The 51,878-nt window shown below is 70.3% G+C and carries 36 protein-coding genes and 4 pseudogenes; 16 read left to right on the plus strand and 24 right to left on the minus strand.

All coding sequences use genetic code 11. The annotated features are described in order from the left end of the window. Positions 1-294 precede the first annotated feature (294 nt). Positions 295-1,230: pseudogene (locus AC5WS8_RS35260) on the plus strand (acyl-CoA carboxylase subunit beta); the annotation flags it as partial. A 202-nt stretch (positions 1,231-1,432) separates the two neighbouring features. Here the strand turns inward: AC5WS8_RS35260 and AC5WS8_RS35265 are convergent. The 3 genes from AC5WS8_RS35265 to putP all read right to left on the minus strand — a co-directional run bounded on the left by AC5WS8_RS35265 (position 1,433) and on the right by putP (position 9,723). Beyond that, positions 1,433-2,065: a hypothetical protein gene (locus AC5WS8_RS35265; RefSeq protein WP_496107591.1), complete on the minus strand. Its 633-nt coding sequence runs from the start codon at positions 2,063-2,065 to the stop codon at positions 1,433-1,435. Positions 2,066-2,312: 247 nt separating this feature from the next. Beyond that, positions 2,313-5,267 (minus strand): helix-turn-helix transcriptional regulator, encoded by a 2,955-nt coding sequence (locus AC5WS8_RS35270; RefSeq protein WP_496107592.1) that lies wholly within the window; start codon positions 5,265-5,267, stop codon positions 2,313-2,315. Between the two features lie 898 nt (positions 5,268-6,165). After that, a complete protein-coding gene (gene putP / locus AC5WS8_RS35275) occupies positions 6,166-9,723 on the minus strand; it encodes a sodium/proline symporter PutP (RefSeq protein WP_496107593.1) in 3,558 nt (1,185 codons plus the stop codon). A 659-nt stretch (positions 9,724-10,382) separates the two neighbouring features. Here putP and AC5WS8_RS35280 point away from each other — a divergent pair. After that, on the plus strand, positions 10,383-12,554 hold the full coding sequence (locus AC5WS8_RS35280) for a carbon starvation CstA family protein (protein ID WP_496107594.1): 2,172 nt from the start codon (positions 10,383-10,385) through the stop codon (positions 12,552-12,554). Next, the gene (locus AC5WS8_RS35285) at positions 12,551-12,745 is read left to right on the plus strand and encodes a CstA-like transporter-associated (seleno)protein (protein WP_496107595.1); all 195 of its coding nucleotides are present in this window, start codon (positions 12,551-12,553) and stop codon (positions 12,743-12,745) included. Before AC5WS8_RS35280 ends, AC5WS8_RS35285 begins: the two co-directional genes overlap by 4 nt. Positions 12,746-13,279: 534 nt before the next feature. Here the strand turns inward: AC5WS8_RS35285 and AC5WS8_RS35290 are convergent. Continuing rightward, the gene (locus AC5WS8_RS35290; protein WP_496107596.1) at positions 13,280-14,290 is read right to left on the minus strand and encodes a hypothetical protein; all 1,011 of its coding nucleotides are present in this window, start codon (positions 14,288-14,290) and stop codon (positions 13,280-13,282) included. A 417-nt stretch (positions 14,291-14,707) separates the two neighbouring features. Between AC5WS8_RS35290 and AC5WS8_RS35295 the strand changes: the two genes are divergently transcribed. Then, a complete protein-coding gene (locus tag AC5WS8_RS35295) occupies positions 14,708-15,520 on the plus strand; it encodes a hypothetical protein (RefSeq protein ID WP_496107597.1) in 813 nt (270 codons plus the stop codon). A gap of 374 nt (positions 15,521-15,894) precedes the next feature. Here the strand turns inward: AC5WS8_RS35295 and AC5WS8_RS35300 are convergent, their stop codons facing one another. The 4 genes from AC5WS8_RS35300 to AC5WS8_RS35315 form a co-directional block, all read right to left on the minus strand. Then, the gene (locus AC5WS8_RS35300) at positions 15,895-16,035 is read right to left on the minus strand and encodes a hypothetical protein (protein WP_496107598.1); all 141 of its coding nucleotides are present in this window, start codon (positions 16,033-16,035) and stop codon (positions 15,895-15,897) included. Then, positions 16,032-18,920: a helix-turn-helix transcriptional regulator gene (locus AC5WS8_RS35305; RefSeq protein WP_496107599.1), complete on the minus strand. Its 2,889-nt coding sequence runs from the start codon at positions 18,918-18,920 to the stop codon at positions 16,032-16,034. Before AC5WS8_RS35305 ends, AC5WS8_RS35300 begins: the two co-directional genes overlap by 4 nt. Positions 18,921-19,141: 221 nt before the next feature. After that, the gene (locus tag AC5WS8_RS35310) at positions 19,142-19,444 is read right to left on the minus strand and encodes a hypothetical protein (protein WP_496107600.1); all 303 of its coding nucleotides are present in this window, start codon (positions 19,442-19,444) and stop codon (positions 19,142-19,144) included. After that, entirely contained in the window at positions 19,441-19,884 is a 444-nt protein-coding gene (locus AC5WS8_RS35315; RefSeq protein ID WP_496107601.1) for a hypothetical protein, read from the minus strand. Before AC5WS8_RS35315 ends, AC5WS8_RS35310 begins: the two co-directional genes overlap by 4 nt. Positions 19,885-20,244: 360 nt before the next feature. On the opposite strand from AC5WS8_RS35315, the gene AC5WS8_RS35320 reads away from it, so the two are divergent. After that, positions 20,245-20,853: a hypothetical protein gene (locus AC5WS8_RS35320; protein WP_496107602.1), complete on the plus strand. Its 609-nt coding sequence runs from the start codon at positions 20,245-20,247 to the stop codon at positions 20,851-20,853. A gap of 52 nt (positions 20,854-20,905) precedes the next feature. Here AC5WS8_RS35320 and AC5WS8_RS35325 read toward each other — a convergent pair whose 3' ends face one another. The 14 genes from AC5WS8_RS35325 to AC5WS8_RS35390 form a co-directional block, all read right to left on the minus strand. Further along, positions 20,906-21,247: a DUF5713 family protein gene (locus AC5WS8_RS35325; RefSeq protein ID WP_496107603.1), complete on the minus strand. Its 342-nt coding sequence runs from the start codon at positions 21,245-21,247 to the stop codon at positions 20,906-20,908. A gap of 186 nt (positions 21,248-21,433) precedes the next feature. Further along, positions 21,434-21,577 carry a hypothetical protein gene (locus tag AC5WS8_RS35330; protein ID WP_496107604.1) on the minus strand — a complete coding sequence of 48 codons (144 nt, stop codon included), beginning with the start codon at positions 21,575-21,577 and terminating at the stop codon, positions 21,434-21,436. Positions 21,578-22,182: 605 nt separating this feature from the next. Continuing rightward, positions 22,183-22,305 (minus strand): hypothetical protein, encoded by a 123-nt coding sequence (locus AC5WS8_RS35335; RefSeq protein ID WP_496107605.1) that lies wholly within the window; start codon positions 22,303-22,305, stop codon positions 22,183-22,185. A gap of 124 nt (positions 22,306-22,429) precedes the next feature. Beyond that, positions 22,430-25,081, minus strand: a complete 2,652-nt coding sequence (gene lanL, locus AC5WS8_RS35340; protein ID WP_496107606.1) for a class IV lanthionine synthetase LanL — start codon at positions 25,079-25,081, stop codon at positions 22,430-22,432. A gap of 371 nt (positions 25,082-25,452) precedes the next feature. Next, positions 25,453-26,289 (minus strand): helix-turn-helix transcriptional regulator, encoded by an 837-nt coding sequence (locus tag AC5WS8_RS35345; RefSeq protein WP_496107607.1) that lies wholly within the window; start codon positions 26,287-26,289, stop codon positions 25,453-25,455. Positions 26,290-26,780: 491 nt separating this feature from the next. Further along, positions 26,781-27,050, minus strand: a complete 270-nt coding sequence (locus tag AC5WS8_RS35350; protein WP_496107608.1) for a hypothetical protein — start codon at positions 27,048-27,050, stop codon at positions 26,781-26,783. Positions 27,051-27,272: 222 nt separating this feature from the next. Further along, a complete protein-coding gene (locus AC5WS8_RS35355; protein WP_496107609.1) occupies positions 27,273-28,310 on the minus strand; it encodes a thiopeptide-type bacteriocin biosynthesis protein in 1,038 nt (345 codons plus the stop codon). A gap of 2 nt (positions 28,311-28,312) precedes the next feature. Further along, positions 28,313-29,845 carry a hypothetical protein gene (locus AC5WS8_RS35360; RefSeq protein WP_496107610.1) on the minus strand — a complete coding sequence of 511 codons (1,533 nt, stop codon included), beginning with the start codon at positions 29,843-29,845 and terminating at the stop codon, positions 28,313-28,315. 65 nt (positions 29,846-29,910) lie between these two features. Beyond that, positions 29,911-31,854: a TOMM precursor leader peptide-binding protein gene (locus tag AC5WS8_RS35365; RefSeq protein WP_496107611.1), complete on the minus strand. Its 1,944-nt coding sequence runs from the start codon at positions 31,852-31,854 to the stop codon at positions 29,911-29,913. A 101-nt stretch (positions 31,855-31,955) separates the two neighbouring features. Then, positions 31,956-33,773, minus strand: a complete 1,818-nt coding sequence (locus AC5WS8_RS35370; RefSeq protein WP_496107612.1) for a hypothetical protein — start codon at positions 33,771-33,773, stop codon at positions 31,956-31,958. Next, positions 33,770-36,322 (minus strand): lantibiotic dehydratase, encoded by a 2,553-nt coding sequence (locus AC5WS8_RS35375; protein WP_496107613.1) that lies wholly within the window; start codon positions 36,320-36,322, stop codon positions 33,770-33,772. Before AC5WS8_RS35375 ends, AC5WS8_RS35370 begins: the two co-directional genes overlap by 4 nt. A gap of 14 nt (positions 36,323-36,336) precedes the next feature. Then, positions 36,337-37,398 carry an LLM class flavin-dependent oxidoreductase gene (locus AC5WS8_RS35380; RefSeq protein WP_496107614.1) on the minus strand — a complete coding sequence of 354 codons (1,062 nt, stop codon included), beginning with the start codon at positions 37,396-37,398 and terminating at the stop codon, positions 36,337-36,339. Between the two features lie 63 nt (positions 37,399-37,461). Further along, on the minus strand, positions 37,462-38,547 hold the full coding sequence (locus tag AC5WS8_RS35385) for a hypothetical protein (protein ID WP_496107615.1): 1,086 nt from the start codon (positions 38,545-38,547) through the stop codon (positions 37,462-37,464). A gap of 153 nt (positions 38,548-38,700) precedes the next feature. Continuing rightward, a complete protein-coding gene (locus AC5WS8_RS35390; RefSeq protein ID WP_496107616.1) occupies positions 38,701-38,895 on the minus strand; it encodes a hypothetical protein in 195 nt (64 codons plus the stop codon). Between the two features lie 417 nt (positions 38,896-39,312). Here AC5WS8_RS35390 and AC5WS8_RS35395 point away from each other — a divergent pair, with 417 nt between their 5' ends. The 9 genes and pseudogenes from AC5WS8_RS35395 to AC5WS8_RS35435 form a co-directional block, all read left to right on the plus strand. Then, positions 39,313-40,317: an ATP-binding cassette domain-containing protein gene (locus tag AC5WS8_RS35395; protein ID WP_496107617.1), complete on the plus strand. Its 1,005-nt coding sequence runs from the start codon at positions 39,313-39,315 to the stop codon at positions 40,315-40,317. A 66-nt stretch (positions 40,318-40,383) separates the two neighbouring features. After that, complete coding sequence (locus AC5WS8_RS35400) at positions 40,384-41,142, plus strand: ABC transporter permease (protein ID WP_496107618.1); 759 nt, start codon at positions 40,384-40,386, stop codon at positions 41,140-41,142. Further along, complete coding sequence (locus AC5WS8_RS35405) at positions 41,139-42,521, plus strand: M16 family metallopeptidase (RefSeq protein WP_496107619.1); 1,383 nt, start codon at positions 41,139-41,141, stop codon at positions 42,519-42,521. Before AC5WS8_RS35400 ends, AC5WS8_RS35405 begins: the two co-directional genes overlap by 4 nt. Positions 42,522-42,601: 80 nt before the next feature. After that, the gene (locus AC5WS8_RS35410; protein WP_496107620.1) at positions 42,602-44,017 is read left to right on the plus strand and encodes a M16 family metallopeptidase; all 1,416 of its coding nucleotides are present in this window, start codon (positions 42,602-42,604) and stop codon (positions 44,015-44,017) included. A 621-nt stretch (positions 44,018-44,638) separates the two neighbouring features. After that, on the plus strand, positions 44,639-45,379 hold the full coding sequence (locus AC5WS8_RS35415) for a response regulator transcription factor (protein ID WP_496107621.1): 741 nt from the start codon (positions 44,639-44,641) through the stop codon (positions 45,377-45,379). Between the two features lie 37 nt (positions 45,380-45,416). Then, the gene (locus AC5WS8_RS35420; protein ID WP_496107622.1) at positions 45,417-46,952 is read left to right on the plus strand and encodes a sensor histidine kinase; all 1,536 of its coding nucleotides are present in this window, start codon (positions 45,417-45,419) and stop codon (positions 46,950-46,952) included. Positions 46,953-47,026: 74 nt separating this feature from the next. Then, positions 47,027-47,158, plus strand: a complete 132-nt coding sequence (locus AC5WS8_RS35425) for a hypothetical protein (protein WP_496107623.1) — start codon at positions 47,027-47,029, stop codon at positions 47,156-47,158. A gap of 481 nt (positions 47,159-47,639) precedes the next feature. Beyond that, a pseudogene (locus tag AC5WS8_RS35430) lies at positions 47,640-47,729 on the plus strand (IS5/IS1182 family transposase); the annotation flags it as partial. Between the two features lie 213 nt (positions 47,730-47,942). Continuing rightward, positions 47,943-48,068: pseudogene (locus AC5WS8_RS35435) on the plus strand (tat (twin-arginine translocation) pathway signal sequence domain-containing protein); the annotation flags it as partial. Positions 48,069-48,152: 84 nt separating this feature from the next. Here AC5WS8_RS35435 and AC5WS8_RS35440 read toward each other — a convergent pair. Then, a pseudogene (locus AC5WS8_RS35440) lies at positions 48,153-48,224 on the minus strand (DNA-binding protein); the annotation flags it as partial. Between the two features lie 125 nt (positions 48,225-48,349). On the opposite strand from AC5WS8_RS35440, the gene AC5WS8_RS35445 reads away from it, so the two are divergent. Together AC5WS8_RS35445 and AC5WS8_RS35450 are read left to right on the plus strand one after the other, a co-directional pair. Continuing rightward, complete coding sequence (locus AC5WS8_RS35445; protein ID WP_496107624.1) at positions 48,350-49,114, plus strand: extensin; 765 nt, start codon at positions 48,350-48,352, stop codon at positions 49,112-49,114. A 372-nt stretch (positions 49,115-49,486) separates the two neighbouring features. Further along, positions 49,487-49,987, plus strand: coding sequence for a hypothetical protein (locus tag AC5WS8_RS35450; RefSeq protein WP_496107625.1), 501 nt, complete (start codon positions 49,487-49,489; stop codon positions 49,985-49,987). Between the two features lie 737 nt (positions 49,988-50,724). Here AC5WS8_RS35450 and AC5WS8_RS35455 read toward each other — a convergent pair. Beyond that, the gene (locus tag AC5WS8_RS35455) at positions 50,725-51,216 is read right to left on the minus strand and encodes a hypothetical protein (RefSeq protein WP_496107626.1); all 492 of its coding nucleotides are present in this window, start codon (positions 51,214-51,216) and stop codon (positions 50,725-50,727) included. Between the last annotated feature and the right edge of the window lie 662 nt (positions 51,217-51,878).

The following is a 51,878-nucleotide window of genomic DNA, read 5'->3' on the forward strand; positions in this document are numbered from 1 at the left end:
ACTCTGAGGACCCGTTCACGGTCCACACCCGCTGGATCGAGACCGAGTTCGTCAACGACTGCTCCGCTTTCGCGCACCCTTCCTGGGAACGGTCAGAGGCCGAGACGCGTGACACGGTGATCGTCGAGGTGGGCGGCAAGCGGCTCGTGGTGTCCTTGCCCTCCGCAGGGTCCTTGCCCTCCGCACCGACGGGTATCCGCGCTCCGGCCCCGGCGACGCACGTCCGCCGAAGGCCGGGCCGGACACCGGCCCCGGCCGCCTCCCACGACTCTCTGACCTCCCGTCCTCCTCGGGGAACGAGGCGGCGCCTGTGTCCGCTCGGCCGTACCGGATGTCTCCCACTGCATGGCCGGGAACGAGGAGGACGCCGTCGAGTACGTCAGGGCTCTGCTGTCGTATCTCCCGTCGAACAACTGCGACGAGCCGCCGGCCCATCCGTACGACGGCCCGGGGATCCGCCCGGAGGACGGGGAACTGAACACCGTTGTCCTGGAGTCCCCCAACCAGCCCTACGACATGCGTCAGGTGATCGAGCAGGTCGTGGACGAAGGCGAGTTCCTGGAGACCCAGCCGTTGTTCGCATCGAACATCGTGACCGGATTCGGGCGGATCGAAGGCCATTCCGTCGGCGTGGTCGCCAACCAGCCCATGCAGATCGGCGGTTGTCTGGACGACGACGCCTCCGAGAAGGCCGCCCGGTTCGTGCGGATGTGCGACGCCTTCAACCTCCCGGTGCTCACGTTCGTGGACGTCCCGGGCTTCCTCCCCGCTGCCGAACAGGAGCACCAGGGCCTCGCCCGCGGTGCGGCCAAGCTGATATACGCGTACGGCGAGGCCACGGTCCCGTTCATCACGGTCGTCACCAGGAAGGCCTTCGGCGGCGCGTACGACGTCATGGGCCCCAAGCAGCTGGGCGCGGACCTCAATCTGGCCTGGCCGACAGCGCAGATCGCACCGGTGGGACCGAGCGCCGCCATCGACAGCCTGCTTCCCTACGAGCATCTCCAGCCCAGCGCCGCGCAGACGATGGCGGCGGAGGAGCGGCGTGGCAGGCTGACGGTCGAATATGAAGAGACGGTGCTGAGTCCCTACCTCAGCGCCGAGCGCGGCGATGTCGACGCGGTGATCGAACCGGCCCGCACACGCGAGTACATCGTCCGCGGACTGCGGGCGCTGCGCACCAAGCGGGAGATCCCCCCGGCGAAGAAGCACGGCAACATCCCGCTGTGAAGGACTGGGGCCACCGGACCCGTTCCGCTGGGCCGGAGAGGCAGTTCACAGCCACGGCACCGAGTGCGCGGCACAACCCGACGCCGCTCACAAGGCGCCGCTGTGGGCACCCTCCTCGCTTCGGCCCCGCCCCGGCGCCGGCACTCGGCACACGTGTGGCCATCCGGTCTGTCGGTGACCACCTGGTCGGCCATATACGTCGTCAGGAAAAAAGGAGAACCGCGCCGGCGGCGAAAGCCATGACCCCGAAGCCGGACAGGGCGCAGAGAGCGATGAAGGCGCTGGGATGTGCCAGCCTCCACGGCATCTGCAGCCCGGGGTAGGCGGCCTTCAGGCGCTCCGCGTGGACGGGTCCGCCGCCCTGTTCCGGTCTGACACCGAGGGCCTCCCACGCCCGGTCCAGTGCCTCCTCGGGCCAGGGTCGCACCGGCAGCATCCGCGACGGCGTTCCCGGGGCGCCGATGACGAGGGCGAAGACCTCGGAGCGTTCCGGGCGGTCGAGGTAGACCGAGTGGTAGCGCACCGCGTCCACCCGGGACGCCCGCCAGGTGTGCTGTCGGCCGAGCCAGGTGGTGTATGTCAGCCGGTCGTCTCCCACCGTCAGGCATGTGACGCGGGCACGCAGCACCATGATCCCGGCGATCAGCAGCAACGGCACCGTGAAGACGGTCACCGCCGCCGGCAGGGCCTGTCCGCCCATCCCCTCGCTTTGGCGCACCCCGACCGCCAGACGGAAGGCCAGGCGTCCCGCACCGATCAGCAGGATCGGGATCAGGGCGAGAAGGACTGGTTTCAGATGCCTGTGCCGGGGACGGATCACGAACTCGGCGGCCAAGGGGTGCTCCTCTCGTCTCTTCGCACGGCCGGTGATCGGAGAAAGGGTCTACGCGATGGGCAGGTGGGCGGCCGGCTGCCCGGGCGTCACATGCCCGCGGGCCGACGGGAACGCGGTACCCGGTCTCGGGGCCGCCGGCGCCGGACCAGCCTGCCGCAGCGGCGTGCGCAGGCGCATCCGTAGAAACCCGTATCCCGCTATGGAGAAACCGCGGTCCGGCGCCGATGCGTGGAAGCTCGGCAACCGGTCAGGCGGGCGGCCGGTGAACCAGTCGGCCGAGCGCGTGCGGCAGGGCCGCTCGGGAGGGGATGCCGAGCTTGCGGTAGATCCGACCGAGGTGGGTCTCGACGGTTCTGGTGCTGACGAAGAGCTGTTCGGCGATCTCCCTGGTGCTCTTTCCCACCGCCGCCAGTTCGGCGATCTCCCGCTCCCGCTCGGTGAGCCGGTCCACCGCCGTGTCGGCAGGTGCGCCGGCGTCGGTTGCGACTGCCGCTCCGGCGGCGCGGGACGCCGACAGCTGGGTCCTGGTTCTGGCGGCCTCCTCACGGATCCGCTGAGCGCCACAGGCCCGAGCGGCCTTCCCCGCCGCGTCGAGCCACTCCAGCGCCTGCTGCGTGCCATGGGCCGCCTGGGCCGAAGGCGCCCCGGTCACCAGGGTCCAGGCGTGTTCCAGCGGCAGGCCCGCGCGGCGGAACGACTCCGCGGCCTCGTGGAACAGCCCGGCTGCCAGGCGGTGGTCCCCCTCGGCGGCACGGAGCGCGGCCCGGGCTCGCCGCACGTGCTGCTGCTGCAGCGGCAGCCCCACCTGCTCGGCCACGACCTGACCCGTCTTGGCCCAGTCGCGGGCGGCGTCGAGGTCACCGCAGCGCAGTGCCGCGACGGAGGCCAGGGCCAGGAGTGCGGGCTGCCAGGAGCGCAGCAACCGCTGAAGCTGCGGGCCGCCGGCCTCGACGAGGGTGCGCAGACAGCCTGCCGGGTCCCCGCCGAGGAACTGGGCGTGGGCGAACAGGCCGACGGCGACGCCGGCCCGCAACGTCCCACGCTTGACCGAGGCCAGTGAACATCCCTGCCCTGCGAGTTCGACCAGTTTGGCGGTCTCCCGCCGCGACCGCGTCCACAACAGCCCCGTCGCCCGCAGGATCACGGCGATCCCCACGGCTTCGTCGGCTCCGCTCGTCCGGGCGAGCAGTTCCGCCTCCCCCGCCCGGCGGCAGAGCGATTCCAGACGCCCCGTCAGCAGGTCGAGATGGCCCAGGGCCAGGAGCTGGTTGATCCGGATGAATCTCCGGGCCGGCCCCCCGGTGGACCCCAGACCTCGTTCAAGATGCCGGTAGGCGTCGTGGAAGCGCTCCTGGGCCAGCTCCGCGCTGCCGAGCATCGCGAGGACGGCGGGCAGGGTGACGGCGGCGGAGTCCGGCTGGGCATCCACGAGGCGTGCGCACTCGGTGACCTCGGCGGCGGCCTCGGGCAGCAGGCCGAGGTGGGTGTCGCCGAGGGCACCCAGGACCCGCAGGTAGGGCACCGCCGGGGCGTTGGCCCCACCCGCCTTTGCCGCCTCGCGGACCAGGTCACGAGCCTCGCCATAGGCACCCCGGAACAACTGCACCCGCCCGTAGGTGGTGATCAGCTCGGCAGCCGGCGCGGACAGCGGAACCGGCAGCGGGCGGGGCACGAGGTCGAGTGCCGTCCGGACCACTGCCTCGGCCTCCTGGTAGCGGCCCAGCATCCGCTCCAGCTCGCCGCAGACGGCGTAGGCGCTCAGCCGCAGATCGTCGGGCAGATCCGACTGGTGCCGCAAGAGGTCGTGCACCAGGGAACGAGCTTCCTGCAGACGGCCCACGGCGGTGAGGGCCCGGCAGCACTGGAGCACCAGCACACCCCCGGCAGCACCGTCCCCGGCCCCGGTCGGCAGGTGGTCCAGCGCCAGGCGGAGCCACCGGGCAGCGACGGCCGGGGACTTGGCCATCGCCTCCGCCGCGCCGTCGACCAGGACGTGCCGGACCTCCGCGCCACCTGCGCCCACCAGGTGCTCGGCGTGCCGGGCACGCTGGACCGCCGGCGCTCCCCGCTTGGTGAGCAGATCCAGGGCCAGCCTGTGGGCGTTCACGCGCAGGGACGGCGAGGCGTGTTCCAGGGCGACGTGACCGAGCACCGGGTGCCGGAAGGCGTAGCGGCCACCCGAGGGCAGCAGCCGTATCAGGTCGGCTGCCGCGAGTTCGGTGAACGCGCCGAGGGTTCGTTCCAGGCCGAGGCCGGCGACCGCGGCGACGTCGTCCGGCAGGAAGGGCTCGCCGAGGACGGCGGCGACCTGGACCGAGGTCGCGGCGTCGGCGGCGACGGAGTCCAGCTCGGTGACGAGGGAGTCGGCCGCCCGGAGCATGCCGTCCCGGTCCGGGCCGGCACTCAACGGCCACTCGTCCGGATCCCACCGTGACGCGACCAGGATCCGCACCATCCGCGGGTTGCCGCTCGACGCGGCGTGCAGTTGCTCGGCGTACGTCCCGTCGTCCACGGGTGCCGGGGAAGCGCGGAGCTCGGTGTGTGCAGGGTCCGGCGCCGTACGGGGGGAGGTGTCCGGGCGAGTGCTCCCGCTGTGGGGCCTCCAGCGGCCGAGCAAGGTGGATATCTGCTGAGCGTCCAGGGGTGCCGGCGCCAGTCGGACGACTGAGCCGGTCTCGGCCCCGTCCTCCAGCACCTCCCTCAACACGGGGCTGGACTGCCGCGACCGGTGCGCCAGAGCGAGGACGAACGGGCCGGTCGGAGGGGTCCGCACGAGCTGCGCGATCAACCTGGCGGAGTGCTCGTCGCACAGATGCACGTTGTCGATGATCAGCACGCCACCGCGCTCGGCCGCCCAGCGCCCCAGTACGCTCCGCACCTCGGCGGCCGCCCCGGCTCCAAAGGCCGGTACGACCGGGTGGTGCCGCACCTCCAGGGCATCCAGCACCTCCCTGATGACCTGGCCCGGTTCCGTCGTCCCGCGCACGGCGTGTCCTCGCACCACCGGTGTCCCTGCAACGGCTGCCCGTTCGGCCAGCATGCCCAGGAGGCTGGTCTTGCCGATCCCCGGATCGCCGGTGACCTCCAGCACCGCCCCCCGGCCGGTACGCAGATTCCGTAGGACGGCGGAAAGACGCTCGATCTCCGTGTGCCTGCCCACGAGAACGGCGCCGTTCTCCCGTGCCGGGTCGTTGGCAGGCAAGCGTTTTTCTCCCTCCGAGTGGATGTGTGCAAGGCGCAGGAACAGCTCTGGCCCGAATTCGTACACCAAGTCGGTCCGTTGGTCGACTGCTCCCGGTTTGCGCGGGAGGGCCGGAGGTCTTTCACGATGGCCCCCCTTGCCGGTGCGGGCCGTGACGCCGGGAGAGCCGGGCTCGGTGGAGAGCCCCCGATCTGCCTCGGCACTCAGGGGGAGCTTCTGAACGATACGGCACCGGACCGGTCGGCCGAGGCGCCTCGCGACCGGCGCATGCCCCCAGTACGCCAGGACCCCGTTCACCGCGTGCGGGGCGGCATCGACGCGGCACCCGCCCCGGGCCACCCCCGGCATCCCACGCCGGACGTCCCGCCCGGCCCCCGCGGCGACTGGTTCACCGACTCGGCGCTGAAGACCTCGCGTTCGCCCGTACCAGGTCAGCGCGGACAGCAACCGCATCGGCGCCCGTCTGGAAGGCCCCCCGCTCCAGAGCGTCGTCGACCGTGAACCGCCCTCCGAGGGAACGCCGGCATCCTGCTCAGCGGATTCTTCGGCTCCAAAGCGCGGGTGGCGGCACTGCGGACGGGGGTCCGCCTGCGCGACACCCTGCACCGTGCAGGCCTGCTCAGCCCGGGGAGCCGCACATGCCACGCGGCCCGGCCACGCGGTGGCCGGCAGCCGGACCGGTGGCGTCCGGGCTGAGGTGTCGTACAGCCCGCAGGGCACGCCGAGGTCCGTGGCAGGGGGGCGGCGTCGGCGCTCCGTGCGGCGGTGCGGCGGGCCCGTGCCGCTCTCGCCGGCAGAGCCGGCGTGGCTGTCGCGGCGGCCGCGGCAGGGCCGAGGACGCTTCTTCCGGACGGCTTGTCAGCGGTGAGCGGAGGGCTTCTGATCCGACATTCCCGATCTACTGTTCCGTCCAGATGATCTTGCCGGTCTTCGTGAAGCGCGTGCCCCACCGGCGCGCGAGTTGGGCGACGATCAGCAGACCCCGCCCTCCTTCGTCCGTGGTCCGGGCATGGCGCAGACGCGGTGACGTACTGCTGGAGTCGGAAACCTCGCAGATGAGAGCGCGGTCCCGGATCAGGCGCAGATTGATCGGTCCGGCCGCGTGCCGGATGGCGTTGGTGACCAGTTCACTGACGATCAGCTCCGTGGTGAACTGCGCATCGACCATGCCCCACTCGGACAGTTGCCGAGCAGCGAGGCTGCGGGCGTCGGCCACCGCGGCAGGGTCGGAAGGCAGGCCCCAGGTGGCCACCCGGTCCGAGTCCAAGGTCCGCGTCCGGGCAAGGAGCAGGGCGGCGTCGTCGGACGGCGGGCGGGTCAGGAGTACGTCGACCACGTTGTCGCCTGTCTCCTTCAGTGTCGGCCTGGGCATCGCGAGGGCGTGGCTCAGCCGGGAGAGACCGGCGTCGACGTCCCGGTCGAAGGCCCCGATGAGGCCGTCGGTGTAGAGACCGATCATGCTGCCCTCGGCCAATTCGAGTTCGACGGACTCGAAGGGCAGGAATCCGAGGCCGAGCGGCGGCCCGGCGGGCAGGCTCACAAAGTCGACGGCACCGTCGGGGCCGACTATCACGGGCGGGAGGTGCCCGGCCCGGGCCAGCGTGCACTTCCCGCTGACCGGGTCGTAGACGGCGTACAGGCAGGTGGCGCCCATGAACGCGGCGACCGGGCTCGCTTCCTCGCGCGGCCCGGCCCCGTCGGCGCCGTGCCCCTCGGCCAGGCCGATGACCAGGTCGTCCAGGTGGGCCAGTAGATCGTCGGGAGGAAGGTCCAGATTGGCGAGCGTGCGCACCGCCGTGCGCAGCCGCCCCATGGTCGCCGCCGCGTGGATGCCGTGTCCGACCACGTCCCCGACGACCAACGCGACCCGTGCTCCGGAGAGCGGGATCACGTCGAACCAGTCGCCGCCCACACCGCTGGGGACATCCGCCGGGAGATACCAGGACGCCGCCTCCAGAGCGGACCCTCCGGTCAGCTCCTGCGGCAGCAGGTAGCGCTGCATGGAACGGGCCGCGGTGCGCTCGCGGGTGTAACGGCGCGCGTTGTCGATGCACACCGCCGCTCGGGAGACGAGTTCCTCGGCGAGACGTACGTCGTCCTCCTCGAAAGGGCCCAGCCTCCGGGACCGGGCGAAGGTCGCCGCACCCATGGTGACGCCGCGTGCCCGCACCGGAACCACCATCACCGAGCGGAAGTCGTAGTCGCGGAGCGAGGCGCCCAGCGACTCGTCCGCGGTGACCCACGGACTGGCGGTCTGGTCCAGGGTCCGTTCCACGAGGGTCCTGCTCTCCAGCAGGCAGCGGGTCACGGGCGACGAGGGGGCACGCCGGACCGTTTCCCCGATGGCCAGACTCGCCTCGGGACAGCCCTCACGAACCGACTGCTGTGCCGCGCGCCGGATGGCAGGCGCCATCCCGACCGGCCCGGGTGCCGGCTCCTCGCCTCTCATCACCGAGTCCAGCAGGTCGACGGCGACGAAGTCGGCGACGAACGGCACGCCGTCGTCGGCCAGTTCCTGGGCGGTCCGCTTCACGTCCAGTGTGCTGCCGATACGCGTGGCGGCGTCGTTGAGCAGGGCCAGGCGCTCCTGCGCCCGCCACCGCTCGGTGACGTCGATCAACATGTACCAGACGCCCACGTGCTGGCCGTGGCGGTCCTTCATCCCGAAGAAGGAGGCCGAGTGCGCAGAATCCTGATGAGGGTCGTCGTGACGACTGCTGCGGAATTCGTGGTCCATCACAGGAACCCCGGTCCGAAGGACCGTGCGCATCTGCTCCTCGAACGCCTCCGCCTCCGGTCTTGGCAGCACCTCCGTCACCCGCCGCCCCAGCCGTCGCTCGAGGGGGACCTGGCGCGCCAGGACGTCGTTCACCCAGACGTACCGCAGATCCGTGTCCAGGACGGCCACGCCGACCGGTGCGTGAGCGAGAAACGGCTCGAGCATCAGCCGGCTCACCCCTCCCCCGGGCATGCGCCAGAAGGCGCTTTCCGGTGGTCGGCCGACGAACCTGCCGAAGGCCAACGCGGCGACCGTGGCGACCAGCACGCCCGGGACGATCTCGTAGATGCCCGACTCGAGCGGCCCGAGCAGTGGATTGATCTTCTGCCAGACAAGCACCGTGGTCGCGCCCGAGACGATGCCTGCCACGGCCCCCGCCCACGTCATCCGGGGCCAGTACAGGGAGAGGAGGACGACCGGCCCGAAGGCGGCTCCGGAACCTGCCCAGGCATAGGCGACGATGTTCAGCACTTCGCCGCCCCGGAGCGCGATCACATAGGCGACCAGGGTGACCAGGACCACGGCGCCGCGGCCGACCCACACCAGCGTTCCGTTCGACGCCCGGCGGCGGTAGAACGCCCGGTAGAAGTCCTCCGTGAGGGCTACGGACGACACCAGAAGCTGGCTGTCCGCGGTCGAGATGATCGCGGCCAGCACAGCGACCAGCATCACCCCGGCGATCCAGGGGCTGAGCAGTGTCTGGCTCAGAGAGATGAACACGGTTTCCGGGTTGTTGAGCGGTTTGTGAAGCCGTGCGATGCCCACGAGGCCGACGAGCGTGGCGCCTGTGAGTACGACCAACGTCCAGCCCGTGTGGATGCGCCGGGCGGTGGGAATGGCACGCACGCTGCGAATGCTCATGAAGCGGGCGAGGATGTGCGGCTGGCCGAAGTAGCCGAGGCCCCAGGAGAGCAGCGAGACGATGGAGACCGCGCTGAGCGCTTGTCCCGCCGACCACTGGCCGTCGGCGAAGGTGGCCGCCGCCCTCATGCCGAGCAGGGTCGGTGTCTTGCCGCGGAGGTCGTCCCCCAACGCGGTGAAGCCTCCGAGCGCCCCGATGCCTACCGCGGGGACCACGAACAGCGCAAGGAACATCAGTGCGGCTTGCCCCAGGTGCGTCAGGCTGACGGCGACGAAACCACCGAGGCAGGAGCAGACGAGGATCACCAGGGCGGTCAGCATCGCGCCCAGCCGGAAGTCGAGGTGGAAGATCTGGTTGAGCAGCAACTCGCCTGCCACCAGGCCACTCGCGATGTAGGGGGTGAAGAACACCAGGGTGACCACGGCCGAGATGATCCGGAGCACCCCCGTGCGGTCCTCGAACCGTTCCTCCAGGTAGGCCGACAGGCTCACGGCATTTCCCGCGCGCTCGGTATAGGTCCGCAACCGAGGTGCCACCAAGAGCCAACTGAGGTAGGTGCCGATCACCAGACCGATCGGGAGCCAACTGGCGCTGATGCCGGTCACGTACACCGCTCCGGGTAGGGCCAGGAACAGCCAGCCGGACATGGAGCTGGCGCCTGCCGACAGAGCGGCGGCCGGAGGGCGGAGCCTGCGGCTCCCCAGGGCGAAGTCGGCGAAGGTGCGGACGCGGGGCCACGCCCACAGACCGATGCCGAGAAGGGCCAGCACATAGACGACGAACGCGGTCAGGCTCGGCGCACTCGGGTCGGTCATCGTGGCCTCCTCGCGCTTGCAACCAGATGCCGGCGGGTTCGGCGGCCTTTTCACCCCTGAAGGTAAATGTACATATAAAAATAAGTATTTCCTGGCCATGAAGCGGCTGACCGGCACAGGGCGGCACCCCCACCGATGGCACCCAGGGACGACCTGCCGCCGGGAAGCGGGAGCCCCTCGGCGATACGTGCCCGCAGATCGTTCCTAATCCTTGAGTAAGCGGTTCCGCTGCATGTCTCCGGCCTCCGCACGAGGGTGCGTGCCGGTCGCACCGAAGGCGCCGCCCGGGGGTACACCGACGCCCGTTTCCAGGGCAGCGGTCCGGGCCCGAAATCTTCTGGTAATCCTCTGTCAACCACATCGGGCGGCAGGGCAACTCTTGCACAGACAGACAGCACAACCGAGTGAGAAGAGGCTGCCACGGCATCGCGCCGGTGATCCCGGTCCAGGTGCGTCGGAGCCGCCCTGTCGCTCCTCCTTCCCGTAGTCGGCCTACTGCGGGTTTCGCAGTGCGCCGGCAGGTATCCCTGCCCTGTCGGCGCGCTGGTCCTCTCCGATGTCCGGGCCAGGGCGGGAAGCCCGTCCGGTCCTCCCTGGTCCCAGGCCTGACCAGGACACCGTTGCATCTTCGATCACCCGCTGCCGTGTGAGGAACCGCCATGCCAGAAACCACTGTGCCCGGATCCGGCCTGCCCGCGCCGTCCGAACCCCCGCCGTCCCCACGGGGCCGTGTCACCCCGCGGTCGGTCCTGGTCTGGAGCGCGGTGTCCCTGACCGGCGCGATCGGATGGGCTGTGCTCGCCCTTTCCCGGGGTGAGGAGGTCTCGGCCCTGTGGCTCGTCATGGCGGCCCTGGGCTCCTACGCGATCGCCTACCGCTTCTACTCCCGGTTCATCGCCCGGCGGGTCCTGGAGGTGGACGACACCAGGGCCACTCCGGCGGAGCGCCTGGAGGACGGTGTCGACTTCCATCCCACCGACCGGCGGGTGCTGTTCGGCCACCACTTCGCGGCGATCGCCGGTGCGGGTCCACTGGTGGGCCCGGTGCTGGCCGCGCAGATGGGCTATCTGCCGGGCACGGTCTGGATCATCGCGGGCGTGATCTTCGGCGGCGCGGTCCAGGACATGGTGGTCCTGTTCCTCTCCATGCGCCGGGACGGCAAGAGCCTGGGCCAGATGGCCCGTGACGAGATCGGCCGGGTGGGCGGTGCCGCCGCGCTGATCGGCGTGTTCGCCATCATGATCATCCTGCTCGCGGTGCTGGCGCTGGTCGTCGTCAACGCACTGGCAGACTCCGCCTGGGGCACCTTCTCGGTCTCCATGACCATTCCCATCGGCCTGTTCATGGGCTTCTACCTGCGCCACCTGCGGCCGGGCCGGGTCGTGGAGGCCAGTGTCATCGGCTGCGCGCTGCTGCTGCTCGCCATCCTCGGTGGCGGCTGGATCCAGAACTCCTCGCTCGCCGAGTACTTCATCTGGTCCCCCACCACCCTGGTCTTCTGCCTGGCCGGCTACGGCTTCGTCGCCTCGGTGCTGCCGGTGTGGATGCTGCTGGCTCCGCGCGACTACCTGTCGACCTTCATGAAGGTCGGCACCATCGGCCTGATGGCCATCGGCGTCGTGCTCGCCGCGCCCATGCTCAAGGCCGCCGACGTCACGAAGTTCGCCCACACCGGAGCCGGGCCGGTGTTCGCCGGATCGCTGTTCCCCTTCCTGTTCATCACCATCGCCTGCGGCGCCCTGTCCGGCTTCCACGCCCTGGTCTCCTCCGGCACCACCCCGAAGCTGATCCGCAAGGAGTCCCAGGTCGCGTTGATCGGCTACGGCTCCATGCTCACGGAGTCCTTCGTCGCCGTCATGGCGCTGATCGCCGCCTGCGTACTCGAACCCGGGCTGTACTACGCGATGAACTCCCCGGCCGCGCTGCTCGGCCCGACCGCGCAGACCGCCTCCCACGCCGTGCAGGGCCTGGGCTTCACCATCAGCCCGGACCAGCTGAACGCCGCCGCCAAGGCCGTCGGTGAGCAGACCCTGATCGGCCGCTCCGGCGGTGCGCCGACCCTGGCGGTGGGCATGTCGGAAATCTTCTCCGGGATATTCGGCTCCGGGATGAAGGCGTTCTGGTACCACTTCGCCATCATGTTCGAGGCGCTGTTCATCCTCACCACGGTGGACGCGGGCACCCGGGTGGGCCGCTTCATGCTGCAGGACATGCTGGGCAACGTCTGGAAGCCGATCGGCCGGGTCACCTGGAAGCCGGGTGTCTGGATCACCAGCGCCCTGGTCGTGGGTGCCTGGGGCTACTTCCTCTACGCCGGTGTCACCGACCCGCTCGGCGGTATCAAGCAGCTGTTCCCGCTGTTCGGCATCGCCAACCAGCTGCTGGCCGCGGTGGCGCTCGCCGTCACCACCACCGTGATCGTGAAGGCAGGCAAGCTGCGCTGGGCGTGGGTCACCGGCGTCCCCCTGGCCTGGGACGTGGCGGTCACCTTCGCCGCCGGCTGGCAGAAGATCTTCTCCGCCAGCCCGAAGATCGGCTTCTTCGCCGCGCGTGACGCCTACGCGCAGGCCATCGACGCCGGCAAGCTCCTGCCGGGCGCCAAGAACATGGACGACATGCACACCATCGTCCTCAACAACACCGTCGACGGCGTGATCATGGCCGTCTTCCTCCTGCTGGTCCTGATCGTCCTCGTCAACTGCGCCGTGGTGTGCGTCCGCGCCGTCCTGGCCACCGAGCTGCTGCCGTCGACCGAAGCGCCGTACGTCGAGTCCCGTCTCGACGTGCCGGAGTCCTCCGGCACCGAGCCGCTGGTGGGGGCGGGCTCATGAGAACCGTCCGGAAGGTCCTGGAAGCGGTGCGCTGGTACGCGCGGGAAATGACCGGCGAGGCGGCGTACGACCGCTACTGCGCAAGGCACCGCAGGCACCACCCGCACGCCCCCGTGCCGGCCCGGAAGGAGTACGAGTGGATGCGCAGCCGGCAGCGTGAATCGGACACACCCCAGGGCGGCTGCTGCTGACGAAACCCCCGCCCCCCTCAGGGGCGGGGGCCCGGTCACAGGCCCCTGGAAAGCACTGCGTTCGTCGGCCCCGCCGGTTCGCTGCCCGGCGGGGCCGACGAGCACCACACCCATGGGTGGCTGCCCGCCCTCCTCACCACGCGTGCACGCGACCCCATCGTCTGCCGACCCCGGACCACTCATGCCGAGACGCCGAACACCCGCGGTTGCGGGCCCCGAACTCGACGACGACCGACTACGCCGAACGCTGAAGGAACTACGCCCCTCGCAGCAGTTGCACGGTCTCGGCGCACAGACCGGCCGTCCGCTGTGGACACCCCTCGCCGAACTGCTGCACACCACGGGCCGTGACTGGGACCGGCGGATACACCGGATCTTCGGGCTGGCACACGCCCTGCCACCGGTCGTCACCGACAGATGGACCAAGGATTGCCCGCGCGACCCCGATGCCCTGGTCGTACACGCCTGCGCAGGAGTCGCCCAGGCGGTCCGCCCCCAGTTGATCCGGCAGGGCGGCGGCCGCCGCTTCGGCGGCTACCGGGCCACTCGGCTCGGCAGGCCGGTGGGACGCAACGGGGAGTACGGCAGCGGCGCCCGGTCGTCACCGTTCTGGGTGGCGACGAAGGCGCAGGCCCCGGTCTTGCGCCAGGCGTCGCGATCGGCGTCCGTCCTGGCGATCACGTACTGGAAGGAGGTGCCCCGGGTGGTCGGCGAGTGCCGGGCCCACTGCGGGGAGGAGGAGTAGCTGACGTGGAAGGGGTCCGCCCCGTGGTGCTCGATCACACCCCCGTCGGCCAGGGCGCAGCCGTGCTGCTTCATGTCGGGGTAGCCACCGCCGGAGTCGGCGAGAGAGCCCCCGCCCCACAGGCCGTTGACCACGAACATCAGTCCGTGCCGGTCGGCGACGCGCCGGAAGGTCTTGGTCAGGGCGATGGCGCCGTCCCGGTAGGCCTGTTGGTCGGCCGTGGACATGGCGGCCCAGTCGATGCCGGGATAGTACGAGCGGGTACCCAGGTCGTCGGCGAACCACCCCGCCATGTGCGGGTTTTCGGCAACCATCTTCTCGAGCACGCCTTCCAGCTTGGACTGGAGTACTCCGCCGGGGCGGAAGTCGTTGAGGTGGCCCCATTCGTTCGCCTTCGGCACGCCGGGCCAGCGCGGTACGGCGGGGCCGAAGTGGCAGGCGTTGATCAGCAGGTCGTGGTATTTGCCCCAGCTGTTGTCGATGAGGCAGTCGAGGTAGATCAGTACGGTACCGCCGGCTGCGGAGACGGTCTTGAAGATCTCGTCGCCGAAGTTGACCCGGCCGGCCACCACCAGGCCGCCCGGTCGTGCGTACTGCTTCAGGTGCTGCAGGTTCTGCTCGTCCAAGTGGTCCTGATAGGCGAGGGCCGCGGACTGCACCGGGCGGTTGGTCAGCCGCCTCGCCGGCGCGGGGGCGGCCGAGGCCGACGCTTTGGGGGTGCCGCTCGCCGGGGCGGTGCCGGTGGCCGGTGTGCCGTGCGGTGCGGAGCTGGTCGAGGTTGACGGCCCGGGGCTCTGCACGGCCGACTCTCCGGACGTACCCGAACCGGCCGTGGAAGCGGCCGTTGGCCCTGACTCGGTGGACGGTCGGCGACCGGCCGCGCAACCGGCCCCGGTGCCCATCAGCGCGAGGGCACCGGTGGAGGCCACCATCCTCAGAGAGTCACGTCGATTCATGGTTGTAGCTCGTCCTGCCCCTGCTCGTAGGTCCTTCGGTTCGTCAAGCCTCACCAACAACCGGACTTCGTACTTCCGTAGTAATACGTAACGCTCCACTGACTCACGACCGGCGTCTCACGCCTCGCCCCGGAGGGTTGGGGAGCCGCTCATCTCCCGCCGCAGCCAAGGTCCGCGCTGCTCCGTTGCGCTGCCATACAGGCTGCCTGTTTTCTGTTTTGCCAATTGACACAACATGATCCGTCTCCGTAGTGTCCTGCCATGTCCGAGACAAGAGGACGGGGTCGTCCCCGCAAGGACCCGGAGAAACTGGCCCGTTGGACTCCGCCGGACGGCTGGTCCCGGCTGGTGGCATGGGTCTCGCCCGAGGAGAAGAAGGCCCTCAAGCGCGTCGCGGTCGAGGCGGAGGTGTCGGTCGCCGACCTGGTGCGTTCCCTGGCGGGCGGACTGGCCGCCGGGGTGATCGACGCCGAGGAACTCATACGACAGGTCCGGAAGGGAACGCAGGCCATGGAGAAGATCCCCACGCTGTTCGAACGGGACGACCGCTTCCGGGTCGTCGACCGGCCCCGCGCCGAATGCGCGTGGGTCTTCGAGGGCGAGGGGACTCCGACCGAGAAGCTCGACGGCACCAACGTCCGGCTCACCGTGCGCTCGGGCCGGCTCGTACGGGTGGAGAAGCGCCGCAACCCCAGCAAGGCACAGAAACTGCAGGGCATAGTCGACGGCTGGTACGTCGACACGGACGAGCACGCGGCCGAGGACAAGTGGGTCCTGGCCGCCGCCCGGAGCACCGACGTGTCCGGCTGGCCGGACGGCGAGCACCCCTGCGAGGCACTCGGCCCACGCATTCAGGGCAACCCGCTCGCGCTGGACGACCACCTGTGTGTGCCGTTCAACCTCGACGTCCCGGTCTACCAGGACGTACCGCGCAGCTACACGGAGCTGAAGGACTTCCTCGCCGAACTGGAGAGCCGATACGCCCCGGGCCACCTGGCCGAAGGAATCGTCTTCCACCACCCGGACGGGCGCCGCGCCAAGATCAAGCGCAAGGACTTTCCGCCGAGCGCCTGACGCTCACCTCACCCGGCACACGACCCGGGTGGCACGACACCCGGCTCTGTCGGCGACATGCGTGAGCACTGCTCCAGCTCTTCGCGCCGCACCGCGGTACGCCGTGCGGGTCGCGGCACAGCCCCGCTCACCAGGCCTCCCGCCGAGTGGTACGGGAGGCCTGGCCGTGGCCTGCGACGACACGAAGACCGCCGCGCTGCACCACGGATCCAGGTGTGCGGACTGCGTGGATTCACCGATGTGCCGGGAGTCCGTGTCGAGCAGCATGGTGTCCGTTCGGAGTACGGCGGCCTGCCCGCGGAGCACTGGCCGGTCCGCGAGGACGGCAGTGCGACCACCGGAGTGCCGGGGGTGACCGGCCGTTCTCCATCTGATCACCAGTCGACGATGCCCCGGGATCCCTCGCCGGAGCACGCCGTGTGCCGTGCCTGGAAGACGGGGACGCCGCTGATGGTCGGGTACACGGTACTCGGCTGCCTGCCGGTCTTGCCGGTGGGATGTCCGTTCGGGCTCACACCAGCCGGGGGTTCGACACCCGCGTCATCAGGCTCGCCAGCGCCGAGCGGGACGGTACGGAGGCCTTGCGGTAGATGGAGTGCAGATGGGTCTCGACCGTGCGCCGGCTGAGGAAGAGCCTGTCCGCGATGGCCTGGTTGCTCAGCCCCTCCGCCACGAGTCCCGCGATCTCCAGTTCGCGCTGCGTCAGCTCGGCCAGTGGCGCCTGCGCGTCGCCGCCGCCGTCCATGACGAGCGGCCGCAAGGCCGCGGCCAGACTCGCCAGCAGACCGGCGTCGCCGTCGACGGCCATCCGGTGGGCTCGTCGCCACATGGCGGCGGCGCGGGACGGCTGACCCGCGCCTCGCGCCAGCGGGACCGCGCGCAGCAGGGTGTGGGCCTCCCAAAGCGTCGCGCCGCTCAGGGAGCACTCCCGGGCGGCCGCATCCAGGAGTTCCAGCGCTTCCGCCAGGTCGCCCCGATGCCCGGCGAGGGCGGATTTCGCACGGAGCGCGGCGGCCCGCTGACCTCCGAGGCCCAGCCGCTCCGCCTCCTTGGCGGCCTGGGCGGCCCAGCGTTCGGCCTGTTCCACGTCGCCGAGGTCGAGGGCGCAGCCGACGAGCGTTTCGAGCCGGGCGGGGCGCATGGAAGGCTGCAGCCGGGTCAGTTCGCGGTCGCCTCCGGCGATCACCAGGGCCTCCTGGGCACGATGGGGGTCGCCGCTCGCGGACGCCGCCTGAGCAAGCATGGCCCAGGCCAGGGACGGCCACCACCCCTCGCCGCCGCCGGCCGCGGCCACGGCCCTCTCGCCTGTCGCCAGCGCCTCGCCGTCCCCCCGCGGGCGGGCCAGGAGCAGGGTCAGCGTCTTGAACGCCAGGACGAAGGCGACGAGCTCACTGCTGCCGATGGCCCGTGCCACGGACTCCGCCTCCCCCACGTGCTCCAGCGCGCTGGTCAGCCGGCAGGTGTTCAGGCACACGTAGGCCCGGCTGGTCAACAGGTGTGGCAGAACGTGGAGTTGGCCGCTGCGGCGAGCGATGTCCAGGCCGCGCGCGGAGTGCCTGTCGGCGTCGGCGTAGCGTTCGAGCAGCGCCTCCGACCAGGACAGCCACGACAGCGCCTCGCACTGGTCCGCGAGAGCGGGATCGGTCAACGCGTCCATCAGGCTGGACGCGGCACCGGCGTGTCCGAGAGCCGCTCGCGTCTCACCCTCGTACGCCTCGCCCAGCGACGACAGTGCCAGGACCGCCGCTTCCCCCGCCGTGTCGCCTCGCGAGCGTGTGACGCCGAGCGTGCGCGTCATGTCCTCCCGCACCTCGGCGTAGGACCTCGTCAGCAAGGCGGTCACGCCCAACGCCAGTCCCAGGGACAGCGCCTGGTCGGGTGGCGGACCCGGGCTCCGCGACAGCTCTGCGCGCAGAAGCGCGGTGGCCTCCGCGTAGTGTCCGAGGTGCCGCTCCGTCATCGCACACAGGGCGACCGCCTCCGCGCGCACCGGGCGCTGGTCGTCTCGCAACGTCACCACCAGGGCGTGCAGCAGGTCCCGGCTCTCCTGCAGGTTCCCGCTGAACCCGAGAGCCCGGGCACGGGCCAGGACGAGTTCGCCGCGCCGCAGTGCGTGGTCGGGTGTGTCGGGCATGAGCCGGAGCACGACGCCGAGGAGGTGAGCAGTCGTGGCGGGGGCGGTGTCGGCGAGTTGGGCGGCGGCCTCGCTCAGCAGGGAGGCCGCCGCGGGGTCCCAGCCGGCCAGCGACCTCTCCACGTGGTGGGCCTGCTCGACCACCGAGGCTCCGGTGCGCGCCAGTTCGGCCGCCGCTCGACGATGCAGCTGCGCGCGTTGCGCGGCCGGGGTGTTCTCATACACCAGGGCGCGCACCAGCGGGTGGCGCAACGTCCACCGGCTGCCCGGGCCGAAACGCAGCAGGTCGCCACGCTCCAGCACACCGGTGTGGTCCGCGATCTCCGCCGCCGGAAGGCCGGTCACCATACCGAGCATGGCGGACGTCGCGTGATCGCCGAGCGTCGCCACCGCCTCGACGACACGGCGCTGCGGTCCGGCCAGGGTGTGCACCTCGTGCAGCAGCAGCGAGGCCAGCCCGTCCGGTATGCCGAGCGGTTCGCCGGCGTGGGGGCGGGCCATGATGCTCTGCAGGGGCATCCCGTTCCGGTAGGCCTGCACCAGGGAGAGCAGGTAGAGCGGGTTGCCCTCGCTCGCCGCGAAGAGCTCCCTGGCGTTCTGCGCGGGCACGTCGCGGGCGAGCGTCTGAACGGACTCGCGTTCGGGAAGCGGCCCCAGCGGCACGTGGAGCACGGTACCGCCGTCGACGCCGCGGGTGAGCGCCGCCGTCAACGGCACTGGCGTCTGTCTGCCACGGCGCGCCAGGAGAAGGAGCACGCGCGAGCGGACAGGATGCCGGACGAGATGGTCCACGAGCTCGCAGGAGGCGGGATCGGCCCAGTGGACATCGTCGATGGCCAGCAGTAATCCCCCGCCGCCCAGCCGCTCCAGCAGGGCGGCGATGCCGCGGTGGAGGCCGAACCGGTGGTCGAGAGCCCCGTAGGACGGGTGGTCCCCTCGCCCCGAGACGACTTGCAGCGCCGCCTCCTCCCTCACCGGGCCGCGTCTCGCGTCCAGCGGGGCGAGATCCGCGTCGGCGAAGGCGTCCGCGAACGGCTGGAAGGGGATGTCCTGCTCGTACTCCGTGGCCCTGCCCCGCAGGACCGTCAGCCCGGCGCGGCGTGCCCGCTCACAGACTTCGGTCAGCAGCCGGCTCTTCCCGATCCCGGGGTCCCCCGCGACGTCGACGACTGCGGGTACTCCCGGCCGGCCGAGTCTCTCGACCACGGCGTCGATCTCCGCGAGCTCCCGCGACCTGCCGACCAGTTGCCCGGACGTCTCCCCCATCGGCATCTCCTTGTGTCCCGTCCTCAGAAACGTCACGCTCACAAGCCTTCGCTCCGATACCGACCGTTGTGCTCGGCCCCGACGTGATCACCGTGCCGCACTCCTGCTCCGCATCGCCGGTCGCGACGCCTTCGGAGCCGTGGGCCAGGGCCGCGGACAGCCGACCCGGGCCCTGGCGCACAGCACCGCGCCGATCGACACCGCACCGGTGTCGCGACCGGTCAGCCGTTCTTGGCCGTGTCCGCGTCCGCGGCGGCCGCCGCGCTCTCGGCCGCGTCCACCTTCTGCTGCATCTGTTGCATCTGCTGCTGTGACATGCCGGGTGAGCTCGTGGTTGCCGCGGGCATCCCGGAGGCCGCAGAAGGAGACGAGGCCGAGGGCGTCGCCACCCCCGCCGCAGCGGCCGAGGAAGCCGCCGGGCTCACCGGCGCGGCGGCCTTACCGCCGTTGGGGCCGCAGCCCGTGAGGGCGGCCACACCGGCCACCACCACGATGGCGAGGCCGGCCGGAGGACGAAGGTTCACCCCGCGTCCCCGGTACCGCTGCCCTCGGAGGAGCCCAGGCCCTGGGAGGTGCACCAGGTCTCCACCGACTTCAGGTCCTGCTGCCGCTGCTGGAGCATCGGCACCAGGCTCTTGCGGAAGGTGAGCCGGTCGTTGAGATACGTCTCGACAGCCGTGTCTCCCTTGGCCTGGGCCACGTCCACGCGCTTCTGCAGTCGTGCGATCGACCCGCGCGTGGTGGCGTTCCCGTCCAGCCGCGTCAGGGCCCGGGTGATGCGCTGCTCGATCCTGGGCACGCGCTTGCACAGGTGGGAGCCATCAGCACGGGATGCCGTCGGCGACGCGGCGGGCGACGCCGAGTCACCGGCGGTGCTTGCCTCGGCGGGCGACACGGCGCCCAGCAGGCATGCGGCCAGGGCGGCTCCCGTAACGACGGTGCCGATCCTGCGTGTTGTCCTCATGTCGAGGTTCTCCTCCACTCTCTGGATCCCGGAGCCGCGGTGGTCCGTGCACGGCACGGCGCGGGCCGGCTGAGCCGGAGGGTAGGAGTCGTCTTTGTGGTTTCTATGTGTGTCCGCCGCTCCCGGCGGACGACCTCCGTGGCACAACGGGCAGCGGTGGGCCTCGGACACATTCGGTCCTCGTCCCGCGCAGCACCGCTTCCGGTGCCGCGGTTTCTCGGACGAGACAGGGGAGCTTTGACGCGGCCGTTTTCGCAAGACGGAAACCCGATCAGTGGAACCACGTATTCGGACCACGTATTTCGGCTGGACGGGCTGCTGCCCGGGGGCGGGTGTTCGCGCGAGCCATACGCTGTGGCGGTGAACCGACTGACTTCCGACGCGGAGTTCCGGCTGCTTCTGCACGCCTATGGAGCAGCCGTCGACACTCCGGGACACCTCCGTGCCCTGACCGCCGGTGACCCGGCGGGCCGCGCGGCGGCGATCAATCACCTCAATTCCGCGATCCTGCACCAGGGAACCCCCTGGACGGCTACCGGACCGGTGGCCGAGCGCGTGTCCGCCCTGATCCAGCGCGACGCCATCGAGGACACGGCGACCCTGGCCGCGACACTGTGCTTCCTGGGCGACGTCGCCGAATCCGCCGCAGTCGACACCGACGGCCTGGAATCCCTCGCCGCACCCGCCGGCCGGGACATCGATGCCGACCTGGCCACCCTGCTGACGTCGTGGGACGACAACGAGTCCGACTACGACCTCCTCTTCGAGGACGACGACCTCGCCGAGGCCCTGATGGCCCGCGCCTACCTCGGCTGCCGCGCCGCTCTGCCCGCCCTCGCGGCCGCCGCCCTGCATGCCCGGACCCACCCCGACGTCCAGGTACGCACTGCCGCGGCCGAGATGGCGGCCGTGGTCCGGGCGGCCGCCGCGTTCCCCGGACGGCACAGCAGGGCCGGGCAACCGAGCTGACCGCAGCCGTCGACGACCGGCTCCGGCCGGCAGTCGGCCTCCCGGCCGTCGCTCACCAGTCCCGCGTGGCGATCAACTGCTCCACGTCGGCGTCCGCGAACCCGTAGGCGGATGCGACGAACCAGAAGTCCTCGGCGATCTCCTCCCGCGCAACCGTCTCGATCTCACTTCCGGCCGCCTCGAACTCGGCCTGCAGCCGGTTGAAGTCCTCCGTCGCGGACTGGGTGAGCACGTACAGGGCTGCCAGGTCCGGCGGCTGCTCGGCCTCGATCCGCTCGCACAGCCGCAGCAGGATCGCTCTGCCCTTGTCGACGACCTCATCGGGGTAGTACCCGTCCGCGTACAGGTGCCGCAGAAACGCGTGCCCTGCTGCCTGGTGATTCGTGATCGGCATGGCGTCTTCCCAACCTCTTGGACAACCGACGCGCCGATCATGCATTACGCCACTGACATCGACGGTGCCGGGCAGGTTCCGGTCGTCGTGGCCCTGCCGGTGACGGGCGTCCCGCCGGGTGCGTCTCGCTTGTGGCCTTGTCGGCCGGCGAAACGATTCCGCGTCGCCAAGCCTGCGGCGCAGGGGTCACGCCCCTTCAGGCGCCGCGAGGGTTTCGTACGAGAAGAAGCAGCCGCTGAAGGGACAGAGCCAAGGTTCTGCCCCTCCGAACTGCGGCGTCTGCGTCTCCTCCGCCTCCAGCATCTGCAGTGCGTCAAGAGTGGTGCGCATCGTTCCTCCCGAGGTTGTTTTCTTTCCAGACCGGCCCCGGCGGTATCCGGAACCGGAGTGCGAGATGTGCGCCGACGTCAGGGCGGCACGGGATTGAGAGTCGGGGCGTCGCAGCGGTGGGGGCGAGGGTCCACCCGTCGCGTTCGATACGCCGCGTGTGGAGGCAGGCGGCCGGGACGAGCAGGAAGTCGCCGTCACCGGCCAGTCGGTGGCAGACGGACGTTCCGTTGCCCTGGGACGGCTCAAGAGGTCGGATGGGCTGCTGCGGGAATCCCTCAGGGGCAAGCCTGGCTGTCCCGGCGCCGCTGTGCGGCCTACCACGGGGGCGGACAGGTACGGACCTCTTCAGGGGACGTGGAATACGCCGCACCTGAAACCCGCGTGCTCGTCTCATCCGGAGAGCACACTCAGGTGCGCGACGCTGGTCAACCCGGTTCGACGACGTCGCTCCCGAAGCGGCTGCTGCGCCCTGGGGCTGTTCGGGCCAGTCCTGTGGTGCCGTCTCGCTCCGTGCGGGGAACGGCACCACAGATACTCACTACCGGCCAGCCGTGCATCAGACTGTGATCACGCTTGGCACAGCCGGTCTACAGCGCCTCAGGACCTCAGGCCGGCAGGATGGACGCCCAGCAGCTGGTATAGGTGCAGGAAACGGCGTCCGGTTCGCCGTGCGGCACCGCTTCCTCCGCCTCCAGCATCTGCAGTGCGTCAAGGGTGGTCGGCGTCATACTTCCTCCAGGGGTGTTGCGTTCTCTTGTTCCACCGGTCCTGGCCAGTTCCAGGACCGGAGTTCGATGTGCGTCGACGTCAGGCGGGGACGGGGGCGCGGATGGGGGCGGCGCAGCGGCTCTCTCAGCCGTCGACGGTCAGCAGGCGCGGCCCGCCGTGCCGTAGACGGAGCAGGAACCCGAGGACGCCTGCGAGACCGACGCCGTAGTCGACGTGGACGGCCGTGCCCGACTCGTCGGGGACGAGGGTCCGCCCGTCGCGTTCGGTGCGCCGCGTGTAGAGGCAGGCGGCCAGGTCCTCGGCCCACTCGCGGTAGGGCCCTCCGACCGCCTCGGCCAGGTCGAGCAGGAAGTCGCCGTCACCGGCCAGTCCGTGACAGACGGACGTTCCGGCGGTCCACCGGGCCCGGTGCACCGCCTGCGCCGCCGCCTCGGCCAGTTCCCGGGCCTGCGGGTCACCTGTGGCACGCCACAGGTCGAGCAGAAACGTACCCACCCCGGACGCCCCGTTGCACAGGTGGTGGAGCATGCCCCGACCGGGCCCGTCCGAGAGGTCCGTACGCCAACGCGCCCCCCAGGGGCCGTACTCGGCCTCCTCCTTGAGAGTCTGTCCGGCGGCACGGGCAGCTCGCAGGTACTCCCCACGGCCGGTCGCTGCCGCGGCAGCCAGCAGGAAACAGCCGACGCCGGCGACACCGTGGGCGTACCCCAGGTGGGTGCCTCCGGCCAGCAGGGAGTCGAAGTCGGGTGGGACGCGCCAGACCAGGCCCTCGTCATGCGGCTCCGCCGCCGCCAGGATGCCGTCGGCGCACTCGGTCGCCCGGGCGAGGAACTCGGACCGCCCGGTCGTGCGCCAGAACCGCAGTTGGGCCAGCCCCGAGCCGGCGGCCCCGTGGAACACGTCCGGGTTGGGCCAGCGCACCGGCAGCGCCAGGGCGAGCTGCACCGCACGCTCCGCGAGTTCGTCGTCCTTCAGGTACCGTGCGGCCTCGTGCAGTGCCCAGGCGGTTCCCGCCCGGCCGAAGTACAGCCCGGGGAGCAGCGTCGGCGCGTCGTGGCTGCGGGCGTCGGTCCATGAGGCCACACGGTGCACCGCCGTCCGCAACTCCTCCCCGCCGAGCGCCTCACCGGCACGGACCAGTACGCCGAGCACCCCCGCCGCGCCATGATGGACGGCGCATGCATCGGTGCCCTCTCCTGACGGGGCGCTGGGCCACAGCCGGTCGGCGGTGTCCCCCGCCATGCCGGCGACGATGTGGGCGAGTCCGTCGTCGATGAGCTCGTCCCGAAGCGTGGGGCCGAGCCGGAACGGAGCGGTGACGACCGGCGGCGGGACCGGGCCGGCCAGCAGTGTCCTGAGCTGCTGCGGTGACCAGCGACGCGCCGGTTCCGGGTCGCACAGGCCGCGTACCGCCGGGGCCAGCAGGCGCGCGGCGGCGTTGCGGCCGGCGACGGCGGAGAGCACCGCGTCCAGCCGGTCGGCGGCCGACCGGGGATCGCCGTGGTCCATCACGAGCGCCGTGTTGGCGCCGGTGGCCAGGTGGAAGAGGACGGCCCCGAGCGAGAACAGGTCGGCCGCCGGGCCGGGCACCGGGCCGTACGCGGGCCCGAGGACGTATTCCGGCGCCGCGTAACCTCGGGTGTACATGCGGTGGCCCCGCTGTCCGGGCCGGGCGACGAGTTCCGGGTCGATCAGATGCAGGGCGCCGTCGGGGGCGACCATGACGTTCGTGGGGCTGAGATCGCGGTACACCAGTCCTCTGCGGTGCACCTCGGCGACCAGGTCCGCCAGAGCGGTTGCGACCGGCACCAGTTCCTCGGCGGGCAGGCCGCTGTCGCGGTCCTCCAGCACGTCCCAGCGTTCCTGCAGCCGGCGGGCGAGCGTCGTCCCGGGCACCGTACTCTGGACCAGGAACAGGTCGCCGTCGTGCTCGAACAGTTCTACGAACTCGGCGCCCAGTCCCTCCAGGGCGACCAGTGCAGCCGCCTCCGCACGCATCCCGTCCCGCGCGTCGTTCCCGGTGAATCCGGCTCCCACGTGCGGCCTGGCCTGCTTGATCACGACCTCCCGCGCCGTGGTCCGGTCCGTCGCGCGGTACACACCGCCGCGCGCCGAGTGCCGGATCGCCCCCCGGACGGCGTACCGGCCGTTGAGCAGCACCTGCCCCGGCTCCGCCCGCGTGCGGTCCGGCACCGCGGCCGGCTCGGGGAACGGCGGCTCGGCCCAGGACGGCGGGCAGAACCACGGCTTGCGGACATCGCGCACCGTGCTGCCGTCCGGGGCGCGCAGCCGCCGTTCCGTCATCCCCTCGTTGGTCCAGTGCCTGATCCCGTGGAAGACGCCGTAGCGGTAGTGCACCAGGCTGTCCGTGTGGTAAGGGCGGTCCGACGGGACCGCAGGGCCCGGCAGGCCCGCGGTCGCCGTGTCCAGCGCTTCGGCCAGCTCTCGCAACTCGGCGTCGTCCCGCGGATAGACGGTGATGAACTTCCCGCACTGCACGCGGTCCGCGCGGATGGAGGTGAGGGTTTCCACGTGCGTCGTCCGGGCCGCGAACTTGAACGGCGTCCGCCGGCCGACGAGTACGCACGCCGACCGGTACAGCACCTCGGGCGCCGACAGCGGGGTGGCCGACAGGTGCAGCTTCCAGCCCTGGACCCGGGGAGACGCCTCCGCCGGGTGGGCATGGCACCAGAAGTCGTCCTCGACCAGGGACCAGTCGGCCGCGCCCTGCTCGGAGAGCACCGACCGTACAAGCACCTGCAGAGGAAGTGCCATCAGGCGGAGTCCCTTCTCAACAATTGACGCGTGCACAGGTCGCGTGCGTCGAACGACGGGCCGAGAGCAGGGCCGCGGACGACCTGAGCGCACTCTCCCAGCGCCACGACGCCCATGCCATCCAAGGAATCACGTATCTGCTTACGTAGGGAGCACGAACGGGGCGCGACGACGGACTCCGGTGCGATGCTCCACCCACCGCTGCCGGACGTGCGGGCACGGGCCGGGCCACCGGTCTCGCGGGTCGTGTGCGGCCTGGACGACCGTGGAACCGCGTCGCGTCCCCGGTGCCCCGGCGGCCCCGGCGCAGCCGGGCGGTGATCCGCGCGTCGGTCGGCATTCTGCTGCCGGCACTTCAGGTGAACGACTGATCACACTTGGCAGTGCCCAGGTGCCCGACCCAGGGGTGAAGCCTCATGTGCAGGTACAGCGCCTGCCAGCACAGCTCTGACTCCCGCCTGGAACCGACTGGAGGAGTCCAGTTGGATGAGGATTTCAGCAATGTGGCGTCGACACGTACGAAGCGAGATACCGAGTCGTCGTGCCACAGCCTCGTCCTTGGCTCCCTCGGCCAGCAGCAGGATGATTTGTTGTTTGATCTCGGTCTCCGCCGTACCCAGGGTCGGCGCCAGCTCTCGCCCGCCCCCCGCATGGGCCCATGCCGCCTCGAAGAGTTGCATCAGCTGCCCTACGACAACGGGATGCTGGACCAAAGTGACGTCCGCCAGCCGATCCACGCCAAGGTGGGGAATCAAAGCCACATTTCCATCGATGATTATCATCTCGTTCGAATCGCCCCACATGGTCTTCACCGAGAGGCGGGTGCGTCCGGAGCGCGGTGCCACTGCTGAGCGGCTGACCAACTCATGCGTCCAGACCGATGGATTGGCCTGCATCACCTCCCGGACCTCTTGACGTTCCAGGAGGGCGGTGCCCGCAGGACGGATGTGCGAGATCTTTCGGGCTCCCCGGGTCAGTGAGTCGACAAGGACACACACCGCCTGCTCGCGCGTCAGCACGGCGAGCCCCGGCTCGGGGCAGCGCGGCTTCCTCTCCGCGGCAGCCGTGAGCTGCTCCTGAACCCCTACCAGGTCAGCTTGCCATCGCTCCACCTGCGCGGAGATGACTGCCAGGCGGCGCGTCGCATCGACCATCGAATCGTTCGTTTCAGTGACCGGACTCTCGAAATGCTCAATCAAATTCGTCACATCTCTCCCGACGTGCGAGTGCTGTGCATGTCCTGAAACCGGCCGTCGAGAAACCCTGTGGGACGCGACCCCTTTCGGTCCGCGGCACCAGCCACCTGCCGGAGGGGTCCTCCGGCCACATGCTCAAGGCACATGTCGGCGTCGACCGGATGTACGTTGCGCAAGGTCGATCAGGGGCGGCCCTTATGCAGCACCACTGAGTGTCGAGTGGGCCGTTGGCGTAGACATCCGAGAATCCACGTATTGACATACCGAGAGGTGTCCCGGACAGGGCCGATCCACGCGGTGCTCACAGCAGTGGTGCCGCCGTTGTGTGATGTGTCCGCCTCGTGGTGGAAGAAGGTGCGCGCGCAACGTGCCGCCGTGGACTCGGTGGCCGACCGGCCGACGATCCAACCCGGTATCAGCCTTCGATGACGACCGGTGCCGAACGCGTCAGTGGGCAGAAGGCAGGAGCGAAGTTCGATGCGCAGCACCTCACTCAAGAGGGGTTACGTCTCCAGCGGAGCGCAGTGGGATGCGCCGGAGCCGTTGGACCCTGACACCGCGGCTCGTTCGCCGCAGAAGACCTCAATGTCGAGGGGCTTCATCAGCCCGCACAGCTCCAGGTCCGTGCAGGTGACGGCACGGACGCCGGTGGGGCCGCCCCACGGCCGCATGATGATCTCCTGGTCGCGGGACGGAGCGTCCGGTGGGCCGACCTCCTCGAACTCGCGCAGCCGGCTGCGCGAGGCGCACTGGCGCAAGCCGACCACAAGCATTTTGGGCTGCGCGTGTTTTGCGTCCCAGCGACTGCGTAGGCGGGCCTGCCCCGGACGGGTCGAACCGTCGTGTCCGCGGGACGGTCTTCCCACCAGGCGGCGTAGCCGATCAAGGCCCGGGAGGCGCCGGCCACCGCCGCAGCGACGGGGTCCTGAGGCTGCCCGTGGAGCTGACGGCAGGTCAGCCGAGCCCGCGTCCCCGTGGCGTGGCCGGCGCGTGACTTATGGAACGTCTCGAGCAAGGTCGCCCACACCACGAGGCGCGACACGGCGGTCCGCCGGTTCCCGCGGTGCCGCGGCGCTGTCGAGCAGGGCCAGCAGAAGCGCCGCGATATGGGCCTCACGTCCGGCGCCGACACCCAGCCGATTGGCGGTCATGTGAACGTGGGATCCGAAGACGCCGAGAGCCCGCTCGGGACCCAGTTCCGTCGTCCATGTGCGAAGGGCCGAGCGCAGAGGCTCCGTCCAGGGGGCCCACCGCGGGTCACCCGCCAGCAGGGATTCCGAAAGGGACGAGCCCAGCGCTCCGAGGGCAGCACGCTGTTGCGCGGCCCGTTCGGTCAGCGCACGGATGTTCCGTTCGGTCTCGTCGGCCGAGGTGCCCTCGGGTTGCGTCCACTTCAGCCACAAGTCCCGTTGCGCGGTGAGGAAGCGCAGTCGGTCCACCGATGGTGACCCGGCCGCCAGGACCGAGCAAGCGGCCGCGGTGGCTTCCAGGCCTGATGCCAGTCCGTGCCGTGTGCCGGATCTGGCCCGGCAGACGCTGAGCGCGACCCGACTGGAGTGGTGGAACAAGCGCTCGGACTCCGCGATGAGGTGGCGCCCCCCGTAGCGTTCGTATTCCGGCTCATACGTCGCCCGCCGGACACCCGGCGGCACGAGTTCCCCCGCGGCCAGTGAAATCCCGCCTTCCCCCGCTCTCGCGACAGGATCCACGGCACGCTCGTAGGCCTTCTGGTTGAGCCGTTGGGACTGCGGGATCGCCCGGTCGAGCCGATCCAGACGATCGGTCAGCAGCGCTTCCGTCCGGTCGGCCTCCGCTTCCGTCAGCTCGCCGATGCGCAGGCGTACATGCGGCCCGTACTGCCAGTAACGGATGAAGAACCAGGGCGGACCGCCCGGCCGCAGCAGCCCGATCTCGTCTGCCAGCGGTCCGACGACTTCGGTGACGACCTCGTCCAGAGCCGCAGGGGCGAACGTGTCGACGTGCAGGTGCCAGCTGCGCCAACTCTTCGTACGGGGACCCTCCGTGCCGTTCATACTCATGTCCTCAGATCCAGCATCGGTTCCACGAACCGTGAACGCCCGCATGTCACGGTGAACACCGGGACCAGTTCCCGTGGCAGGCCCAGGACATGCTGGAGCCGGTACTCCTCGAAGGAGCGGGCGGGGCGGGCGAACAGGCCGTGCGCGGCGGCTGCGCTGGTGAGGCCGTGCGAGACCCAGCCGCACCACAGCTGGAGGAGTGACCAGCCGCTCGGTCCGAACTCGTCCAGAATCGCATCGATGTCGGCCGAGAACACCCACGTCGCATTGGCATGCCGCAGCCCACAGTCCCAGAAGGGCGTCAGTGGATAGCCGAATCCGTCCTGGAGCCTCTGCATCAGCTCCGGTTCGGCCCGGTCCAGCTCCAGGCGCCCCTTCACCAGGGTGTAGCGGCCGGTGGCAAGCCCCGCCAGACGCTGAACCGCCACGGTGACCCGGACCCTGCGGCCCACCTCGGCGAGCAGCTCTGCGGGAGCGGGCTGACCGAACCAGGCCAGCATGTCGTCCAGGCAGTCCCGGCCCAGGGTGGCCGGTCTGGCGGAGAATCCCGCGAGCTCGGCCGGGACCCGTCCCGCGGTTCGGTTCCACAGTGCCTCGCTCCAGCTCAGCTGTGCTGTTCCCGAGGCACGGACCGGCAGGTCCGGTATCCCCCGCACCGATGCGGAGGGGGCGCAGGACAGACTCATGAGCGGTGCCGCTGTACGCGTGGCCTCGTGCACGGACTCATGCCGTGAATCCTCGTACAGCCGCGTGTCCGCTTCGCCGTATTGCAGTACATCGCCTTCCCCCGTGCCGGCCAGGTTGCCGCTCAGGCATATCGCGCCCGCACCCTCGACCGTCACCACGAGGGGCGGTGACCAGACTCCGGGGCCGCTGCCGGCGAGTAGGTCACCGGCGGCGGTGGCGTCCGCACCGTCGAGCCGCAGCCGTACCCGCACGTCTAGCAGGTCCGCAGCGACATGCAAGCTTCGCAGGGCGATCCCCAACTCCAGGAGACTCAGCGGGCACCGCACCAAGCCGTACTGGGCGGGCAGGTCGGTGTACCGTGCCGCCAGCATCACGGTCGCATCGCCGGCGGCGGGCAGCAGCGCGGCGGCCTCGCTGTCGGCCGTGACCGTGCCGGGGATGGCGACCAGGGCGTGGCGGTAGAGATCCAGGTAGGCGAGTGAGCCGTCGGACGCCAGCACGAACGCGTGCACCGGAAACTTGCAGCGCACCGATGCAACGGTCCGGTGGTCGTTGAAGCGGTTGGAGGGCTCGCGTCGCTGGAGGCCCAGGGCTGCGACGAGCAGGTGCCCCAGGCGGTCTTCGTCCGAAGCGTCCGGGAAAGCCGGCGTCCGCGGGTACGGCGTCCCGGCCAGTAGCCTGAAGGTGCCGGACGGCAGCGGCAGTCCATGAGGGCCACGAGCTGCGGCAGGCGGCACGTTGGCTGTGGTCGGGATCGAGTCGTCCACCCGGCTGAATTCGTCGAGCCTGCCTCGCCAGGGGCCCTGCCGATACGCGAACAACCGGACGTCGGCCGTCGTCATCAGTGGTGTCGTTCCTTTCACGTGCCGGTGGTCGGGGCAGCCGGAGCCCGGCCTTCGAGATGTGCTCACGGAAACGGGTGCGGGTCGAACGGGAACTCCTCGTCCCGCGGTGGTGTGCCGCGCACCTCGGTGATGGCCGCGGCCAGCCGGGGGAGGCCGGCAAGACGTTGCTGTGCCTGCCCGAAAGTTATGGGCAGGATTCCGGGTACCACCGCCTTGACCGCGGAGAGCCCGGCGGCGGTGTGCTCGGGCGTGGACTGCTCCACCACTACGATCTGGTCCAAGCCGGCCTTTCGGAAGAGTCCCGCGACGAAGCGCAGCGCCTCGGTGACATCCCCCTGGGCCGCGGCGGTGAAGTCCTCGGGCCACCCGGGGAATCCCTCGGCGATCTTCACCTCGGGGCCACCGAGCACCGCGGTCGCCCGTGGAAGAAGCTCGGGATACGCATAACGTCGGTGGTGGTCGAGGAGTTCGTCGACCAGCCAGGGGTCGGCGACCACGGGCCGGAGCTCCTCGGCGTCCCAGTTCAGCCCGAAACCCACTAGTTGGGACAGCTCCCAGAGGGCGGCCTTCGCGGCGTGTACGGGATCGGCGCCGGAGCCGGCGGAGTTGAGGCAGGCGGGGATCCGGCCGTCGCGTGCCACGGCCATCGCCCAGACCACCGGGACGGTCAGGTCCGCGGTGGCGACCAGCAGGTGGAGTTCGTACCCGTGGTCCTGGATCTGGTGGATCAGCAGTCGGCACTCCTGATCGGCTATGTCGTCGAGGCGGATCCGTGGCAGCGGCCGGCGTCGGTGCCACGCGAGCAGAAAGGCGTCACGCTCGGCCAGCTCGAACAGCGAGTGCAACGTGGCCTCTTCATAGCTCCCGCCAAGAGCACTCCCACTGGAGGACTCGGCGAAGAAGTGGATCCTCCTGGCGTGCTCGGGCGCGTCCGAGATCACCGGGTAGCGGTATTGGTAGAAGCCCAGCTCGGCCGGGACCAGCAGCGGTTGCCCGCTGTGGAGCTGGTGGCCCCACACCCAGTCCATCGGGGTGTCGTCGTCGAAGGGACGCAGGAGGCTGAGGGGAGAGGCCATCTGCCGGGCCGTGTAGTGCCCCAGCCTGGACACGTCGATTGCCCGGTCCTCCAGTTGACGCACGGTGGCGTCGAAGACGATCGGGGCGAAGTACGGGTAGCCGCCGCTGCGCTCGAAGGCCTCCAGACAGCCCACCGCCTCAGCGTGCCGGAACGTCGCTCCGCGTCCGTGGCCGGCGAACTGAGCTCCCAGCAGGTCGGTCTGGGCCATGGCCATACCGGCACGGCCGAACCGATGCATGGAGACCACCGGGCCGAACCGGGCGTCGACCAGTGCATCACGCATGCGGTCCGGGTCCATTCCGAAGGGCGGCTGCCCCCGGTCCGGCACCGGCGCCGTGGTCGGACGCGGGACGAGCGGACGGGGCGGGGGCGGTTCGATCGGTGTGCCGACCCGCAGGCGTGGACCGCCACCGCATATCTCGCACCGGAAGCTCGGCAGCACCCTGTGCCGACGAAGGTCGCCCGTCGGTGTGAGCGTCAGCAGTTCACCGGCCGCGAGAAGGGGCTGGTCCTGGTGGAGCAGTTCGGCCAGGAACTGCCGGAGGGCGGGTGAGAGGACCGCGGGTCCCGTGCGCGGCCCCGTGGGCGCGGGCAGGTCGGGTTCGTCTGCTTGGCCGGGAACGGGACGGGAGGGGGTCGGGGCATGCCCTGACGAGGAGCGGTCGGTGTCCCGGATCTGTGCGCAGCCCGCGCAGCCCGACGTGCCGTCGGGGGTCCACAGCGGCCCGACCACGACTTCCGTGGGTGTGGCCCGGACCGACAACAAGGCCGTGCCACGCTCACGGGCGCTCTCCAGGGCGTGCCGCTCCCAGCGCGCGTCGTACGCTCCGGACACGGCGACAAGTTGTTCGTCCCGCAGCCGTGGCCAGTCCAGCTCCAGGAGGTTCGCGGGAGCCTTGGGGCCGGGCAGCACCTGGGAACGGCGCACGTCGCGGCCCGGCCCCGATGAGAGGCCGGAATGCCCGCTCCCCGCGCCGGCCGGCGCATGCGCGCGCGTGGCCACCGGTTCGGGCCGAGAGCCGAAGCCGCTCATCCCAGCCTCACCCAACCACAGGAGAGCGGCAGTTCCCCGATGGCTTCGTCATGGGTCAGCTGATGAGCGCTTGGTTTCCTTCCCGTCGACGCGGCCACGTCGAGGAGTTGACGCAGACAGTTTTGAACATGACGCACCGGGGTGGCCTCCAGCGCCCATGTTCCGACGGCCTCCGGCGGTAGCACGGGGGCCTGCGGCGCGGTCTTCCGAGCCGCCTGGAACTGGGCGCGGGCCGTGGCGGCGAACAGAGCCGCCTGTGCGGCGGCGGCCGGGGTCGGTCCCCACTGGCTGGCCAGTACCTCGCCTGTGCTCTCCTCGACCACGCTGGCCAGGCGCCAGTCCAGCCCGGGCAGCGTGTGCAGGCGGAGTCCGGCGTGAAGGCCGAAGTAGTCCCTCAGAAGGCTCCAGAACGTGCGAGCCGAGCCGTTTGCGAGTTCTTCCCAGACCATGGGGGTGGCTGACGACTCGCCGAGAACGCGGCGCCCGACCTGCCGCAGCAGGCCGTCTGCCAGCCAGTGAACCGGGGTGAGCCCCGCGGCCGGGCAACCGTCTTCGTCGGCCGGGCTCGGGTTCTGGGCGGTGTGGTGACGCAGTACGGCGAGAACCGCTGAGACGCCGGCGGCGGCGCGATCGGAGCCCCAGCCCAGGAAGTTCGGGCGCGGGGCCTCGGTGAGGACGCCTGCCACCGAGTCAGCCGTCCGGGCGGCAGCGGACCCGGGGCCGGCCACCAACTCGACCGTGACCAGACTCGCCGGCAGTTGCGGCAGATCGAGGTCGGCATTCCAGTGCGCCAGACCTGTCCACCGTGTCGTGAGGTCTCTGGCGAGGCGGGGAATCTCCTGCGGATCGACGGGGCTGTCGTCGTCGACGGTGACGGCCGTGTCGGCCGCGGCGACCGGCTCGGTCGCCGCGGCCGACACCTCGACGACGTCGACCGATCGCCACACCCTTCCCCGGGTGGGCTCCGGCAGACGTATCGGACGGGTCTGCACCGTGCGGCCATGCACCAGCAGAGCGGTGCGCGGGTCGTTCTCGGTTCCGGCCAGCCGAGCCAGCACCGCCTGCGCGGCGAGGGCCCCCGCCAGAACGGCGCTGAGGGGCCGGGGAGCCTCGGTCGCCGCCCCGGCTCGCTGCCAGTCGGCGGCGCGGGAGCGGACCGCCTGGAACGACCGCAACTCGTCCAGGTCGGCACAGACCGGTCCGACCAGTGCGAACGTCGCCTCGGCCACGACCGGGAGTACCGGGACTCCCAACGGAACGGACTCCGCTGCGGCGACCAGATCCAGTGGGTTGTCGCAGTCGTCGGTCAGCACCACCACCGAGGGCCGTGCCTCCCCGCCCGGCGGCGTAGGCGAATCGTCCGTCACACGGCCCGTGCCGTTCGCCGCCAGCCCGCGGAGCGCGGCGTCGGCGGCTGCGCCGGCGCCCGCGACCGCCACCCAGGCGGAGCGCACCGCGGCAAAGGCCCGGTACGGTTCGTCGCAGTGCGCTTCCAGATAGGCGAGCAGTTCGGCGTACCGCTCCGCGGTCTCCGCGTCCGGCACTGGGCCTTCGGCAGCGTCGATATCGATCAGGACGTCACGGTCCACCAGCATGCGCACGATGTGCTCGAAGACCGGTCGAGCCGCCTCATTACCCGCAGCCGCCACCAGGTCGTCCACGCTGGTGCCGTCGAGGAGAGCGTCCAGACGATCGTCGACGAGCGTGTACAGGGCCGGTGGGCCGGTCATGACGAACGACTGGCCGGCGCGGGACCAGTAGACCCCTTCTGGCACCGGTGCGCAGTGCGCGTCCGGGCGGAGTTTCACTCTCATGGTGTTCCCAACTGGAATCTGGCCCCGGCGGGGCGGTCGAATTCGATGAGCCACTCGAAGGCGTGGCGCCCTGGGCGAACGCCCGGGAGAGCCTCTTCGAAATAGCCCCCCGGAGCGCGGCGCCCCAGGAGACGCGGCAGAACCCGCACCGCCAGTGCGCTGGCCAGGTCGACGTACTGCGGTTTCTCCCGGCGCCGGGTCGACACGTAGTCGCGGGCCCATCCGTCGCGGTTGCCGGAGCCGCGCCGGAATTCACTCTTGATCAGCACTTCTTCGGGAACACCGTGCGCGGCCCTCCATGCCGTGAGGTCGACCAGATGGCCGGCCGGACCGTCCCCTCCGGGAGCGGAGGGGAAGTCGGCCCCGGGGTACCAGCGACGGCGTTGCAGCACCACGGAGCCGGCCGTCAACCGCGGTGTCGCCCTGGTGCGTCCGTCCGGTCCCGCTCCGCCTGCTGTCGCCACGTGGTCCTGGAGGAAGGTCTCGAACAGCACCCGGCCGGACTCGGCAAGCCACATGGCCAGCCGCAGTGGAGCCGGAAGCAGCTCCGACCAGCTCATGCCAAGCGATACCGGGCGTATCCGGGTACCTTGCGCGTCCAAGATCGCCAGTTCGTCCCTGTCGACGTCGTGCACCAGCCGGAATCCGATCCACTCCTCGGGGGTGATGGCCCGGTCCAGGAGCGGCAGCCGTTGATTGATGTTGGCGCGGTGCAGCCCGCGGTCCTCACACGGCTGGGCTCCGTCGGAGGAGAACAGAGCCGTCGTACGACGGGCGACCGAGTCTGCGGCCCCACCGCCGAGTTCCCGGTCCGAAGCCAGGAAGCGCGCGCCGAGCATGCCGTATCCGGGGTAACAGGCGTTGAGCACCAGTCGCCCGCCGACGGGCTGCACCAGCAGTCCGTACGAGGCGGACGACCGCCGGAATCGCTCGGGCAGCGGCGCGGTCAGCTCGGCCAGCCAGTCCGGTTCCAGGAGCAGTTCCTCGGCGTCCGGCTGCTCTGCGCCGTGCCGGGAAATCCGCTCGGCGATCGTGTCCGCTGCGTGCTTGCGCAGCTTCAGCAGGTGGGCCAGCGAACCGTCGGACGGCCCGAAGTCCTCTGCCGAGTCGAGAGTCAGCCTCTCCTCACGACCGACCACACCGGCAACGAGGTCGGCGGCGTGGTCGACCAACGGCACGGAGGCTCCCGATCCGAAGCGGTCGACGAACAGCGTGCACGCCAGCGCCCGCAAATGGTGGTGCATGTCGAAGAGCGAGGCGAACTCGGTGACCTTGGCCAGATCCTCGAAGGCCTTCTCGTAACCGGCCGCGGACACCTCGAAGGACTGGAGTACGTAGGCTTCGTTGACGTGCGCGGCGACCGGTCGGGAGCCGAGCGCGTTGATCCTTCGCTGCGCCGATTCCAGCCGCTGCAAGAGCGCGACGCGCTCCGGAACCGTGGCCGTGGGGAATAGGGTGAGGTCGGCGGATACCTGTCGCAGCTCGGCTGCGGCGACCGGGGCGCGTTCGAGCAGTAGTTGCTCGGCGACGGACAACGGATCTTCGGCCTGCTCGTCAATGACCGGTCCGGGGACCAGGATTTGGGTCTCGTACGCGCCACGCACGGTTCTTTCGGCTTCGTGTTCGGAGATCTCGAGCCGCTCCATCAGCGTCCGGCTCAGGCTGCGGGCCGGAACGGCCCCGAGCGCGGTCAGGTTGAGCAGAGTCCGCAGCCGGCCGGTAAGCGGGGTGGAGAGTATCCGCACCTGCGAGCCACTGTGGTGACGGAACTGCACAACGGACTGCGCGATGCGAAGCGACTGGTTCTGTCGCAGCGCAAAGCCGTCTTCCCAGGGATCGTCGGCGCCCTCGCCCCGGGCAGGGTCGCCTGGCAGCAGCCCCGAAACCAGGGTGGAGACCAACACCCGGTCCATCGACGGAATCGAGTGTGCTCGATGGCGCTGGAAGACGATCCGGTCGAACGCGGTGCCCTGTTCGGCCCAGGAGGCGAAGCCGACCGCCGTGAACCGAGTGAGGGGCGAGGTGCGCACCATGGCCCGGGTCAGGTGCTGCAGGATGCCCCGTTCCGACTTGCGGTCCTGCTTGGAGGGAGTTCCGGCGGAGCGCGCGTAGTGGCGTACGGCTTCGAAGACCCGGGGCGAGGTGAGGGCGAGCGAGAGTTGAAAGGGCTGCGATCCCACGGCCTCGGCCAGGGCGGCCCGCTCCCGGGCCAGGCATGTGTCGTATCCCGTCGTCAGTACGCCGCGGGCGAGGGCGTTGCGTTGCCATGCGTCCAGCCAGGCGGTGGTGGCGGCGGGCCATGCACGGCCACGTATCGCTGCGGCCGGCTGCCGGTGGTTGAAGATGGCTCGCTTGAGCTCCAGGACACGCTGCCGATCGCGGCCGGTGGCCTCGGCAGCGAGATCGTACAACTCGGCGCAGGCGGCCTCGCTGAGCGAGGCGCACACCCGCTCCGACTCGGCGAGGGCGCGTACTGCCTGGGTCAACTCCGGCGTGCCCAGGCGCCGGCCGGGCAACGGGTTGATCCGCAGCATGGGAGTGTCGGTCACGCTCTGGTGGGGAGTCATCGGGACGACACCGCCTCAAGCCGGGGCCGGACCGAAGACACGAAGGCGTCCAGGCTTCTTTGCGCATCCTTGCCGCCAAGCCCGCCGAAGTCGGTCTGCAGCAGCAGTACGTCCGGGTGAACCTGCTCCCGGAATCGGGTCAACGCTTCGGTCACTTGCTCCGGTGAACCCACCATGGCCGTACCGGACGCACGCATGTCCTTCGCGGTCATGGCGCCGACGGCGTGACCGAACCCGGTGTAGTGCGCGTAGTCGGACGACACCGTGTCGTCCCAGCTGCGCAGCGAGGCCGACCAGACCTCGATGTACCGGCTCAGGTGCGGGTCGGCGATCCGGCGAGCCTCCTGGGAGGTGTCGGCGATCAGGACCGGCACACTCGCGGCGACCTGGGGCTGCCGGTCCGGGTGGTGCCGTCGGAATGCCTCCCGGTACCTCTCCACGAGTGAGGCGTCGAAGGACGTTCCGGACGGCGTGATCAGCAGACCATGACCCAGTTCACCGATGCGGACGAAACTGGCGGGAGTCCGGACCGCGGCGATCCAGAAGGGCGGCCGGGGCCGCTGCACGGGCCGGGGCAGCACCGTGGCGTCACGGAAGGTGAAGAACGGGGTGGTCTCGTCCACATGCTCCTCGGTGAGCAACCGCTGCACCGCGTTCACGGTCGCCTCGAACCGGGCGCGGCTGCCATTCATCGGTACCTGGAATGTCTCGAACTCGTAGGGCAGATAGGCACGGGCGAATCCGACCTCGACCCGTCCGTTGCTGATGGCGTCCACCATCGCGATATGTGAGGCGAGTTGGACGGGGTGGTGGAACACCGGAAGCACGCAGCCGGTCATGAGCCGGATGCGGCGGGTCTGCGCCGCGACCGCGGCCAGGAAGGTGAGCGGGCTCGGGCAGTACCCCCCGTAGGCCTTGAGGTAGTGCTCGGTCATCTTCACGTAGTCCAGGCCGGCTTGGTCGGCCATCGCCGCGAGGGCGAGGACGTCGGTGTAGTAGTCGGACGGCGATCGGGTCGCGGGGGAACAGTCGGGCAGGAAGGACAGGCCGTAGCGCACGGAGGCCTCCTCATGGGACGGGCCGGTGGGAGGAGTCGGACAACGCTGGGTCAACGGTCGCGGTCAGGTCCGCGTCGTTGCGTCGGGAAGGCCGTCGCGAAGTCGCTCGAGTCGCACCGACCAGTCCTCGCCGAGGAGTTCGTCGGCCGCGGTGCTGATGCCGAAACAGAGGTAGTACCGCTGGATCGGCGTGATGCCGAGACAGCTCAGGGCGTTGTAGAGCACGTTGAGGACCATGCGGTGGCCAAGATGCCAGTAGGCCGGCTTGTGCTCGTGGAACCGGGCCAGACGAAACGCACGGTGGAACGGGCTGGGCACACCGTTGTCGAGTGGCTGCCTGCGTAGCGCCGACACCGCGAGTTTCTCCTCGTCCACGCTTCCGGACGCGGCCCACGCTGTGGCCATACCCCAGGCCGAGTGCAACGCTTCGTTCCAGGACTGCAGCAGTGCGCCCTCACCCTGGGCCGTCTCGGACCCGTCCGGCCCGGACAGTGCCGAGGTGAACACGGCGCGGTCCTGTTCGAATCGGTCGGAGAACGCGGTGCGCAGGTCGGCGGTTCCACCGGTGGCCGACCAGATCCCCTCGGTGTGCGAGCGCAGGGGGAGCGTGCCGAGGCCGACGCCGAAGGGGTGCGCGAGCGCACAGAGGGCCAGGATGCGCGCGGCGTGGGGCAGAAGAGCGGCCTCGGGGAGCATGGCGCTGCCCAGTGTCGGTTCCAGCAGGCGCCCGGCCAGCTGGTCACGGGCGTCCAGCAGTTCTTCGCTCCATCGCTCGGGCGTCTCGGCCGGGCCCACGATGACGTGCCCCTGCGGGTGCAGAGGCAGCAGTGGCGCAGAAAGAGCCTCCCAGGTGGCCAACTGCTCGGCGCGGGCCAGATAGTCGTGTTCACTCGGCGGTTCGGCGGCCAGCCGCGAGGCTGTGTGCCCCGCGACCACCGCGAAGTCCTCCAGGTGCACGGGTTTCCGGGCGAGTGACCGCACGGTGACGACCAGGTGCGTACCGTGCAGCCACCCGCGCCGGACGTGGACGAGAGGGATCCACTCGGACTTCAGCTCGCGTATCGGCTGCGCGAGCAACCCGAGCAACAGGCGCGGATCCGTCGAATAGTCGTAGACGTGAGCAGCCCAACCCGGTTCGAACTGACTCATCATGCCTCCAGGTATGAGACGCAGCTCCCCTGTCAGTGAACTGGAGAGGAGCCAGCGCAAGGGCCGGTCCGGTGGAACCGGACGAAGAAGTGACGTCGGCGTCAAGGCCATGAACGTCGGGAGCCGACGGCTATCGGCCCCAGATCCGCTGTATCAGCAGCAGGACGAGGAGGAGCAGGTGGACGAGCAGCAGGACGAGGCCATGTCGGTCCCCTCACCGATGAGGTCGTCCATGTCCTGCACGAATTCGACGTGTACGGAGGAGCCCATCTCGGGCATGCCCAGCGCGTCGGTGGAGTCGAGCACGGCCAGCGCGGTCACGTCGAAGGTGGCGAAGTCCACACTCATGGCGCACCATCACTTTCTCGGATTGTTGTTTGGCGGGAATGCGGGATCGTCGATGACTCCGAGCCGCATGCTCGGGAGTGGACCGGCTCTACGACGGGGCGTACCGCCGACCGAGCGACGACCCGCTTCCCTGGAGCGTTCGTCATCCTGCGGCTTGTAACCGGCGGGCAGCAAGAGATCCAAGTGGCAGCAAACTGCAGGCACGGTGAGTCGAACGCCCTTCTCACCGATCCAGTTGGCAACTTGCTGCAACGCCTGCCCGGCAGCGCCGTCAGGGCTGGACGGCGACCTCCGCGGCCGATGAAGCTGGCCCCCGCCGGCCCCAGCGAAGGGGACACAATGCGCCGCTGTGGCGCACCGGGGCCCGTAGCGGACGGGAAGAACCCCCGGACGCGACATGCCGCCGAGGAGCCGAAGATGATCAGCGCGCGCGGGCTCGCCCGCAGTTTCAAGACCCGGTCCGGAGTGGTGGACGCGGTCCGTGGAGTGGACTTCGAAGTCGATGCCGGCGAGATCGTCGGCCTCCTCGGACCGAACGGCGCGGGGAAGACGACCACGGTCCGCATGCTGACCACACTGCTCAGTCCCTCCAGCGGCACTGCCGAGGTGGCCGGCTACGACGTGGTCGCGGACCGCGACCACGTCCGTGCCCATATCGGCATGGTCAGTCAGGCGGGCGGTGCGGGCATGGACTACCAGGCCGGCGACGAACTGCGCACCCAGGCCAGGCTGTACGGGATGTCAAGAGCCGAGGCCGCCACCCGGGCACGGCAGCTGGCCGAGGAGTTCGCCCTGACGGATCTTCTGGGGCGCCAGGTCAGCAGCCTTTCGGGCGGTGAGCGTCGTCGGCTGGACATCGCGATCGGCCTGGTCCACCAACCACGCGTGCTGTTCCTCGATGAGCCGACGGCGGGGCTCGACCCCCAGGCACGGTCGAATCTGTGGCAACGCGTCCGCGGTTTGCGCGCACAGCACGGCATGACCCTGCTGCTCACCACGCACTATCTCGACGAGGCCGACCTGCTGTGCGACCGGATCCTGGTCGTAGACGGGGGCAGGGTCATCGCCGCCGACACACCGGCGGCCCTGAAGAGCGCGCTCGGCGGCGACCAGGTGGTCCTGGCCACCAGTCGGCCGGGCGACGCCGCGGGTATCGTCTCGCGTCTGTTCCCGGGCACGGATCCCGACACCCGGCCCGGTGTGGTGCACTTCCATCTCCGCGACGCCCAGTCCCACCTCCCGGAACTCCTGCGTGCCCTGGACTCGGCGGCGGTGGAACTGGATTCGGTGGCCGTCACCCGCCCGAGCCTGGACGACGTGTTCCTGAGCCTCACCGGTCGTTCGCTGAGCGCCGCGGGGACGGGAGAAGGCCCGCACACCTCCGGCCCCGCCCCGGAACCCACGCCCGCCGACACGCCGTAGACCGCAGACAACGCTTTCCGTCTGCGACCGAGGTACGTCCGCCCTCCGATCGAGGAGCCCAGCCCGATGAGGACTCTGCTCGACAGTTTTGTCTTTTTCGAACGCAGCGTGCGCTATACGCTCAGCAAGCCCGTTTGGGTCCTGCTGGGCCTGGTTCAGCCTCTGCTCTACCTCTTGCTCTTCGGGCCGTTGCTCCAGCGGTTGGCCGGTCTTCCCGGATTCGGAAGCGAGAACTCCTGGCAGGTGTTCGTCCCCGGCCTGCTGATCCAGCAGGGTCTCTTCGGGAGTCTCTACTCCGGGTTCGGCATAGTCGCCGAAGCGCGGTCCGGAGTCATCGAACGGTTCAAGCTGACTCCCGCGGGCGATCTCGCCCTGCTGCTGGGCCGGCTCTTCCGCGACGTCCTGGTGCTCTTCGTGCAGACGGCCGTCCTGGCCTTCGGCTCCTACGCCCTCGGGCTGAGGGCCTCGGTCACCGGAGTGGTACTGGCGCTGCTGGTGGTCGTTCTCCTGGGGTGCGGCATGTCCGCGCTCTCCTACGGGATCGCCCTGCGCATCCGCAACGAGGAGGCGCTCACCTCCCTTCTCAGCACTGTCACCCTGCCGTTGATGCTGCTCTCCGGCGTACTCCTGCCGATGTCGCTCGCCCCGGCCTGGCTGGCCGACCTTGCCAGGGCGAACCCGCTCTCGCACATCGTGACAGCCGAGCGGGCGCTGTTCGCCGGAAACCTGACCAGTGGCAGCACGGTCCTCGGCGCGGCGCTCGCCGTCGTGATCGTCGTGCTCGGGTCCACGTTCGGGCTGCGGGCAGTGAGGGCCGAGGCATGAAGGACACCACGATGTCCGGGACCGCCGCCGCTCGAGTCCCGGCTCCGTCCCCCGGCGCGGGCCGCGAACTCCACCGCAGCCGGCTCGGCAACGGACTGCGTTTGCTGGTCGCCCCCGACCACAGCGCCCCCGCCGTCGCGGTGGCCGTCCTGTACGACGTCGGCCACCGTTCCGAGCCGGAGGGCCGCGAAGGCTTCGCCCATCTTTTCGAGCACCTGATGTTCCAAGGCAGCCAGAACCTGGAGAAGCTCGAACACGCCCGCTCCATCAACGGCTGCGGTGGAGGCTTCAACGGCCTCACGCACCGCGACCACACCAGCTTCTTCGAAGTGGTGCCCTCAGGTGCGCTGGAACTCGCCCTGTTCCTTGAAGCGGACCGGATGCGGGCGCCGCGCCTGACCGAGGAGTCCCTGGCCAACCAGGTCGCCGTGGTCGAACAGGAGATCCGCCGCAAGGTCCTGGACAATCCGTACGGTGGGCTCCCCAGTCCCCACCTTCCGGCAGTGATGTTCGACGACTTCGCCAACGCCCACAACGGCTGGGGGGCCGCAGAGCGGCTCAGGACGGTGACCGTCGACGAATGCCGGGCGTTCTTCGAGGAGTACTACGCCCCGGCCAACGCGCTGCTGGTGGTGTGCGGAGACGCCGAACCCGACCTGGTGGAGCAACTGACCGAACGCCACTTCGGTGACATCCCCGGCGGGGCCACCGCGCCACGCCGGCCAAGACCAGGGACGGACACCACCCAGCCCGCCCACGGGGATCGGGAAGACCGTCACCGCGAACACCGCCATCCCGGCGCCGCCATGCCCGCGATGGCAGCCGGCTGGAGACTGCCCGATTCGGCCCGCCGGGCGACCGAGTACCGGGCGGCTGTGCTGCTGTCCGAGGTGCTGGCGAACGGACCGGGATCCGTTCTGCAGGAACGGCTGATCCAACGTGACGCATCCGTCTCCCAGCTCTCCATGACCGCGGGACTGGGCGGCAGCCCGTTCGAAAGCCGTGACCCCGACGTGCTCGCACTCACCATGTTCTTGCAAGCGGGGAGCGGTCCGCGCTCCGTCCTCGGCACGGTGTACGAAGAACTCAGCGGTATGGCTGATCACGGCCCGGCTCCGGATCTGCTGGCCCGGCACGCCGCCAGATGGGCGACGTCCTGGGCACGTGCGCTCGACCCGCTGGGCGTGCGCGCTCAGCGACTGGGCGCTTTCGAGTTGCTGCAGGGCGGCGCAGAAAGCGCCCTGGAGCTGCCGGCGCAGATCCGCCGCGTCACCTCCACGGAGGTGGCGGAGGCCGCCGCCGCACTGGCCGCCCAGCCTCAGCGGTATGTCACCGTCCTGCCCCAGAACGACCAGCACTCCGTCGGAGCCAGTCGATGACACACCCGCACACGAACATCCCGGCAAGCAGCGGACCAGTCGTTCGTCCCGCGCCCACAGCCATACCGAGACCACGTCCGTTGGCGCCGGAATCGATCGTCGAGCACACGTCCCGCAACGGTCTGCGTATCGCCGCCCTTCGGCGTGCTTCCGTACCGGTGGTCGAGCTGAGGCTGGCGGTGCCGTTCGGCGGAAGCGACAGCGGCCACGCCCCGACCGCCGAACTGCTGGGAGCCGTACTGCTGCAGAGTACGAGTCGACGCGACCGCGCCGAAGTCGAGTCGGCCCTCGGTCTGGCAGGCGGCACCCTGCGGGTGAGCGTCACCCCCGAACGGCTCTCCGTGCAGGGCGTGTTCGCAGCCGACGGGCTCGTTGCGGCACTCGGCATCCTGGGTGAGGCCCTTGCCGAGCCGCAGCGCGCGCCGCGCGATGTACTCGCCGGCCGCGACCAGCTGGGCCATCGGCTCAGGGCCTATCGCTCGTACCCGGGAACCGCCGTCCGCGCGGCCCTGCTCGAACACTGCTTCCCGGACCATCCGCTGGCTCGCGAGGTGCCCGCCCCGGAGGACGTCGCTGCCGTCGGACCCGAGCAGGTGGTGGAACTGCACAGGCGCGCCCTGGTGCCGAGGGGTTCGCGTCTCCTCCTGGTGGGTGATCTCGATCCGGAGTTCGCCGTCTCCGCCGCCGAGAGCGCGTTGGAAGCCTGGACCGGACCGCACGCCGCGGTCGCCATGGCGGAACTACCCTCCCCCGCTCCCGGCGTGGTGGTGAGAAGTCGTCCGGGCACGCGGCAGGCCTACATCCGGCTGCTCGCCTCGGCGCCGAACGCCGAAGACGACCGGTACCCGGCCGCGTTCCTGGCCAATCTGATCCTGGGCGGCTTCGTCGGCTCGCGACTCGCCGGACGGCTTCGGGAGAAGGACGGCCTGACCTACGGGGTGGGCACCAGGCTCATCGACTACCCGCAGCGCAGCCTGCTCTGCCTCGAGCTTGACACAAGCCCGGAGCAGGCCGGTGCCGCTCTGACAGCCGTTCGGGAGGAACTGGACGGGTTCGCCACGGATCACCCGCCGGCCCACGACGAGATCGCCGCAGCCCGGAACTACGGGCTCGGATCGCTGGTACTTCTGCCCGCGTCACAGAACGGTATCGCCAACCTGCTGCACCGGCTGCCTCCGGCGACTGCACTCGCGCACTGGTTGGCGGATCGGTGGGAGCGGATCAGCAGGGCCGCCGACGAAGACGTCCGTGCGGCAGCCGCCAGAGTGGCTGTACGGGATCTCAGTGGCGTCGTGCTGACCGCGTCAGGCCGGACCGACGCGGCGATCAAGGAGTTGGAATCGGCCGGACTCCCCGCTGCCGCCCCGTCTTTGCACGGTGGCCGGCCTCCTGCACAGGGAGCGGAGGCCGTGACCGGAGGCTCGCCCCAGGCACCTGCACGCGCCCACTCGCACGGTGATCGCCCGCACCATCACGCGGGACACCATCCCTCCTAGCCCGTCGCCAGGGCAGCAGAAGACGGGCCGGCCTCACCGGTGTCTTCCGCTCTGTCCGCACCTGCCACAACCGCAGACGCGCAGACGCTCGGTAGGGCGGTCCGTCGGCGTTCTCCAGCATCCCGGTCCATCACCCGTCGCAAGTCGCGCCGGTCTGCTGCACGCGGCGGCGCATGCGGACCCGGGGACCCCGGGTCCGGGCACGTGTACGTGTTTTCACCGACGCCGCACGGGGATGTGGCGTGGCAGGCTCCGAGCGCGGTGCGCGTGAGGCGACCGCACCGCGAGGTCGGCCGAGGGGACGGCACGAACATGTGGCACCGCTGGCCGCAGCACATGGCCGGGCACGGGGCGGCGGGCGTCCCCCGTTCCGCGCGGCTTCGGGCCGGCGCACGGGCGCAGGGGGCGCTCTGCCGGGACACGCGCGCGGGCTCGCCGGACCGGCGCTCCCCGGTCACGCGCCCGGGTGCCGTGTGCCGCCGTCCGCCCCGGGCGGTGCCGACCGCCGCGTCCCGGCCGGCCCGCGGCGAGCCCGGTGGCGCGAAACCCGGCGTACCGATCGACCCGACCCGACCCGGCACGGCCCGTCGCCCGTCCGACGAACGGAATGGACTCCAGCCCATGGAAGCGACCACCGGCCCGGCCGGCCGGCCGACGGCGACGGGTCGGGTGCTGGTCGTGGACGACGACCCGGCGATTCGCCGCTCCCTGGCCCGCGGGCTGCGCCTCAGCGGCTTCACCGTCGACCTCGCCGAGGACGGCCGCGCCGCGCTCGCCGCGCTGGCCAGCGCATCGCCCGACGTGCTGGTACTGGACGTCTCCATGCCTGGCACCAGCGGCACCGAGGTGTGCCGGCGGCTGCGAGTCGGTGGCGACCAGGTACCGGTCCTGATGCTCTCCGCCCTGGACGAGGTGGAGGACCGGGTCGCCGGGCTCCAGGCAGGCGCCGACGACTACCTGGTCAAACCGTTCGCCCTGACGGAACTCGTGCTGCGGCTCCAGGCACTGCTGCGCCGCCGGCCACCCCGGCCCGACGACCGTGTGCAGGCCGGCGCCCTCCTGATCGACCCCGGCGCCCGCGAGGTCTGGTACCACGGCGAGCCGGTGCGGCTCACCCGCCGGGAGTTCGAACTGCTGGCGTACCTGGCGCGCAACGCGGGCATCGTGCTCACCCGCGAGCGCGTGCTGGAAGGAGTGTGGGGCTACGCGTTCGAGGTCCGCACCGACGCGGTGGACACCTTCGTCAGCTACCTGAGACGCAAACTCGAGGCCGGCGGCAGGCCCCGCATCCTGCACACGGTGCGCGGAGTGGGATTCATCCTGCGTCCCGCCCAGGGTCCCGGCTCGGAGGGCGGCCGATGATGCCTTCCACCCAGGACGCCGGCGAGGAGGCCGACGGATGAAGCTCTCCACCCGGATCGGCCTGGCGGTGGGTCTCACCGTGCCCCTGCTGGTGCTGGCCGCCGGTGTGCTCGTGCTCGGCCTCGTCACCCGCGACCTGCACCGCGAGCAGGACGCCCGGCTCCAGGAGCGGGGCGCGACCCTGCTGCCGGTCGCCCGCACCCTGCTCGCCGCCCGAGACGTCGACCACTCCTGGCTGGAGCACAACCAGCAGCGCAAGCTGTTCGCCTCCGCCCTGGACATCGGCATCCGGCTGGTCGCCGATGGCACCACCGTGGCCGAAGGCGGTCCCCAGCCGGCCGATTCGGTGCCCCTGCCGACCCGCGCTCCCGGGCCCGGCACCCTGCGGACCGACGGGCAGAGCTGGCGGCTGCTGTCGATCACCGCCGGTGACGGGAGCCGGGCGGGCACCCTGTGGCTGTTCTCGCCCGCGTCCGCCGACCGGGCCGAACGGGTGGCCGTACGCAGACGGCTGCTGCTGGTCACCCTGATCGCCGCGCCGGTGTCCGGCCTGGCCGCACTGGCCGTCACCGAGCGGGCGGCCCTTCCGCTGCGGCTGCTGCGGCGTCGGGCGGGTGCCCTGGACCCGGCGGCCGGTGCGGCCGGGTTCACGCACCGGCCGTCGGGTGTCGCCGAGGTCGACGAGCTGGCCGGCACCCTGTGGACCGTGCTCACCCGCTACGACCAGCAGGCCGCACGGACGGCTCAGGCGCTGGAGACCGCCCGCTCCTTCTCCACCGCCGCCTCCCACGAACTGCGCACGCCACTGATGAGCATGCGGACCAACCTCGACATCCTCAGCGGCCATGCGGACCTCGACCCGACGGACCGCGCCGAGGTCCTGGCCGACCTGCACAGCGAGCACGCCCGCGTCCTCGACCTGCTGAGCGCGCTACGGGCGCTGGCCCGCGGTGACCTCGTGGAGGCGGACGCGTTCACCGAGGTGGACCTCGCCGAGACCGTCGACGGCGCAGTGGCCGACCTCACCCGGCGACACCCGGACGCCCGGATCGGCACCACCGCATCGCTGCCGGCCCTCCGGCTGCCCGGATGGGCCCCCGGCCTGCGGATCATGGTCGACAACCTGCTCGGCAACGCGGTGATCCACGGCCGCCGGCCTGGTGAACCGGCCGCTGTGACGGTGGCCCTGCGGCAGGGTGGCACACCGGACGCACCCGTCGCCGTGCTCACCGTGGACGACGAAGGTCCCGGGGTCCCTCCGGAACAGCGTGACTCGGTCTTCGGCCGGTTCAACCACCGCCCCGGCAGTCCGGGATCCGGGCTGGGGCTCACCCTCGCCGCGCAGCAGGCGGCTCTGCACCGCGGGACGATCCGGGTACTGGACGCACCCGGCAGCAGGGGCGCCCGCTTCGAGGTACGCCTGCCCCTGCCCATCGGTCACCCCGCCCACGGCGCCCCCACGGTGGAACTCCCCGAGCGCCGCGACTGGTTGACCGACACGGCGGCGCAGACGTCCTGCGGCCGGGCTGCGACGGGGATGGCGTCGAGCTCCCGTGCCGCCGCCGCGTCGTGAACCGGGTTCAGCGCCGCCCGCACCGCCTCGACCGCCCCGAAGCCCTGCCGCAAGGACCGAACCGCCGAGCAGACATGCTCGCGACGGTCGCCCGCCTCGTCCTCGGCCGCTTCGAGTCCCTGGACACCGAGACCGGGTGCCGCTCGCCTGCGTACATCGGGGACCAGGACATGGCTGTCCGGGCATGCGACCGCTGTGCCCTGTGAGTTGCGGTAGCGCCTGCCCGGCGGGCCGTGCGGGGGCAGGAGCAACGGGAGGCGCGTTCCGTGTGCCCGGGCGGCGGGGAATCACTACCCGGTTCTCCCCGAAGTACGTCCGGACGGTGCCCTGTCGAGTAGTACGCAACCACAGAGGGGCCCCGATGATGACGCGGCTCGTGCCGAGTTCCAGGTGGTCCTGGGCCGTATCAGGGTGCCCAGGCTCGGGCCGGGCCGTCCGCGTACCCGGCCGGACAAGGTCCGTGCCGACAAGGCGTACGGCTCCCGCGCGAACGGCGCCTACCTGCGCGAGCGCGGCATCCGCTGCACGATCCTGTACCCGCTGAGCGTGACCACCGGTTCACTTGTCAGCAGCCGCCCGGAACGGCGCGATCGTGATCCAGGCTCCCCCTTCGTCCAGGCGGCACCCCGAAGTTCCGTACGCCCCCACCAGGCTCGGGCATTCCTGTGCCCGAAACCGGCCAACGGGCACGGCATTCCGCTGGCGGTGTCGCTGACCGGCGGAAACCGGAACGACGTCACCCAGCTCGTCCCCCTGGTCCAGGCTGTCCCCAAGCTCTGTTCGACCACCCAGCGGTACACGCCAGCCCGGAACCGTGCTCGACACCGCGCCGCGCGATGACCGAGGTGACTCCCAGGGCTCACACCGCCTCTTGAGGCGATTGATCCCGCACTCCACCGCGTGGCGCTGCTTGTAGTCGTCCTTGTCGAACTTCGGCGGGCGGCCACCGTGGGAACCGCGTTTCTTGCGGTTGGCGATCTGGTCGCGCTCGCCATCGACGAGAACTCGTCGGCCGCACGCGCCCTGCTCGCCGCCGAGGACGTCCTCCTCCGTGACGATGGCCCCCAGCCCAGCTACTCCCGCGTGAGCGGCCCCGCCGCTGGCACCGTGGCCAGCCGACCGTGGAATCGAACTGGCGAACCAGCTCCTATACGAAGTCTGACAGCTGCGTCGAGGTGGCTGACAAAGACTCGCCGAGAGCGGCCCCTTCTTGATGTGGCGCCAGTAGCGGACGGTGCTCTCGGCTGTGCGGTAGCGCTCGGCGACCTCGATGGGCCCGAGAGCTGGATCTTCACGGCGCCGCAAGGCGGACCCGTGGTCTACACGCGTGCGCGGTCGGAGTCCCCGCCCTGATCTTCACCACCGTCAACGTCACCCGCTTCGCCACCAGCCGGAACGTGCCCACACCCATCGCGGTCCTCCTCGACCCGATGATCGGCACCGCCCTCGCCGGCGTCCTGTACGTTGACGCACGCCTGGCCTCCTGGGGCATCAACCCACCAGCCTGGTCAACCGCCCTGCGCTGGGGCGCCGGATGCACGGCCGCTCTCATGAACTCATGGGAGAGCCTGTGGCCCGACGGACAGATCGACTGGCCCCACCGGGCCGATCCGGCAGCCGTCCTGCTCCACCTGACCCCGGCCCTGCTCCTGATCGCCCTGACCGAGACGATCGCCGCCTACCGACGAACCATCTCCGACCTCCTGGAAGCGATCGGCCCCGTCGATCCGACCGAGCCCGCCGGCCCGCGCACGACAGCCCAGCACCGATCGGTCCCAGAGCACATCGATCCGGAGACCTCCGATTCAGACCGGCTGGCCACCCTGCCCACAGACGGCAGATCCGATCCCGAATCCGCCTCAGCCCACACCCCCGCCGCGCCCGCCGCCACCGACACCGGCCACGACGAGCCCCACCCGGGCGACCACACGCCCGCCGACCACGCCGCGGCCCCCGAGCCCCAGTCGGCCGACGGTGGAGCCACAGACACCGACGTATGGCCGCGGGCCGTCGCGTTGGATAACGTAGCCCGTGCTGCCACCGGTAACCCGGTGAGCATCTGGCGGCTGCGCACCGAACTGCATGTCGGCCCTGATCGCGCCCGACAGATCCGTGAACAGCTCCTGGCCCGACACCCCGATCCGCCATCCGCAATTCCGTAGACCATCTTCGTCGGCTGTCCGATCCGGCCCCACCCGATCCGGTGTCCAGGATCTCTCCACGCCCGCTCTCCGAGCGGCGCAGCGGCTCGCGCCCCACACGTTCCCGGCGTCCACGGCACCGCTCGTGAGCTGCTCCGATCCGTCGGTGACCGCCTGGCTTGACTTCCCGGCAGAGCGGAGCGTCCATGGTCGTGGCCACCGCACCGAGCGGGCCCACGAAATCCGTAAACCCGCCCACTGCACGGCCATGTTCGCCCGGGAGACACGCGATGCGCACGCGCCCGGCGACCGCCCGCGACCCGCAACCACGCGGGTCCGCACCCCGGCCGGGGACCTCACCCACCCAAGACCTGACCGAAACGAGGTTCCCTCATGTCCAACACCACGACCGACAGCACCCGGACCCTGCACGCCGTACCCGACCCCGAACCGCTCGCCGGACTGACCGGCGCCCCCGCCTCGATCTACGCCGAACTGATCAAGCTCACCGGCGACAACGTGGCCACGGCCGCCGAACTCGCCCTCGCCGCCGGCCTGGGCCGCTCCACCACCGGCAAGGCCCTGGTCACCCTGGAGGAGCACGGCCTGGCCATCCGCACCCCCGGCGGCCACGACGGCCCCCGCCGCACCCCCGACCGCTGGCGTTTCGCACCCACCAGCGAGAACGCCACCGAATACACCGAAAGCGAATCCGCCCCCGTGAGCGCCGAACCAGCCGAATCCTCCACCACCGCCCCGGTGCCGATCGCCAACAGCGCGGCCAGCGAGAACCCTCGACCACCGAGGCTCCGCAGGTCACCCCCGCCGCACCCGCGCCCGCGCCGGACAATGACGGGACAGGCAACGACGAGGCGTGCGTCAGCGTCGCGGTAGCCGACACAGCCCCCGAGGCAACTACGCCGGACACCAAGCAGAGCGAACACGGCGGCAATAGCGACGAGTCGCACGCCGAGGACAGCAACAGTTATCCCACGAGCGAGGAAGCGCCTGCCGCCCAGCCCGTCCTCGGGCAGCGGACGACGACACCGGACGAGGCGATCACCCTGCCGGACCCGAAGAAGCGACTCGCACCCGGAGCGCTGCGGCAGATGGTCATCGACCACCTGTCGGCACACCCCGGCAAGGCGTTCACGGCCACGGGCATCAGCCGTGTGATCGAGAAGTCCTCGGGCGCCATCGCCAACGCCCTGGTCAAGCTCGCCATCGAGAACATAGCCGAGCAGGTGAGCGACCGGCCGCGCACCTACCGGCTGGCAACACAGCAGGCCAACGCGTGGTCGGCGGCCTGGAGTGAACCGGGCTGGTTCCCTGGAGAGTTGGGACCCAGCCCGGCTGTCGTTCGAGCGCTTCACAGCAAGCGGACGACGGCACGGAAGGGGAATGCCATGGGCCGGGCAAGAGGCCGCACGGTGTCGTTCCGGACCCACAGGCCCTGGCGAGGCCCTGCACTGATGTCCCGATACACCGAGAAGACGGGACCAGAGCGTCGTGTTCAGCACCTCGCATCTCTACAGCAACAGTCCAGCTCCACTGCCGTAAAACATCGCACACCTGAGAACTGGCGAGCCCCCACCCACCATATTGGCGACTGCGCACCGTGCACGAGGTCGTTAAATATGAGCCTTGATGATTTCAATCTGCCGATCAATGGCCGCAACACACTGATCACTATTCAGCTCATCCTCCAGCGTGACGCGGCCCGCGAGATGCGACATCAGAACAGATTCGTAGCAGGACGAGAGAATCTCCATCGCATCATCGACGGATACCGAATAAGCGGGAGCCTCGAAAAGTCTCACCAGCGCCATAAAGAAAGGTCCGACGCCTGGCCTTACCGGCACTCCCGGCAACTCATCATACCGCGCCAGAAAATTCGCAGCATATTCGGAATCAAACTGCCAATCGGTCGGACGATCGCGACGGAATGCAAGGGCGGATTCAATCAGAGCGGCGTGGCCCGGGGGGAAGAAATCACCGAATGGGGGGTCAAGCAAGGGAATTGCAGCCTCCACGGCGTCGAGTGCAAGGTTTGCCAGCGCCCCAGCCTCCAAGCGCTCAAGGCTTTGCACATAGGGCTCGACCTTCTGGTCCCAGAGTTCCAATTTCCCCTACTCTCAATATCGTAGATGCGATCCGGCAAACAGGCCACATTTGCCAGGGTGACCTGCATAAATCCGAAGAGGCCCTTCCACAGCTACCTACTCCTCTCCCATAGCTGAACTCCAGGATAGTCATTTGCCCTTCCCGCGCAATCTTGACGGGCGGGCCCGCACGCAGGACGAGACGAGGCAATGATGCCGTCACCGGCATACTCTTCCTCATCTATTACGTTGAACAGAATCTGTTCAGCGTCGGTGTGCACTTGCGGCGTTAGATCGGTTTCATACACTCGCCTGTAGCCAAGTTGACTGGCCAGGGCTCTCAAACTCCGGTTCGTTCCATTATTCGCCACCGAATAAACAAGCTCGCCGCCAAGCTGGCCTGTCGCCACCGTCGTACCCTTGTCTGCTCGCGTTCCGATGCCGAATGTGTCGTGAAGCGCCTTTGCATCATCCAGCAACTTCTGCGGGGTGACCGTTGCGCTTGCAGCAGATCCATCCGATACCAATCGCCCATTGCAGTTGTGTACGAGGATCGGCGTGGCCCCTGCCACCACATAGTACGTGTGAAAGCGGGCCGATCCCTACCTGGGTTTTTGCAGGTCGGCGCGGAACTGGCCGTCCGTCGAGGTCCGTTGGAGTGCGCTGATGTCCGCCCTTGTTGC

This window comes from Streptomyces sp. PTL18 (assembly GCF_059510295.1).

Bases quoted from the DNA above. Each gene is read 5' to 3' on its own strand.
- putP (WP_496107593.1), bottom strand. From the start codon at position 9,723: ATGACCGACCCGAGTGCGCCGAGCCTGACCGCGTTCGTCGTCTATGTG.
- AC5WS8_RS35280 (WP_496107594.1), top strand. From the start codon at position 10,383: ATGCCAGAAACCACTGTGCCCGGATCCGGCCTGCCCGCGCCGTCCGAA.
- AC5WS8_RS35285 (WP_496107595.1), top strand. From the start codon at position 12,551: ATGAGAACCGTCCGGAAGGTCCTGGAAGCGGTGCGCTGGTACGCGCGG.
- AC5WS8_RS35295 (WP_496107597.1), top strand. From the start codon at position 14,708: ATGTCCGAGACAAGAGGACGGGGTCGTCCCCGCAAGGACCCGGAGAAA.
- AC5WS8_RS35305 (WP_496107599.1), bottom strand. From the start codon at position 18,920: ATGGGGGAGACGTCCGGGCAACTGGTCGGCAGGTCGCGGGAGCTCGCG.
- AC5WS8_RS35315 (WP_496107601.1), bottom strand. From the start codon at position 19,884: ATGAGGACAACACGCAGGATCGGCACCGTCGTTACGGGAGCCGCCCTG.
- AC5WS8_RS35325 (WP_496107603.1), bottom strand. From the start codon at position 21,247: ATGCCGATCACGAATCACCAGGCAGCAGGGCACGCGTTTCTGCGGCAC.
- AC5WS8_RS35330 (WP_496107604.1), bottom strand. From the start codon at position 21,577: ATGCGCACCACTCTTGACGCACTGCAGATGCTGGAGGCGGAGGAGACG.
- AC5WS8_RS35335 (WP_496107605.1), bottom strand. From the start codon at position 22,305: ATGACGCCGACCACCCTTGACGCACTGCAGATGCTGGAGGCGGAGGAA.
- lanL (WP_496107606.1), bottom strand. From the start codon at position 25,081: ATGGCACTTCCTCTGCAGGTGCTTGTACGGTCGGTGCTCTCCGAGCAG.
- AC5WS8_RS35350 (WP_496107608.1), bottom strand. From the start codon at position 27,050: ATGCTTGTGGTCGGCTTGCGCCAGTGCGCCTCGCGCAGCCGGCTGCGC.
- AC5WS8_RS35355 (WP_496107609.1), bottom strand. From the start codon at position 28,310: ATGAACGGCACGGAGGGTCCCCGTACGAAGAGTTGGCGCAGCTGGCAC.
- AC5WS8_RS35360 (WP_496107610.1), bottom strand. From the start codon at position 29,845: ATGACGACGGCCGACGTCCGGTTGTTCGCGTATCGGCAGGGCCCCTGG.
- AC5WS8_RS35370 (WP_496107612.1), bottom strand. From the start codon at position 33,773: ATGAGAGTGAAACTCCGCCCGGACGCGCACTGCGCACCGGTGCCAGAA.
- AC5WS8_RS35385 (WP_496107615.1), bottom strand. From the start codon at position 38,547: ATGAGTCAGTTCGAACCGGGTTGGGCTGCTCACGTCTACGACTATTCG.
- AC5WS8_RS35390 (WP_496107616.1), bottom strand. From the start codon at position 38,895: ATGAGTGTGGACTTCGCCACCTTCGACGTGACCGCGCTGGCCGTGCTC.
- AC5WS8_RS35395 (WP_496107617.1), top strand. From the start codon at position 39,313: ATGATCAGCGCGCGCGGGCTCGCCCGCAGTTTCAAGACCCGGTCCGGA.
- AC5WS8_RS35400 (WP_496107618.1), top strand. From the start codon at position 40,384: ATGAGGACTCTGCTCGACAGTTTTGTCTTTTTCGAACGCAGCGTGCGC.
- AC5WS8_RS35405 (WP_496107619.1), top strand. From the start codon at position 41,139: ATGAAGGACACCACGATGTCCGGGACCGCCGCCGCTCGAGTCCCGGCT.
- AC5WS8_RS35415 (WP_496107621.1), top strand. From the start codon at position 44,639: ATGGAAGCGACCACCGGCCCGGCCGGCCGGCCGACGGCGACGGGTCGG.
- AC5WS8_RS35420 (WP_496107622.1), top strand. From the start codon at position 45,417: ATGAAGCTCTCCACCCGGATCGGCCTGGCGGTGGGTCTCACCGTGCCC.
- AC5WS8_RS35425 (WP_496107623.1), top strand. From the start codon at position 47,027: ATGCTCGCGACGGTCGCCCGCCTCGTCCTCGGCCGCTTCGAGTCCCTG.
- AC5WS8_RS35450 (WP_496107625.1), top strand. From the start codon at position 49,487: ATGTCCAACACCACGACCGACAGCACCCGGACCCTGCACGCCGTACCC.